Genomic DNA, 57,224 nt, shown 5'->3' on the forward strand with positions numbered 1-57,224 from the left:
TCGTCGCCCGCCGCGATCTTCACCTTGAGACCCGACTTACCGAGGTCGGAAAGGGACTTGAGGTTGTTCTTCTGCGCGAATTCCCTGCTCACCGCGAAGGCGTTCTGGTCGACCGCCTCCCCCGCCGGGAGCACCTTCAGGCCCAGCGGGCCGGCCAGCTTCTCCAGGGCGGCGACCGTCGCCGCCGCGTCGCTCGAAGCGACCGGCTTCTCGGCGGGCGCCTTCGGGCCGTTCACCTTGGCGTTGAGGAACTCCGCGAGCGTGGCCGCGTACTCCGGGACCACGTCGATCTCCCCCTTTTCCAGGGACGGCTCGTACAGCTCACGGTTGGCGACCGTGGTGATCGAGGTGTTGTAGCCCGCGTCCTTGAGGATCTGCGCGTACAGCGCGGCGAGGACGTCCGACTCGGTGAAGCCCGCCGCACCGATCACCAGCTTGCCGCCCTTGCCGGCCTCACCGGAACCCGAGGCGGAGGCGCCGCCGTCCTTGCTCTTCTCCAGGCTGTCGCCGCCGCACGCGGCGAGCGAGACGGTCAGGGCCACCGCGCCCAGGGCCGCGCCGAGGACGCGCGTGGACTTGCTCATGGTGTTGCTCCTTCGGGCTGAGGACAAAGAGAGGTAACCGACGGTCAGCGGGCCGCCGTGCGCAGGAGGAGCCGGTCCACCGCGATCAGCGCGCCCTCCACGAGCAGGGCCAACGCCGCCACCAGCAGGGCGCCCGCGACGACCTGCGGGGTGTTGTACGTGTTGAAGCCGGCCGTGATGATCCGGCCGAGGCCGCCCTGCCCGACCATCGCCGCGATCGTGGCGGTGGCGATGACCTGCACGGCTCCCGAGCGCAGACCCGTCATCACCAGGCCGCGCGCGAGGGGCAGTTCCACCCGCAGGAACAGCTGGCCGCCCGACATGCCCATGCCCCGGGCGGCCTCCACCACGGAGCGGTCCACCTCGCGCATGCCGACGTAGGCGTTGGTCAGCAGCGGCGGTACGGCGAAGAGCACGAGCGCCGCGATGGTCGGCACGTACCCGGCGCTCCGCAGCGGCGAGACCATGAAGAGCGCCAGCACCGCGAAGACGGGGATCGCCCGGCCGATGTTGGAGACGTTGACGGCGAGGGCCCCGCCCTTGCCGAGGTGGCCGAGCCACAGGCCGAGGGGCAGCGCCACCGCGCAGGCGATGGCCAGGGCGACCCCGCTGACGTAGACGTGCTCGCCGAGCCGGTGCCAGACACCGCTCTCGCCGGACCAGTTGGCGCCGTTCGCCAGCCAGTCCCAGGCCTCGCCCATCACACCCATGGCTCAGGCCTCCCCGGTGGTCCGGACGGCCCGCGTCCACGGCGTGAGCAGCCGCTGTACGCCGAGCAGCAGCAGGTCCGCCACCAGCGCGAGCAGCACGCACAGCACCGAGGCAGTGAGCACCTGGGCCTTGAAGGAGCTGTTCACGGCCGGGGCGATGAGATTGCCGAGGCCGCCCTTGCCGACGATGGAGCCCACCGTGGTCAGCGCGACCGTGGACACGGTGGCGATGCGCACCCCGGCCAGCAGCGCGGGCAGCGCCAGCGGCAGTTCGACCTGCCACAGCAGCCGCCCGGGCCCGTAACCCATGCCGCGCGCGGCCTCCCGTACGTCCTCGGGGACGGCTTCCAGGCCGGCCAGCGCGTTGCGGACCAGGATGGTCAGCGAATAGAGCACCAGCCCGGTCACCACCAGCGCCGCGGAGAGCCCGAACACGGGCAGCAGCAGGGAGAACATGGCGAGCGAGGGGATCGTGTAGAGCAGCGTGGTGACGCCGAGCACGGGGGCCGCCCAGCGGCGGCCGCGGCGGGCCAGCAGCGCGAGCGGCAGGGACACGGCGAGTCCGATCAGCACCGACAGGCCCGTGATCCAGATGTGTTCGAGGGTGGCGTCGGTCAGCTCCTGGGAGCGGGAGGTGACGTACTCCCAGCAGAGCCAGTCGTTCGCCACCAGGCAGTTCTGCTGCCCGGCCATGCCGCTCACCCCCTGCCCTCGAACGTACGTCTTCCCGAATGCACAGCCACGAGTGACCATAACCCCCGCCGCCCACAATGGCCGGAACCGTTCGCAGGCGCGCAACACTCCTCTTACAAACCCTTCGCCGGCCCGGGCACGCGGTAGGGAAGGATGGTGATGTGATCCGATTCGAGCAAGTGACCAAGCGCTACCCCGACGGGACCACGGCCGTCGCGGACCTGTCCTTCGAGGTCGCGGAGGGCGAGCTGGTCACGCTGGTGGGCCCGTCCGGCTGCGGCAAGACCACGACGATGAAGATGGTCAACCGGCTGATCGAGCCGACCTCCGGCCGGATCCTGCTGGCCGGCGAGGACATCGCGGCCGCCGATCCGGTCGAACTGCGGCGCCGCATCGGCTACGTCATCCAGCAGGTCGGTCTGTTCCCGCACAAGACGGTGCTGGAGAACACGGCGACCGTGCCGCAGCTGCTCGGCACGCCGAAGGCCAAGGCCCGCGCGCGGGCGGCCGAACTGCTCGAACTGGTGGGGCTGGACCCGGCGGTGCACGGCGGCCGCTATCCCGAGCAGCTCTCCGGCGGGCAGCGCCAGCGCGTCGGCGTCGCCCGCGCACTCGCGGCGGATCCGCCGGTGCTGCTGATGGACGAGCCGTTCGGGGCGGTGGACCCGGTGGTGCGCGAACGCCTGCAGAACGAGTTCCTGACGCTCCAGCGGACGGTGCGCAAAACGATCCTGCTGGTCACGCACGACCTGGAGGAGGCGATCCGGATGGGCGACCGCATCGCGGTCTACGGAGCGGGCACCATCGAGCAGTTCGCGAGCCCGGCCGCGGTGCTCGGCTCGCCGGCCACGGAGTACGTGGCCTCCTTCGTCGGCGCCGACCGGGGGCTCAAGCGGCTCGCGGTCACCCCGGTGGAGGCGACCGACCTGGCTGAGCCCCGGGGCGGGGAGCCCGCCGCGACGGTCGCGCTGGGGGCCTCGCTGCGCGAGGCCCTCGCGGTGCTCCTGCAGGAGGACTCCGGCCGGATCGGGGTCACGGATCCGGAGTCCGGCGCGCTGGTCGGCGTACTCACCCCGGAAGGGGTGCACCGGGCGCTGCGCCGGGCCCAGCTGCAGGAGGCGTGAGGAGGGGCGCTGCCGGGCTCAGGCCTGGATTCGCCCGCTCATCCACACCAGCATCGGCGGGATCTCGCGGCGCCACGTGTTGAAGTTGTGGCCGCCGCTGTCGAGGATGATCGACGAGACCCGGTCGGGGCTCTTGACCTTCTTGATGAACTTCTTGGTGTCGGCGAGGTTCGGCTCGCCCTTCTCGCTGCTGGTGACGAGGAAGGACGTACCGCTCGGGGTCTTGTTCTCGATGCTGTAGAGGATGTCCGCGCGCTTCTTCAGCTTGTCGTCGCCGTGGAACAGGTCACCGGTCGTCGGGTCGTCCGCAGCGTCGTAGTACGCGGACAGACCAGCGGCGGCGCCGAAGGTCTGCGGGTAGTGCGCGGCGATCTTCAGGGCGCAGTAACCGCCCGTGGAGTTGCCGATGAAGCCCAGGTTCTGCGGCTTCTTGCCGACCCGGAAGGTGTCGGTGATGGCCTGCGGCAGGTCCACGCCGAAGAAGGTCTCGGTCTGCGGGCCGTCAGGTATGTCCACGCACTCGGTGTCGCGCGGCGGCGCGATGGTCGGGCGCAGCATGACCAGGATCATCGGCTTCATCTTGCCGGCCTTGGACAGGCTGAAGGCCTTCATCGGGTAGTCGAGCCCTTTGATCAGGTTCTCGGCGGTGCCCGGGTAGCCGGTCAGCACGATGGAGGCGGGAAAGTTCTGGTCCTTGTGCTGGGGCTGGAAGTACTCCGGCGGCAGCCACACGTAGCCCGGGCTCGTTATCTTCGACTTCTGGCCGGTTATGGCGACCTTCAGGATCTGACCGCCGACCTGGGGCTTGCCGCCGCCGGGCACGTCCAGCTTCTGCTTGTCGACGACCTTGATGTCCTTGCTGCTCATCGAGTGGTCGACGACCTTGCCGATGGCCGTCTCCTGGCCCAACAGGTCGGCCCAGGACCCGTAGAAGAGGAACGACTTGTTCGCCGCGAGCCCCACCGCCGAGAACAACGCCAGCTGAGTGGCCAGCAGGAGGCCGATCCGGCCGATCAGCGCGCGCCAGGTGCGGCCCGAGAGCCGCGGCCAGAACCAGACCGTGGCTGCGAACAGCAGCACACCGGCGACAATGGCCAGCGCCAGAACCGTATTACTGGTGAGACCCATGAGCAGTCAGTCGACTTTCTATGGCAGGACTAGTTTTTTTCTCGACGGAAGAGTGAACCCGCTCCTCCTCGATGTCGTCCTAGTGGACGCACCACACTCCGGAGGCTGTCGCGGCCTTCGGCCACATGATCTCTCGCGGAGCAACGGGAAGCGATGTCTAGCAGGATAGATGGCGATAAGTCCGGACAGGTTCCGAAGCGGGTCAGCCGAATCCTCCAAGGCCCACGACCGGAGTCCGTCCCGGGCCTGGTAGGTACGGCCGTGATGATCGTCGGCCTGTTGGACATCGCGGCGGGCGTCTTCCCGCGATTCCGGCACAGCCGGATCCACGCGGTCACCGAGGTGCTGCCCGGCTCCCTGGGGCCGTTCGCCGCAGCCCTCTCCATCAGCGCGGGCGTACTCCTGCTGCTGCTCGCCCACGGGCTCAAGCGCCACAAGCGCCGCGCCTGGCGGGCCGCCGTGGTCCTGCTGCCCGCCGGAGCCGTGGCCCAGTTTACGTACCGTCACTCGATCATCGGTGTAGTCATCGCGGCCGTGCTCCTCACGCTGCTCGTACGCCACCAGGGTGAATTCCGGGCCCTGCCCGACCCGCGCAGCCGCTGGAAGGCACTCGCCAACTTCGTGCTGATGAGCGCCGGCTCGATCGGCCTCGGCCTGGTCATCGTCAACTCGCACCCCGGCCGGGTCGTCGGCAATCCGGGTATCTCCGAGCAGATCAGCCACGTGGTCTACGGGCTCTTCGGCTTCGAGGGACCCGTCGACTACGCCGGGCGGGTGTCCTGGACCGTCGGCTACTCCCTCGGCGCCCTCGGCATGCTCACCGCGCTGACGACCATCTACCTGGCCTTCCGCCCCGAACACCCCGCGGCCCGGCTCACCTCCGACGACGAGACCAAGCTGCGCGAGCTCCTCGCCAAGCACGGCGGCCGCGACTCCCTCGGCCACTTCGCGCTCCGCCGCGACAAGGCCGTCGTCTTCTCCCCCAGCGGCAAGGCCGCCGTCACCTACCGCGTCGTCTCCGGCGTGATGCTCGCCTCCGGCGACCCCATCGGCGACGTCGAGGCCTGGCCCGGCGCCATCGAGCGGTTCATGGAAGAGGCCAAGGCCCACTCCTGGACCCCGGCCGTCGTCGGATGCAGCGAGACCGGCGGCGAGGTCTGGACCCGCGAGACCGGCCTGGACGCCCTGGAGCTCGGCGACGAGGCGATCGTCGACGTCAAAGACTTCTCCCTCGCCGGCCGCCCCATGCGCAACGTCCGCCAGATGGTCAAGCGCATCGAACGCAACGGCTACACCACCAAGGTCCGCCGCGTCAGCGAGCTGACCGCGACCGAGCTGGAGCAGGTCCGCGGCGCCGCCGAGGCCTGGCGCGGCACCGACACCGAGCGCGGCTTCTCGATGGCACTGGGCCGGGTCGGCGACGACGGCGACGGCGACTGCTTCATCGCCACCGCGCACCGCGTGGAGGAGGGCGACACCTCCCCGTACGGCGACCTCAAGGCCGTCCTGCACTTCGTCCCCTGGGGCAGCGACGGCATGTCGCTGGAGCTGATGCGCCGCGACCGCGCCGCCGACCCCGGCATGAACGAGCTGCTGATCGTGGCCTCCCTCCAGGAAGCCCCGTCCCTGGGCATCGAGAAGGTCTCCCTGAACTTCGCGATGTTCCGCGCCGCCCTCGCCCGCGGCGAGAAGATCGGCGCCGGCCCGGTGCTGCGGATGTGGCGCGGGCTGCTGGTCTTCCTCTCGCGCTGGTTCCAGATCGAGTCGCTGTACAAGTTCAACGAGAAGTTCCGCCCCCGCTGGGAGCCGCGCTTCATGGTCTACCGCCAGACCCGCGACCTGCCCCGCATCGGCTTCGCCGTGATGCAGGCCGAGGGCTTCGTGACCCTGGCCCTGCCCCGGCTCTTCGCCAGCCGGCGCCGTCCCAAGCCGGTCCGCACCTGCGCCCACCACCGCATGACCGCGGTACCGGTCCAGGCCGAGCGGGAGGTGCGGGCCGCGTAAGCGGTCCCCCGGCCCCCACCACCGGCCCCACCACCCCGTGCGCTCCACCCAGGGCCCCGGCAGCCGAACGGCTCCGGGGCCCTGCGTTGTCCAGGTCAGCCCTACCCTTGGACCTATGAACACGAAGCGCGGAGCTGCCGACAGGGGCCGGGTCACAGGTCTGCCGGAATGGGACCGCTGCGGGGTCATGGGCGTCGTCAACGTCACCCCCGACTCCTTCTCCGACGGCGGCCGCTGGTTCGACACCACCGCGGCCGTCAAGCGCGGCCTCGACCTCGTCGCCCAGGGCGCCGACCTCGTGGACGTCGGCGGCGAGTCCACCCGCCCCGGCGCCTCCCGCGTCGACGAGGAGGAGGAGCTGCGCCGCGTCGTACCCGTGGTGCGCGGCCTCGCCTCCGAGGGCGTCGTGGTCTCCGTGGACACCATGCGCGCCTCCGTCGCCGCCCGGGCCGTCGCCGCCGGCGCGACCCTGGTCAACGACGTCAGCGGCGGCCTCGCCGACCCCGCCATGATCCCGGCCGTCGCCGCCGCCGAAGTGCCGTTCGTGGTGATGCACTGGCGCGGCTTCAGCGACGGCATGAACAGCCTCGCCGTCTACGAGGACGTGCTCGCCGAGGTCACCGCCGAGCTGCGCGACCGCATCGACGCCGTGGTCGCCGACGGCATCGCCCCCGAGCGGCTCCTCGTGGACCCCGGCCTCGGCTTCGCCAAGAACGCCGAGCACGACCTGGCCCTCGTCGCGCACCTGCCCCGGCTGCGCGCGCTCGGCTTCCCGCTGCTCGTCGCCGCCTCGCGGAAGCGTTTCCTCGGCCGGGTCCTGGCCGGCGCCGCCGACGCCTCACCGCCGCCCGCCCGCGAGCGCGACGCCGCCACCGCCGCGGTGTCCGCCATCGCCGCCCACCAGGGCGCCTGGGCCGTACGGGTCCACGAGGTACGGGCGAGCGCGGACGCGGTTCGGGTGGCCCGCGCCGTGGAAGGGGCACTGTGATCCGCGCTGTGATCCGCACTGTGTTCCGCCGAGCACAGACACGCCGTAGCGACAGGGAAGGGGCACGGTGAGCCGTACCGACATCGAAGCGGTCGAAGAGGTCAACACGGCCTTCTACGAGGCCATGGAGCAGGGGGACTTCGACTCGATGTCGGCGCTCTGGCTCGACGACGAGATCTCCTGCGTGCACCCCGGCTGGCCGGTGCTCTCGGGCCGCGGCGAGGTGCTGCGCTCGTACGCGCTGATCATGTCCCACACCGACTACATCCAGTTCTTCCTCACCGACACCAAGGTCGCGGTCATAGCTGACACCGCACTGGTGACGTGCACGGAGAACATCCTCAGCGGCGGCCCCGCCGAGGAGGCCGGCGAGCTCGGCCCGCTGGTCGGCCAGCTGGTGGTCGCCACGAATGTGTTCCGACGCACACCGGACGGCTGGCGGCTCTGGTCCCACCACGGTTCTCCCGTACTCACGGACTCCGACGAGGACGACGAGGAGCAGCCCTCCTGACCCCTCCGGCGGGGTCCGGGGTATTTCGCAGGTAAATTCGAAGACGGACGACGCCGACCGCACTCGGCGCAGGCCCATGGCCCCGGGGAGCCCCGGGGGCCGGAAGCACCTACGAAAGCAGGAGTGATTCGCGTGGATCGTGTCGCGCTGCGCGGCCTCAAGGCTCGCGGGCACCACGGCGTCTTCCCCCGGGAGCGCGAGGAAGGCCAGACCTTCATCGTCGACCTGGTGCTGCACATCGACACCCGCCCCGCGGCGGAGGACGACGACCTGGCGAAGACCGTGCACTACGGGGTCGTCGCCGAAGAGGTCGTCGACGTGGTCCAGGGAGAGCCCGTCGACCTGATCGAGACCCTCGCCGAGCGGATCGCCCAGCAGTGCCTCAAGCACGAAGCGGTGGCGCAGGTGGAGGTGGTCGTCCACAAGCCGGACGCGCCCATCACCGTCCCCTTCGACGACGTGACCATCACGATCACCCGGAGCCGCGCATGAACAACGGACAGAACGCCCAGAGCGACCCCACCGTCCAGCCGGTACCCGCCTCCGTCGTCGAAGCCGTCGACGCGGCGGACGTCACGCTGTCCAACCCCAAGTGGGCCGTCGTCGCGCTCGGCGCGAACCTCGGCAACCGCCTGGAGACCCTCCAGGGCGCCATCGACGCCCTCGGCGACACCCCCGGCCTGCGGGTCAAGGCCGTCTCCCCCGTCTACGAGACGGAGCCCTGGGGCGTCGCCCCCGGCTCGCAGCCCTCGTACCTGAACGCGGTCGTCCGCATCAGGACCACCCTGCCGCCGTCCTCGCTCCTGGAGCGCGGCCACGCCATCGAAGAGGCCTTCGACCGCGTCCGCGAGGAGCGCTACGGCCCGCGCACGATCGACGTCGACATCGTCTCGTACGCCGACGTGGTCTCCGACGACCCCGTCCTCACCCTCCCGCACCCGCGGGCCCACCAGCGCGCCTTCGTACTGGCCCCCTGGAACGACATCGACCCCGAGGCCCGCATCCCCGGCCACGGCCCGGTCGCCGCCCTCCTGGCCGAAATCGGCCTCGCCGGCATCACGGCGCGCCCCGACCTGGAACTCCGCCTCCCGGAGTAGTCGTTAGCGTCGCTGATCAGCCCGCTGTTTCCACCGTGGAGAGGTGGCGTGGGCGTGGAGATGGAATCCCGCGCCGAGTGCTGCTCCTCTTGGCCGGTGTCGGCTGGTGGTGGGTGTGCTGATCGTCGTCGCGCCCTGGTGCCGGTGGGCTGCGCGGGGCAGTCGGATCCGGTCCGTGTGAGCGTGTCCCTCCGGACGCTTTCCTACCGGTGCTTGCGCTCCGGTGGGGGAGGGTGTCCGGCGTCGCCTGGGCGTCGGACGCGCTATTTTGCGCCGGGTGGGCCCGGTCTTGGACCGGTCCCGCCGGGTGGTGTGTTGCGCGGTGGGGGTGATGACCGCGGCCGCTTCGAGGGTGTCCACGACCGAGTGGATGGACCTGACGCCGGTGCGGTCGGTCATGGTCTTGGCCTGGTGGGCGAGGCCGCGTGATGCGATGCGCTGCCAGGCGCCGTGGTCCCGGTCTCCCTGCCAGGGGCAGGTAGGGCAGATGGCCCATTTCCAGCCCGGTGTCGTGGGCCGGTCGGGAGCCTTGCGGTGGCGCAGCGGGGTGAGGCAGCACGGGCAGTGCCGGGAGGTGTTGCGCGCCGGGACGGTGACGACGGCGATGGCCGCCTCGGCGGCCATGTGCCGCATCCAGGAGACGATCTGCCCGCGCACCTGTTGAGAGAGGCGGGTGTTGAGGGTGCGGCCCATGCCACCGGCCTCCATGGAGCGGAGGTCTTCGACGTAGATGACGCTCGCCCCGGCCGCGACAGCCTGATCCACGGCCCAGCGGGCGGCGGCCCGGGCCAACGCGTCGTTCAGGTCCGACCGGCGCGCGCGGACCCGGCCGAGCTCCTCGTCCAGAACGGCCGCCCTGCCGGCCAGCGGGTGCTCCTCGTCCGCGGCCACGAGCCGCCGGTAGCGGTCAGCCTTGGCATGCAGTTGTTCGGAGAGCCGGCGCAGCCGGTGCTGTTTGGCCAGGACTCCGGCCGCCCGGAACATGCCCCCGGCCCCCAGAACCGTGATCCGGCCGCCGCCGTGGAGGCGGACCGCACCCGCGCTGAGCAGGGTGTTCAGACCCCAGTCCACCCCGAGCGCGACCGTGTGCCCGCTACGGGCAGAACTCGCCACCGCATGCGTATAGGCGAGATCGACCCGGACCCGGCCCCGGTCCAGGCGCAGGGTCGGCAGGTGCAGCATCCCGCCCGCGGGCACCGTCGGCGGCAGCGTGATCGGGCAGGCCACCCACGTCCAGTCGCCGTACGACCGAGGATCGGGCCGGGTCGGGAGCTGCAACCGAAGCAGCACACGACCCGGCTCACCGGCCCGATCGATGGTGGCCTGCTGCCCGTCACACGCCGACAGCAACAGCGTCCGAGCCGCCCGGGGCGTGCTCTCCACCTCGAACACATCCGCCGGCAGACGCTCGTGCTCCCTGACGAACGCGGCGATCTGCCGGGTGCGGGCCGTGATGGTGCCGGACGGCAGGTGCTGCCCGCCGGGCACCGCCGCGCGGACCGCGTCCCACTCCGCAGCCGTTCGCTTCGCCGGGTCGACCGGCCACGTCGCCAGGATCCCGGCCGTCAGGTCCGCGCGCCACGCCACCGACCGCACCACGCGCCCGGCCTGCTCCTGCGCCATACGGACGATCCGGTCATTGACCCGCACACCCTCCGGCGGCGCAACCGTCCAGCCCAGACGACGCAACGCCATCCACGCATGCGACGGCAGCCTGCGACCCCCACCGTCCTGCCCCGACGCGAGCACCGCCACATCGACCGCATTCCAACGCGCAGTCAGCAACCCGGCAGCCATCCCCGCCACCAGATCGACACACCAGCCCACCCGCTCCGCCAACACCGAACGAGCCAGCACCTCACCACTCGCCTCGACCACACCCACCCGCAACACACCACGGGCACAAGCAGTCCGGGTCGTCTCACCTTCAGCGAGCAGAACCTTCCGAGTCACCCTCAAGCCCACCCGCTCCGTCCGTACTGTCATCCGATCAACGACAGCCCTCACGGAAAGGTCACTCATTCGACCGACGAACCCAGGTCCGGAGCCGGTGCAGGACCGACATCACGACCAGAACGCGATGCGATCGCTACGGATGCCCCGGGAACTATGCGAGCCTGTGGACTGCTGACGGAGTGGTGCGGAGAGCGGGGAACGGGCAAGTGAAGCAACTGAGGCCGGCGGTCCTGGCGGGCATCTTCCTGGTCGCCGGGGTCCTGTCCTGGGCGGGTGCCCGGCTGTTGAGCACCTACGGCAGCCTGCCGGGAGTGCCGCTGGCCGCGCCGATCGTGCTCGCGGTGATCGCGGTGGTGCTCCTCGCCACCGCCCTGTCGCTGCGCGCCCGCCTGAAGGCCCAGCGCGAGCGGCGGGCGGGCGCCAAGGGCGTGGAGCCGCTGATGGCGGCCCGCGCGGTGGTCTTCGGGCAGGCCAGCGCGCTGGTGGCCGCGCTCGTGGCGGGCATGTACGGCGGCGTGGGCATCTACCTGCTGATGGAGTCCCTCGACATTCCCGCCCGCCGGGACCAGACCTGGTACGCCGGGTTCTCGGTCCTGGCGGGCGCGGCCGTCATCGGCGCCGCCCTCTTCCTGGAGCACGTCCTGAAGCTCCCCGAGGACGACGACCAGTCCCCGGAAGCCCCGGCCCGCGCCTGAAAAGCATCGGTCCCCCTCCGTGAACGTCACTGAGGGGGACCGTGGCGGGCCGTGCCGGCAGCGAGCCGCCTAGCGGGCCATGATGAGGCTCATGGCCTCACTGCGCGTCGCGGGGTCGCGGAGCTGGCCGCGGACCGCGGACGTCGTCGTCTTGGCGCCCGGCTTGCGGATTCCCCGGACCGACATGCACATGTGCTCGGCCTCGATCACGACGATCGCCCCGCGGGCCTCCAGGATCTCCATGAGGGAGTCCGCTATCTGCGTCGTGAGACGCTCCTGCACCTGCGGACGGCGTGCGAAGACGTCCACCAGACGGGCCAGCTTGGACAGACCCGTGATCTTGCCGGTCTCCGCCGGGATGTAGCCGACGTGGGCGACACCGTGGAAGGGCAAGAGGTGGTGTTCGCACAGGGATACGATTTCGATGCCCTTGACCAGGACCATCTCGTCGTGGCCGAGGTCGAAGGTCGTCGTCAGGACATCCTCCGGCTTCTGCCGCAGGCCGGCCAGAATCTCCCGGTACGCCCGCGCGACGCGCGCCGGCGTCTCCAGCAGGCCCTCACGCTCCGGGTCCTCACCGACCGCGATCAGGAGCTCTCGGACGGCCGCCTCGGCACGCTTCTCGTCGAACTCGCCGATCGCGCCCTCGTCACCGGTCAGGGTCACTGGGTCGGTCATGTCTTCCTCGTTCCTGTGCACACAGCGCTCGCGGGCATATAAAAGTGCCGCGCCCCCCAGGCTAGAACCTGGGGGGCGCGGCTTCCATTCCGGGTGGATCAGGCCTCGGGGCGGTCCTCCGGAGCGACCTCGATGCCCTTCTCCGTCGAGACCGGCGTACCGGCCGACGTGCCGTTCGCCGAGTTCGTCAGCTGGAGCTCCTTGGGAGAGAGCACCGGCGGGCGGGTCGACGGCGTGCGGTGGGAGGAGCCGGTCCACGCCGGGCGGGCCGGGCGCTTCACGATCGTCGAGAAGATCTCGGCGATCTGCTCCTTGTTCAGCGTTTCCTTCTCCAGCAGCGCGAGGACGAGGTTGTCGAGGACGTCGCGGTTCTCGACCAGGATCTCCCAGGCCTCGTTGTGCGCGGTCTCGATGAGCTTCTTGACCTCTTCGTCGACCAGCGCCGCGACCTCTTCCGAGTAGTCCCGCGGGTGCGACATCTCGCGCCCGAGGAACGGCTCGGTGTTGTCGCCGCCGAACTTGATCGCACCGAGACGCTCGGTCATGCCGTACTGCGTGACCATGGCCCGCGCCGTGGCGGTGGCCTTTTCGATGTCGTTCGCCGCGCCCGTGGTCGGGTCGTGGAAGACCAGCTCCTCGGCCGCGCGTCCGCCCAGCATGTACGCCAGCTGGTCGAGCATCTCGTTGCGCGTGGTCGAGTACTTGTCCTCGTCGGGCAGGACCATGGTGTAACCCAGGGCCCGGCCGCGGGACAGGATCGTGATCTTGTGGACCGGGTCGGAGTTCGGGGAGGCCGCCGCGACCAGGGCGTGTCCGCCCTCGTGGTACGCGGTGATCTTCTTTTCCCGGTCCGACATGATCCGGGTCCGCTTCTGCGGACCCGCCACGACGCGGTCGATCGCCTCGTCCAGCATGTGGTTGTCGATCAGCTTCTTGTCCGAGCGGGCCGTGAGCAGCGCGGCCTCGTTCAGGACGTTGGAGAGATCGGCACCGGTGAAGCCGGGGGTGCGGCGGGCGACGGCCGAGAGGTCGACGTCCGGTGCGACCGGCTTGCCCTTCTGGTGGACCTTGAGGATCTCCAGACGGCCCTGCATGTCCGGACGGTCGACCGCGATCTGGCGGTCGAAGCGGCCGGGGCGCAGGAGGGCCGGGTCGAGGATGTCGGGGCGGTTCGTGGCGGCGATCAGGATGACGCCGCCCTTCACGTCGAAGCCGTCCATCTCGACCAGCAGCTGGTTGAGGGTCTGCTCGCGCTCGTCGTGACCGCCGCCGAGGCCCGCACCGCGGTGCCGGCCGACGGCGTCGATCTCGTCGACGAAGACGATCGCCGGGGCGTTGGCCTTGGCCTGCTCGAACAGGTCACGGACACGCGAGGCGCCGACACCGACGAACATCTCGACGAAGTCGGAACCGGAGATCGAGTAGAACGGGACACCGGCCTCGCCCGCGACGGCACGCGCGAGCAGGGTCTTACCGGTGCCGGGCGGGCCGTAGAGCAGCACGCCCTTGGGGATCTTGGCGCCGACGGCCTGGAACTTCGCCGGCTCCTGGAGGAACTCCTTGATCTCGTGGAGCTCCTCGACGGCCTCGTCCGAGCCCGCGACATCGGCGAACGTCGTCTTCGGGGTGTCCTTGGTGATGAGCTTGGCCTTGGACTTCCCGAAGTTCATCACTCGGGAGCCGCCGCCCTGCATCTGGTTCATCAGGAACAGGAAGACGACGACGATGAGGACGAAGGGCAGGAGCGAGAGCAGCACGCTCAGGAACGGGCTGGTCTTGTCCGGTGCGACCTTGTAGCCGTCCGGGATCTGACCGGCTTCGTACTTGCTCTGGAGGTTCTGGGCGAGCTGGACGCCCTGGTCCCCGATGTAGTTGGCCTGGAACTTGGTGCCGGAGTTGTCGGCGAGCTTCTGGTCCTTCTTCAGCTCGACCTTGACCATCTGGCTGTCGCCGGTGGTGAGCTCGGCGCTCTGCACCTGGCCACTGTTGATCGCCTTGATGACCTCGCTGGTGTCCACCGTCTTGTAGCCGCCGCCGGAGCCGACGACATTCATCAACACGACCACGGCGAGGACGGCCAGCACGATCCACATGACCGGCCCACGGAAGTATCGCTTCACGTCCATCCATACGGGGCGCCAGGCACCCCGTCCCTCCTGCCCGTAGGTAAATGCTGCTGTGAGTAAAGAGTGTTCTTCGGAATGTACCCCTGAATTGTCACCCGCGGCCTCGTGGGACGGCTGACAGACCCGCCTTCCCCTGCTCCAACGGCGGGAATCGTTCCAGGGTTCCCCTGCGGGGCGGCCGCTGCGGCCGCCCCGGCCGGTTCCTGCCTCAGCCGCCGTAGACGTGCGGGGCGAGCGTGCCGACGAACGGCAGGTTGCGGTACTTCTCCGCGTAGTCGAGGCCGTAGCCCACGACGAACTCGTTCGGGATGTCGAAGCCGACCCACTTCACTTCGATCGCGACCTTCGCGGCGTCGGGCTTGCGCAGCAGCGTGACGACCTCAAGGGAGGCCGGCTCGCGGGAGCCCAGGTTCGACAGCAGCCAGGACAGGGTCAGGCCCGAGTCGATGATGTCCTCGACGATCAGGACGTGCTTGCCCTTGATGTCGGTGTCCAGGTCCTTGAGGATCCGGACGACGCCCGAGGACTGGGTCCCGGCGCCGTACGAGGACACCGCCATCCAGTCCATGGTGAGCGGGGTGGACAAGGCGCGCGCCAGGTCCGCCATCACCATCACGGCGCCCTTGAGGACACCGACGATGAGCAGGTCCTTGCCCGCGTACTCCGCGTCGATCTTCGCGGCCAGCTCGGCCAGCTTCGCGTCGATCTCTTCCTTGGTGATGAGCACCGACTGGAGGTCGCTGCCCATGTCCTTCTCGTCCACCCGCATCACTTTCGTTGTCGGCCGGGGCTCCGGGGGTGCCCCCGGAGGACTCAGCCGTGTTTCAGCACCAATCAGCCCTGCCGGATGACAAGTCTGCCACCCTGCCGCTGGGCCTCGACCCGGCCGGGCAGGTTGATGGCGCCCTGGCCGCGCCATCCGGTGATGAGCCGGTCGACTTCCTCGATGTGGCGGGCGAAGAGGGAGCCTGCGGGGGACCCGGCCGCGACCACGGCACGGCGCAGTACGCGGCGCCGGACGGCCGGGGGCAGGGCGTAGAGCTTGGCGCACTCCAGGCGGCCGTCCTCGTCGCGTACGCCGGTCTCGGCCTCGGCGGCCCAGGAGTCCAGCGCGTCGGCGTCGTCGCGGGAGAGCTGGGCGGTGCGGGCGAGCGCTTCGACGACTCCCTTGCCGAGCGCCTTTTCGAGGGCGGGCAGTCCCTCGTGGCGCAGCCGGGAGCGCGTGTAGGCGGGGTCGATGTTGTGCGGGTCGTCCCAGACGGCCAGGGACTGGACCATGCAGGCCTTGCGGGCGGTCTGGCGGTCCACCTGGAGGAAGGGGCGGCGGTAGCGGTTCGTCCGGCCGGGACCGCCGGACTTCTCGGCCATGCCGGAGAGGGAGCGGATGCCGGAGCCGCGGGCGAGGCCCAGCAGGACGGTTTCGGCTTGGTCGTCGCGGGTGTGGCCGAGCAGCACGGCGGCGGCGCCCAGCCGGTCGGCGGCCTCGTCCAGGGCCGCGTAGCGGGCGTCGCGGGCGGCGGCCTCGGGTCCGCCGTCGCGGCCGACGCGCACGGCGACGGACTCCACCGGGTCGAGCCGGAGCGCGGTCATGCGGGTGACGACCTCGGCGGCGCGCAGGTCGGAGCCGGCCTGGAGTCCGTGGTCGACGGTGATGCCGCCGGCCCGGATGCCGAGCTTGGGGGCCTCGAAGGCGAGGGCGGAGGCGAGCGCCATGGAGTCGGCGCCGCCGGAGCAGGCGACGAGCACGAGTGGCAGGGTGCCGCCGGCGGTGCGACCGTCGGTGCCACGGCCCGCGGAGCCGCGGCCGGAGCCGGCTGCGGAGACGGACGCGTGAGCGGGACGGTCGGTGAGGTCGGTCAGTACGTCGTGGAGTACGCGGCGGACCGCCAGGCGTATCGCTGCGACCGCAGGATGGGGACCCATGTCCGGTGCCCTTCGGTGGAGTTCGGACGCCTGGCCTGCCAGGCGGGAAGCTTTGGGGAGGGTGGTGCGGGTGGTGCGCTGGGGTTCTGCCCGGCGTCCCCGCGGGGCGGGGATGTCACTCAGAGTGCGTCGATGGTGACAGAGACGAGCCGTTCCCCGAGCATCGCACGCCCTTCCACGGCCCACGGTCCCTCGGACGGGTGATGCTGCTTCCCCCAGAGGGACATGTTTACGCCCCTTGTGTCACTCCACTTCACTTCCCTTGGCTCTCTTCGCTCCCCTTGCGGTGCACCCGGGCCACCCAGTCCGCGGGCCGGGCGATCTCGGCCTTGGTGGGCAGTGTGTTCGGGGAGGTCCAGACGCGGTTGAAGCCGTCCATGCCGACCTGGCCGACGACGGCTCGTACGAAGCGCTCGCCGTCGCGGTACTGGCGCAGCTTCGCGTCGAGGCCGAGCAGCTTGCGCAGGGCTGCGTCGAGGCGGCCCGCGCCGCTGGCCCGGCGCTGCTGGAACTTCTCGCGGATCTCGGCGACCGAGGGCACCACCTCGGGGCCGACGCCGTCCATGACGAAGTCGGCGTGGCCCTCCAGCAGGGACATGACGGCCGTGAGCCGGGCCAGGACCTCGCGCTGCTCGGGGGTCTGCACGAGCTCGACCAGGGAGCGGCCCTCGTCGCCCCGCTCGGCGTCGGGGCGGGCTCCGGCGAAGGACTGGGCGGCCTCGCGCAGCCGCTCCAGCACGGTCATCGGGTCGACCTCGGTGGCGCCGAGGAACGTCTGGATTTCGCCCTCCAGGTGCTCGCGGAGCCACGGGACGGCCGTGAACTGGGTACGGTGCGTCTCCTCGTGCAGGCAGACCCAGAGCCGGAAGTCGTGCGGGTCCACCCCCAGCTCGCGCTCCACGTGCACGATGTTCGGCGCGACCAGCAGCAGTCGCCCGCCGCCCGCCCGGGAGCCGGGCAGGTCGCGGGTGACCGGCGCGAAGGTCTCGTACTGGCCCAGCACGCGGGAGGCCAGGAAGCTGAGCAGCATGCCCAGCTCGACGCCGGTGACCTTGCCGCCGACCGCGCCGAGCACGGCGGCGCCGGGGGTGCCGGCGCGGCGTTCCTGCATCTTGCCGAGCAGCGGCGCCAGGAGCTCCCGGAAGCCGGCCACATTGGCCTTGACCCAGCCCGCCCGGTCCACGACGAGGACGGGGGTGTCGGGGACGCCGCTGTTCTCGGGCAGCATCCGGGTGAACTCGCGCACGTGCCGTTCCGAGGTCCTGGCGTGCCTGCGCAGCTCCGCGACGACGGCCCGGGCCTCGTCCCGGCTGACCTCCGGGCCGGGGCGCACGAGCCGGGTCGCGGTCGCCACCGCGAGGTTCCAGTCGACCATCTCCGCACCACCGATGCTCGTCATGCGTCAACCGTACGTGGACGAGGCGTCGGGCGGATCCCCCGGCGCAGGTCTAAGGCGTCGTGGCCACGACGGCGGCCAGTTTGTCGAGGGCCTTCTCCGCCCCCTCGGCGGCCGGGCTGTTCGCCGTCAGGAACGCGAAGGCGAGCAGTCGGCCGGAGGGGTCCACGACGGTTCCGGCGAGGGAGTTGACCCCGGTCAGGGTGCCCGTCTTGGCCCGCAGCACGCCGGCGGCCGGGGAGGTTCCGGAGTTGCGGGTGCGCAGCGTGCCGGTGAAGCCGGCGACGGGCAGCCCGGTGAGTACGGGGCGCAGCTCGGGCCGCTTCGGGTCGGCGGCCTTGGCGAGCAGCCCGGTCAGCAGTCCGGTGCTGACCTTGTCGGCCCGGTTGAGGCCACTGCCGTCGGCGAAGCGGGAGCCGGTGACGTCGACGCCGAGGGAGGCGAGCCGGTCGGTGACGGCCTGCTCGGCTCCCTCGAAGCTGGCGGGCCGGCCCGCGGCGAGGGCGGTCTGGCGGGCCAGTGCCTCGGCGATGTCGTTGTCGCTGTTGGTCAGCATCCGCTCGACGAGCCCGGCCAGGGGGGTCGAGAGGGTAGTGGCGAGCGGGACCGCGCCGGCGGGGGCCTTGGCCCTGGCGGGTTCGCCGGTGACCTTGATGCCGCGTTCCCTGAGCAGGGCGGCGAAGGCGCGGGCGGTGTCCTTGGAGGGGTCGTCGGTGCGCTCGACGGGCCCGGACGCGGAGTCGTCGGGGCGGCCCTCGTCGGCGGTGAGGGCGGTGACGGGGGCGAGGTTGTCGTTGCGGCCGATCGGGTGGCGGACGGCGCCGGTGTACAGGGAGTCGTCGTAGCCGAGGCCGACGGTGTCGGTGCCGGCCGCCTTCAGGGCCTGCGCGGTGTCGGCTGCCAGGGCGACGAGGCTGCCGCCGGAGCCGGCGGGGGCCTTCTTCTTCGCGGTGAGCGAGGGGTCGCCGCCGCCGACCAGGACGATCTGGCCGGGGCCGGCGCCGGGGGTCACCGTGGTCCTGATCCGGTGCTCGGGACCGAGGGCGGCGAGCGCGGCCGAGGCGGTGGCGATCTTGATGGTGGAGGCGGGGGTCATCGCGTCCCGCGCCCCGGACTCGTAGAGGACCTGCCCGGTGGCGGTGTCGATCACCGAGGCGGTGCGTACGGTGCCCAGCGCGGCGTCCGCGAGCAGCGGCCGCAGCGCGGCGGCGAGCCCGGACGGACCGGTGGCGCCGGCCTTCGCGGCCGCGCCGTCGGGCCCGACACCGGGGCCGACACCGGGCCCTGCGCCGACCAGCACGCCGGGGGCGCTCGGTGCGGGCCGCGGGAGTCCTCCGGCGCCGCCCGCGGCTGCGCCGCCACCGTGATCTGCGCCACCCGTAAGGCCCCAGGAGGCGGCTCTGTCCCGCTCGGCCTTACGCTGGCCGGAGTCCCAAGGACCGGCCGCGGCCACCGCAGCCGCCGACAGGGCGAGGCCGGCGACGGCCGACCCTGCGATGAGCTGCCACGTCTTGACCAATGGCACCTCGGACCAGCCCCTTTCGCGATCACACATATGCGTGAGGGACACTTAACCACTGCGTCTTGCCGCGAGCATGGCACCCCACCCGGTGGGGCTGGGCCGGACGCGCACGCAGTTCATCACAACGCAGTCCCGAAGCAATCAAGCTGCATGCAGCTGATCATGGAGGAGCAGGACGTGGAGTTCGACGTCACCATCGAGATCCCCAAGGGTTCGCGGAACAAGTACGAGGTGGACCACGAGACCGGCCGGATCCGCCTGGACCGTCGCCTCTTCACCTCGACCAGCTACCCGGCCGACTACGGCTTCGTCGAGAACACCCTCGGCGAGGACGGCGACCCGCTGGACGCGCTGGTCATCCTTGACGAGCCGACCTTCCCGGGCTGCCTGATCAAGTGCCGCGCCATCGGCATGTTCCGCATGACGGACGAGGCCGGCGGCGACGACAAGCTGCTGTGCGTCCCCGCCTCCGACCCGCGTGTCGAGCACCTGCGCGACATCCACCACGTGTCGGAGTTCGACCGCCTGGAGATCCAGCACTTCTTCGAGGTCTACAAGGACCTGGAGCCGGGCAAGTCCGTCGAGGGCGCGAACTGGGTCGGCCGCACCGAGGCCGAGGCCGAGATCGAGGCCTCGTACAAGCGCCTTGAGGCCCAGGGCGGCCACCACTGAGGCTCCCGCCGGTGAGCGGGGCCGCGGGGATTCCCGCGGCCCCCTCCGGTACGACAGCGGGCGGTACCCCACGCGGGGTGCCGCCCGCTGTCGCGTTCCCGGGCGGCGGGCGGCGTCGCCGGGGAGGAAACGGTTCCGCATACTGATACCGCCGGTGATCGCAGAGTGGAGGACGCGTGGCGGAGGCCGACGGGGCAGAGGACAAGAAGCCCACGTCCGACGAGGCGCGCAGCGCCTTCACCCCTCCGCCCGGCATGGAGCCGGAGGCGGCCGAGGAGGACCAGCCGACCTCGGAGTTCGCCGTCCCCGACGGCCTGGCGGCGCTGCCCCCGGAGCCGGAGGAGGGTTCCGCCTTCGCGACCCCGGCGACCTACAGCGCCGCGCACTCCCCGCCCGCCTACACCCCCGCCCCGGGCTTCCCCGTCGCCTCCCCCTGGCAGGACCGCATGCGCACGATGCTGCGCATGCCGGTCGACGTACGCCCGGTCCCCGAGTCCGTGCAGAAGCAGACCGAGGCCGGGCCCGCCGTGGGCCGCGTACTCGACCTCACGCTGCGCATCGGCGAGCTGCTGCTCGCGGGCGGGGAGGGCGCCGAGGACGTGGAGGCCGCGATGTTCGCGGTGGCCCGCAGCTACGGGCTCGACCGCTGCGAGCCCACGGTCACCTTCACCATGCTGTCCATCACGCACCAGCCCTCGCTGGTGGACGACCCCGTCTCGGCGAACCGGACCGTGCGCCGCCGCGGCACCGACTACAACCGGCTCGCGGCCGTGTTCCGGCTGGTGGACGACATCAGCGCCCCCGAGATCGACATCTCGCTGGAGGAGGCCTACCGGCGCCTCGCCGAGATCCGCCGCAACCGGCACCCGTACCCCGGCTGGGTGCTCACCCTGGCCGCCGGGGTGCTCGCCGGCGCGGCCTCCACCCTCGTCGGCGGTGGCGTGATCGTGTTCTTCGCGGCCGCGATCGGTGCGATCCTCGGCGACCGGCTGGCCTGGCTGTTCGCCGGGCGCGGCCTGCCGGAGTTCTACCAGTTCGTCGTGGCCGCGATGCCGCCCGCCGCCTTCGGGGTCGCGCTCAAGCTCCTGGAGATCGAGGACATCAAGGCCTCCGCGGTGATCACCGGCGGACTGTTCGCGCTGCTGCCGGGGCGAGCCCTCGTCGCGGCCGTGCAGGACGGCCTGACCGGCTACTACATCACCGCGTCCGCCCGGCTGCTGGAGGTCATGTACCTCTTCATCGGCATCATCATGGGCGTCCTGGTCGTGCTCTACATCGGGCTCCAGTTCGGCGCCGCCCCCAAACCGGAGGAGGTCCTCCAGATCACCCAGCGGCCGCTGATCCAGATCGCGGCCTCGATGGTGCTGGTGTTCACCTTCGCGATCCTGCTGCAACAGGAGCGCGCCACCGTGTGGATCGTGACCTTGAACGGCGGGGTCGCCTGGGTGACGTTCGGGGCCCTGCACTACGCCGGGGGCATCCCGCCGGTGCCGTCCACCGCCATCGCGGCCGGGCTGGTGGGCCTCTTCGGCCAGCTCTTCTCGCGCTACCGCTTCGCCTCGGCCCTGCCGTACGTGACCGCGGCCATCGGCCCGCTGCTGCCGGGCTCGGCGACGTACTACGGGCTGCTGCTGATCGCCGAGGACCGGCTCAACGAGGGCCTCGGCTCCCTGACGAACGCGGCCGCCATCGCGCTGGCCATCGCGATCGGGGTCAACCTCGGGTCGGAGACCTCCCGGCTGTTCATGCGGATTCCCGGGGCGGCGAGCGCCGCCAAGCGCCGGGCCGCGAAGCGCACCCGCGGCTTCTAGCGGCGCGCGCGGACACACGTACACGCGTACACGCGGACACACGTACGCCCCGCAGACTCTCGCGGGTCTGCGGGGCGCAGGAGGCCTTACGGGGCTCCGTACGGGTCAGCGCTTGGCGTGGCGGCCGCCGCGCGGGCCCGGGGTCTGCGGGTCGTCCTCGCCGCCCTCGGCCGACGCCGGCACCGGCTCCGCCGCGGGCTTGTTCTTGCGCTCCTTGCGGGCCTTCAGCACCTCGAAGACCACGGGGATGACGGAGATCAGGACGATGCCGATGAAGATCGGCTCGATGTTGTTCTTGATGACGTCGAACTGGCCGAGCTTGTAGCCGAGGCAGGTGACACCCGCACCCCACGCGATGCCACCGATGACGTTGTACGTCAGGAACGTGCGGTACTTCATCGAGCCGGCGCCCGCGACCATCGGCGCGAAGGTGCGGATGATCGGCACGAAGCGGGCGAGCACGATGGCCTTGGGGCCGTGCTTCTCCATGAAGTCGTGCGCGGCGTCGAGGTTCTCCCGCTTGAAGAGCTTCGAGTTCGGCTTGTTGAAGAGCTTCGGGCCGAAGTACTTGCCGATCAGGTAGCCGACCTGGTCACCGATGATCGCCGCGGCCACGATCAGCGTGCAGACGAGCCACAGCGGCTGCTTGATGTACTCGCCGTTCGCGACCAGCAGGCCGGCCGTGAACAGCAGGGAGTCGCCGGGCAGGAAGGCGAAGAGGCCCGATTCCGCGAAGACGATGACCAGGATGCCGATCAGGCCGAAATGCGAGATCAGGTAGTCCGGGGACAGCCACTCAGGGCCGAGCGCAAGCGTGTACACGAGTTCCGGGCTCTCCTGGATCGGGGGGTGTCGGCGGTGTGCGGGAACGCGACAGGTGGTTCCAATTATGAACGCACACGGCCCCCACCTGGTTCCAGTCACCGGAGGGGGCCGTGCGGGAAACTCGCCGTCTAGACGCCGCGCACCGCGTTCGCCATGATCGCGTCACGCAGGAAGACCGCCAGACCAGGGCGGATGCCGTCGTAGAACGCCGTGAAGCGCTCGTCTGCGACATACATCTCACCCAGGCAGGTGTGCATCTCGTACGAGCAGTCGTAGTGGTTCGTGCCGATCCAGCCGCGGTGTTCCTCGGCCAGGTCCATGGCCTGCTCCCCGTCGGCCGCAGCGCCCGAGTCCATCAGCGCGACGAGCCTGCGGTGGAGGTCGTCCGCCTCGTCCTGGATCCGCTGCCAGTCCTCCTTCGTGTAAGAGGCCGCGCGGCGGGCGGACTGCTTGTAGGCGTCGGTGCCGCCCCAGCGCTCCTCGGCCTCCGCCGCGTACTGGTCGGGGTCGAAGTCCCCGAAGACCTCGAACTTCTCCTCGGGCGTGAGGTTGATGCCCATCTTCTTCGCCTCCATGGCGTGCTCAACGGCCCTGGCCATCTGCTGGAGCCGGGCGATCCGGTCGGACAGGAGGGCGTGCTGCCGGCGCAGGTGCTCCCTCGGGTCCGAGTCCGGGTCGTCCAGCAGGACCGAGACCTCTTCGAGCGGGAATCCGAGCTCCCGGTAGAACAGGATCCGCTGCAGCCGGTCGAGGTCGGCGTCGTCGTACCGCCGGTGTCCCGCGTGGCTGCGGCCGCTCGGGGAGAGCAGCCCGATCTCGTCGTAGTGGTGCAGGGTGCGCACCGTGACTCCGGCGAATCCGGCGACCTGGCCCACTGAGTAGCCCATTTCCGTCCGCTCCTCTGGTTGGGTACGCCCTCGACTGTGGTCCCTCACGCGGCGTGAGGTGCAAGCCCGGGCCCCCCTTGCCTACCGGCTCAGGCCGCGGAAGCGCCCCACCGCCAGCGGGAAGAAGACCGCCAGCAGCAGCACAGGCCAGCCGACGGCCAGCAGCGCCGCGTGGTCCGAGGCCCACGACGGGGGCGCCGCCGCAGGGTTGCCGAACAGGTCGCGCACCGCCGTGGCCGTCGCCGACATCGGGTTCCATTCGACCACCGCGCCCAGCCAGCCCGGCATCGATTCCGGCGTGGCGAACGCGTTGGACAGGAAACCCACCGGCCAGACCAGGATCTGCACCGCCTGCACCAGCTCGGGCCGCCCCGCGACCATCCCGAGGTAGATGCCGATCCACAGCATCGCGAGCCGGAACAGGAGCAGCAGGGCGCAGCCGAGCAGGGCGGCCCCCACCGATCCGTGCCAGCGCCAGCCCAGCAGCAGGCCGACCCCGCCGAGGACCAGCAGGCCCACCGCCGACTGGAGCATGTCCGCCGCGCTGCGGCCGACCAGCACCGCCGAGGAGGACATCGGCATCGCGCGGAAGCGGTCGATGACCCCCCGCTCCAGGTCGCGGGTGACCGCCGTCATGGTCGACTCCAGGCCGAAGGCCATGGTCAGCGCGAGCATCCCCGGCACCAGGAACTCGACGTACTCGCCGTCGATCCCGCGGCCGCCGCCGATCAGGAAGCCGAACATCAGCAGCAGCATCACCGGGAAGACCAGCCCGACGACCACCTGTACGGGCTGGCGCGCCCAGTGCGCGAGCTCGCGCCGGGTCATCGTCCAGGAGTCCGAGACCGCCCAGGCCGCGCTCATGCCGCCACCTCCGTCCCGGTGCGACCGGTGCGGTCGGTGCCGCCGGTGCGGTCGGTCAGGTGCAGGAAGGCCTCGTCCAGCGTGGGCCGCCGCACCGAGAGGTCCGCCGCCTCGATGCCCGCCTCCTCCAGGACGCGCAGCGTCCGGGTCAGGCCCGCCATGCGGTCCCGCACCGGCAGGCTCAGCGTCAGGGAGTCCGGGTCGGCGGACGGGTCCCCGTACGGGTCCCCCGTCGCGTCCGCCAGCAGGGCCGCCGCGCGCGCCAGTTGGTCCGCGTCCCGCAGGACGAGGACGATCCGGTCCGCCCCGACGCTCGCCTTCAGCTCGTCCGCCGTGCCCTCGGCCGCCACCCGTCCGCCGTCGATCAGGGTGATGCGGTCCGCCAGTTGGTCGGCCTCCTCCAGGTACTGCGTGGTCAGCAGTACGGTCGTGCCCCCGCCCACCATCGAGCGGACGGCGCTCCACACCTCCGCGCGGCCGCGCGGGTCGAGGCCGGTGGTCGGCTCGTCCAGGAACAGCACCTGCGGGTCGCCGCCTTCCCCGTTGCCGATGAACGACGCAGCCAGGTCGAGCCGGCGCCGCATGCCGCCGCTGTAGTTGCCCACGGGCCGCCGGCCGGTGTCCGCCAGGCCGAAGCGCTCCAGCAGCGCGTCCGCCCGCAGTCCGGCCCGCCGCGCGCCCAGGTGGTGGAGGCGGCCGAACATCTCCAGGTTCTGCCGCCCGTCCAACTGCTCATCGAGCGCCGCGTGCTGGCCGAGCAGCCCGATCCGGGCGCGGACGGCCGCCGCGTCCGTCCGTACGTCGTGGCCCGCCACCCGGACCACGCCCTCGTCGTGCCGCAGCAGGGTGCTCATGATGCGTACCGCCGTGGTCTTGCCCGCGCCGTTGGGGCCGAGCACCGCGTGGACGGTCCCTGTGCGCACTTGCAGGTCGAGCCCGGCCAGGGCCTGCTTCCCGCCGTACCGCTTGTGGACTCCCTCGACTTCGACGGAGATCGCCAAGATCACTCCCCAGTAATCAAACTTGAGTAGTTGGATGGCGAAGATATGCCCGGGAGCCCGGCTAGTCAAACTTGATTACGCGAAGGGGTTCTCCTGGCCCTCCGCCAGGACCCCCACGAACGGTTCGCCGCCCTCGCCCGCGAAGGAGTACGCCCCGCCCTCGATCCGCTCGATCAGCCCCCGGGTCCACTGCGCCTCGGCGTCCGCCGAGTGGACCCACATGTGCATGATCTCCCCGATGTGGCCCAGCTGCTCCGGGCCGCCCTCCGGGGTGTAGTACTCGGTCACCGACGACCGCCAGCCGGCCAGCTTCGCCAGCCGCTCGCGCAGCAGCTCCAGCACCTCAGCGCGCGGCAGGTCGACCATGAAGCCGATCGCCGCCGAGAGCACGTCCGTCTTCTGGTCGTACGCGCACAGGGCCTCGCGGAGCAGCTTGAAGTACTCCGCGCGGCCCGCGTCCGTCAGCTCGTACTCCGTCCGCGGCGGACCCCCCGCCGCGGACGGTGCGACCTCGTGGGCCAGCAGCACGCCCTGCTTCGCCATCTGCTTGAGCGCGTGGTAGATCGACCCAGGCTTGGTGTTCGACCACTCGTGGGCGCCCCAGTACTCCAGGTCGGCCCGCACCTGGTACCCGTGGGCCCGCCCGTGCTGGCGGACCGCGCCGAGGACAAGAAGCCGAATCGCTGACATGCGGCCAGGCTAGCCAACGCAGCCCCGGCCCCGACCCCGACCCTGGACCTAGCCCATGGCCTTGGTGCCGTCGAGGGACTCGCGGACGATGTCCGCGTGGCCCGCGTGCCGGGCGAACTCCTCCACCAGGTGCAGGAGCATCCAGCGCATCGATACCTTGCCGTCCTTCGGGAACCAGGGCGCCGGCGGGAGCGGGAAGGTGTCGTCCAGGCTCGGGAGGGCGGCGACGAAAGCCTCCGTCTCCTTCCGCACCCCGTCCCAGAAGGCCAGGACGGCCGGGATGCTCTCCTCGTCGGTCAGCCGGAAGCCCTCGCCCCACTGCTCCCAGGGACGCTCCCGCTCGTTCGGCTGCTGCTGCGCCATCCGCAGCCAGCCCAGCTCCACCTCGGCCACGTGCTTGAGCAGCCCGGACAGCGAGAGCTCGCTGGCGCTGGGGCGGCTCGCCGCCTGCTCCTCGCTCAGCCCCTCCACCGCTTCGCGGATCGCGGTGCGCTGGGCCTCGACGAAGGACAGGAGCGTGCCGCGCTCGTCGCCGAGGATCTCCGTGGACATCTGAGCCATGACGTGACCAACCTTCTGTGGTGGGGTGTCTCTCCCGCTGACAAGAACCACATTACGGAGCCTTGCGGTCAGCTTCTGTCCTCAATGCGGGGCGTTTTCTCCGTCCGGGCGAACGGCGGGCAGCGCGGTGGCCGGCTTCGGCAGCAGGGCCTTGGAGAGGTCCTGCTTGCCCGTCGGGTCCAGCCCGTACATCGCCTCGTAGATCTTGCGGACGGCCGGGCCCGAGGCCCCGGAGCCGGTGCCGCCCTGCGAGATCGTCATCACGATCGAGTAGTCCTCGGTGTACGAGGCGAACCACGAGGTCGTCTGCTTGCCCTGGACCTCGGCGGTGCCGGTCTTGGCGTGCATGGGGATCTGCTTCTGCGGCCAGCCGCCGAAGCGCCAGGCGGCGCTGCCGGTGGTGGCCACGTCGGCCAGCGCGCCGTCGATGTCGTCGCGGAGCTTCGCGTCCATCGGCAGCCTGCCCTTCTCCTTCGGCGCGATCTCCTTCACCGAGGTGCCGTCTGCGCTGACCACCGCCTTGCCGATGCTGGGCTGGTGCAGGGTGCCGCCGTTCGCGATGGCCGCGTAGACCGACGCCATCTGGATCGGGGTGACGAGGGTGTCGCCCTGGCCGATCGAGTAGTTGATCGCGTCGCCCTCGCGCAGCTGGTTGCCCTGGCGGCAGTTCTCGTAGGCGATCTTCTCGGCGAAGGAGCCGTCCTTCTTGCCGTCCCGGCACCACGCGGCCTTGTTCGCCTCGAAGAAGTCCTTCTTCCACTGCCGGTCGGGGACCCGGCCGGGCACCTCGTTCGGCAGGTCGACGCCGGTGGGCTTGCCCAGGCCGAACTCGTGGGCCGTCTTGAAGAACCAGTCGCTCGGGTTCTTCTTCGGGTTGATCCCGCCGTCCTTCTTCCACTCCTTGTCCGCGATGCCGTAGTAGACGGTGTCGCAGGAGACCTCCAGCGCCCGGCCGATCGTGATGTCGCCGTAGCCCTGGGACTCGAAGTTCGTGAAGGTCTGGTTCCCCACCGAGTACGAGCTCGGGCAGCCGTAGCGGGCGTTGAACGGGTACCCGGCATTGACCGCCGCGGTGGACGAGACCACCTTGAAGACCGAGCCCGGGGCCGCCTGGCCCTGGATCGCCCGGTTCAGCAGCGGGTAGTTGGACTCCTTGTCGGTGAGCCCGGCGTAGTCCTTGGCCGAGATGCCGCCGACCCACGCGTTCGGGTCGTAGGTCGGGTTCGACGCCATCGCCACGACCCGGCCCGTCTTCGCCTCCATCACCACGACCGCGCCCGAGTCCGCCTCGTAGTTGCGCCGGGTGTTCTTGTCGTACCCCTTGCGGGCTTCGAGCATCGCGTTGTACAGCTCGCGCTCGGCCACCGCCTGCACGCGCGAGTCGATGGAGGTCACGATGTTCGCGCCGGGCTGCGCCTTGTCGCTCACGCCCTCGCCGATGACCCGCCCGAGGTTGTCCACCTCGTAGCGCGTGATGCCCGCCTTGCCGCGCAGCTCCTTGTCGTACGTACGCTCCAGGCCCGAGCGGCCCACCTGGTCGGAGCGCAGGTACGGGGAGTCGGAGTGCTTCGCCTTGCCGATCTCCTCGTCGGTGACCGGCGAGAGGTAGCCGAGCACCTGGGAGGTGTTCGCGCCGTCGGGTCCGGCGTAGCGGCGCAGGGCCGTGGGCTCGGCGGTGATGCCGGGGAACTGCTCGGCGTGCTCCCGTATCTCCAGGACCTGCTCGGTCGTCGCCTCGTCGGTGACGGGGATCGGCTGGTACGGGGAGCCGTTCCAGCAGGGCTTGGGGGTCTTGGCGTCGCACAGCCGCACGCCGTTGACCACGTCCTCGGGCTTGAGGCCCAACACCTCGGCGAGGTGGGTCAGAACGCCCTTGCCGCGGTCCTTCATCTTCGACAGCTCGGTGCGGCTCGCGGAGACCACCATGCGGGTCTCGTTGTCCGCGAGCGGTACCCCGCGGGAGTCGAGGATGGCGCCGCGCACGGCGGGCTGGACGACCTGCTGGGTGTGATTGTTCTTCGCCTCGTCCGTGTACTCCTGGCCATTGCGTATCTGCAGGTACCAGAGCCGTCCGCCGAGGGTCAGCAGCAGCGAGAACACCACGATCTGGATCATGACGAGCCGGTTCTGGACCCGGGGCGTCCGACCGGTCTCCGGTATGTTGCTCAACTCGGCTCCCCCGGGACGCGTCCTGCCTGACCCGCCCGAGTCTAGGGGGATCTAGAAGGGGAAACGGGTCCTACCGTGTTGAACGGAGATCCATTTCTGCGTGGTGAAGGCCTCCACCGTGGCCTCGCCGTTGAGCCGGCCCAGGCCCGAGGCCTTCTCGCCGCCGAAGGCGGCCAGCGGCTCGTCCCCGATCGTGGAGTCGTTGACGTGGATCATCCCCGTCTCGATCCGCTGCGCGAAGCGCACCCCGCGCTCCACGTCCCGCGTGTGCACGGCTCCGCTCAGGCCGTACGGGGTCGCGTTGGTCAGGCGCACGGCCTCGTCCTCGCCGTCGAAGACCACCAGCAGCGCCACCGGGCCGAAGATCTCCTGGCCCAGCAGCGGGGAGTCCTCGGGGAGCCCGGCCAGCACCGTCGGCTCGACCAGGTTGCCGCGCGTAGATCCCCGTACGAGCGCCTGCGCCCCGGATTCGACGGCGCGGTCGACCAGGGCGGTCAGGGCGTCGGCCTGGAAGGAGTTGATCAGGGGGCCGATGTGGGTGTCGGCCTCGTGCGGGTCACCGGTTCTCAGGCCGCGCACGCGGGCGGTGAACTTCTCGGTGAACTCCTCGGCCACGGCCGCGTCGACCAGGATGCGGTTGGCCGCCATGCAGACCTGGCCCTGGTAGACGAAGCGGCTGAAGACCGCCGCCTCCACCGCGTAGTCGAGGTCGGCGTCGTCGAGGACGACCAGCGCGCTGTTGCCGCTGAGCTCCAGCACCGTCCGCTTGAAGTGGCGGGCGGCGACCGCTCCGACGTGCCGGCCGACCCGGTCGGAGCCGGCGAAGGAGATGACCCTGGGTACGGGGTGGGTCAGGAGCGCGTCGCCTATCTCGGCGATGTCGGTGACCAGGACGTTGAGCAGCCCGGCCGGCAGCCCGGCGTCCTCGAAGATCTTGGCGATGACCCCGCCGCCGACGACGGGGGCGTTCTGGTTGGGCTTGATGACGACCGCGTTGCCCAGGGCGAGGGCCGGGGCGACCGACTTCAGGGTGACCAGGAACGGGAAGTTGAAGGGGCTGATCACGGCGATGACCCCGACCGGGAGGCGCTGGACCCGGTTCTCCTTGCCCGCCACCAGCGAGGGCAGGATGCGGCCCTCGGGGCGGACGGCGAGCTGCATGGCCTCGCGGAGGAACTCCATGGCGAGGTGGACCTCGTACTCGGCCTTGGGACGGGTCCCGCCGAGCTCGTCGATCATCGCCTCGACGATCTCCTTCTCGCGCTCCTCGGTGATCCGCAGGGCGCGCTCCAGGACCGCGCGTCTGGTGTAGGGGCTGGTGGCCGCCCATTCCTTCTGGGCGCGCTCGGCGCCGCGGTAGGCCTGGTCCACCTGCTCGACGGTGGCCACGGTGATGGCCGCGAGCTTCTCCCCGTTGTACGGGTTGACGTCGATGATGTCCCACGAACCGGTGCCGGGCAGCCATTCGCCGTCGATGTACTGGTGAGCCAGGTCCTCGAATATGGACATGCCATCCCTTACTGCGAGCGCGCACCCTTGCGCTGCACCGGAGACCGATCGGTCATCATGCACTGATCAGACGTCATACTACGTGCGTATCAAGACAGTTGAAGCAGGCCACGGAGGAGATCCCGGGTTTTGTCGGGGTCGGGGCAGTCGGCCTGCAACCGCTCCATGGCCCTTCCGTACTGCCCCACTTCCTCGTCTTTGTCGAGGTAGAGGGCACTGGTGAGCTGTTCCAGATAGACGATGTCCTGGAGATCGGACTCGGGGAAGCGCAGCAGGGTGAAGGCCCCGCTCTCGCCGGAGTGGCCGCCGAAGGAGAACGGCATCACCTGAAGATGCACGTTCGGCCGCTGGGAGACCTCGATGAGGTGCTCCAACTGGCCGCGCATCACGTCGCGGTCGCCGTACGGGCGGCGCAGCGCGGCTTCGTCGAGCACGGCGTGGAAGACCGGGGCGTTCTCGGAGACCAGCACCTTCTGGCGCTCCAGGCGCAGGGCCACGCGCCGGTCGATCTCGGCGCGGGTGGCGCCCGGCATGCCGCGGCTGACGACGGCCTGGGCGTAGGCCTCCGTCTGCAACAGGCCGTGCACGAACTGCACTTCGTAGATGCGGATGAGCGAGGCGGCGCCCTCCAGGCCGATGTACGTCTGGAACCACCCGGGCAGCACGTCGCCGTAACTGTGCCACCAGCCGGTCGCGTTGGCCTCGCGGACCAGCCCCAGGAGGGACTCCCGCTCGGCGCTGTCCGTGACTCCGTAGAGCGTGAGGAGGTCCTCGACGTCTCTGGCCTTGAAGCTCACCCTTCCCAACTCCAAGCGGCTGATCTTCGATTCGGATGCGCGGATCGAGTAGCCGGCCGCCTCACGGGTGATGCCGCGGGATTCTCGGAGTCGCCTGAGCTGTGAGCCCAGGAGGATGCGGCGCACCACAGAACCGCTGGCTTCTGCGGTCACTAGTCCTGCCCTCCCCATCGCAATGGTGTGCGCGTGGTGTGCGCGTGTGCGTCGCGGGGCCCCCGTACCCCAGGGGCCGCAGTCTGCCACCAAAACGCATCGGTCCGTACTCGTTCTGTAACGGAATCCGGCGTCCCGGAAAAGAAGTCCGTAAGTATGCGTAGGAAGAAATGAGCAAGAACCGTCACGGGAGTGGACAGGTCCGGCGCGTGCACGTGCATCTGCCCTTGCATCCGGCTTCGGCATTCGGAACCATGGTGCCGCGCACCTGCGTGCTCTTCGCGCCGGCGCGGGACCCACCCCGCAGTTCTTTCTGGGCAGAGTTGCCGCTCTGCCCGCGAATCCCGGGAGTGCCTCGCATGGGGACGAATGGATCGACCATGCTCGAGCCGTTACGGCAGGGGCTTCCCCCGGTCGACCCCACGGCTGTCTCCGGGTCTGCCTCCTGCGCTCTGCCCGCCCGGTACGAGGCGGTGCGGGGCGCCCGTTCGTTCACCAGGTCGACGCTCACCCAGTGGGGTCTCGACGACCGCTTCGACGACGTGGCCCTCGTGGTCTCCGAACTCGTCACGAACGCGCTGCGCCATGCCCTGCCGGACGATGCGCGCTGCCGCGGGGCCGAGTCGGATCCGCCCGTACGGCTGCACCTGATGCGGTGGAGCACCCGTCTGGTGTGCGCGGTGCGGGATCCCAGCGAGGACCGGCCGGGCGGGGCGTTCGCCCCGGAGCGGACCGAGGAGAACTTCGACCTGGAGTCGGGACGCGGGCTGTTCCTCGTGGACTCCTACAGCGACAGCTGGGGCTGGCACCCGCTCGCGGGGCGCCTGACCGGCAAGGTGGTCTGGGCCCTGTTCATGCTCCAGGACTAGGGCTGCGCGAACGCGCGAACGCGCGAACACCATTCAATGCGAGGCAGTACGACCCAATACGACAACTGGCCGGGGTTGATCATTTCGATCAGTCCCGGCCAGTGCACGTGCAAGGCTTGATCTTTGCGCCTTTCCGGTCAGCCGATCAGGTGGTCGAACTCGCCGTCTTTGACGCCCAGCAGCAGAGCCTCTATCTCGGCCGGCGTGTAGACGAGTGCCGGACCGTCCGGAAAGCGTGAGTTGCGCATGGCGACATCACCGCCGGGCAGCTTCGCGAACTCGACGCAGGAACCCTGCGAGTTGCTGTGTCTGCTCTTCTGCCAGGTCACGCCGTCGAGTTCTGCAGCTGCCATCCCGTTGTACGCGTGGTCCACAGGAAGCCCCCGATAGTGCAGATGTCAACTGCACCGGATCATAGCTGTGTTCATAGGCTCCTGCATGGGCAGATGCACGTGCACGCGCTGTGCCCCCTTGATCACAGCTCCTCGCACTGCTATTGGCGGGCCGCCGGACGCAGCGCCTCCGAGACCTCGTCCAGCGACTCCAGGACCTGCCGCGCGGCCCCGCGCAGGACCCCGGCCCCGGTCCCGGTCCCGGCCGGTGGCGCTGGGGCCGGAGCGCCGTCACCGCCCTCGCCGCCCTCGCCGCCCTCGGCGAGCAGCTCCCGGACGCCGTCCCACCGCGGGACCCGGCGCTCGCGCACCGCCTTGGCGCCCTCCCGCGTAGCCGTACGCAGGGCCAGCGCGAGCTCGGCCGCGCCCGGCACCGGGGCCTGGGCCCGGTCCGGGAGGTGCGCCTCCAGCAGCATCACGCCCTGGCCCAGCGCCGCCAGTGCGTGCCCCGCCTCGTCGGCGGCCGCGCGGGAGATGCCGCGGTGGCGCACCGGCTCCCCCGAGGCCCGCTCGACCGCGTCCTGCCAGGCGATCCGGGCGTCCCTGGCCGCGAGCAGCGCCTCGCGCACCTCGCCGGGCCGGGCCCCGGCCGGGTCGGCGTACTGCCGGAGCACGGCGGCCCCGTAGCCGCCGAGCGCCTCGACCCAGTCGGCCAGCCGGGTGCGCAGCCGCGGGGTCTCCCAGGCCGGGTAGAGCGCGTACGCGAGCATCGCCAGCAGGCCGCCGAGCAGGGTCAGGCTCACCCGGTCGGGCACGGTCTGGTCCCAGCGGGCCCCGCCCATGCCGAGCAGGAAGACGACGTAGGCGGAGACGAAGACCTGCGAGACGGCGTACCCGGTGCGCATCAGCACGTACATGAGGCCCGCGCTCAGCACCGCGAGGAAGCCGGACAGGTACATCCCCGGATGCACGAGCTGCACGACGGCGGTGGCCACGGCCACCCCGACCAGGGTGCCGCCGAAGCGGGCGACGGCGCGCGAGTAGGTCTGCGTGAAGTCGGGCCGCATCACCATGACGGATGCCATCGGGGCCCAGTAGGCGTGGCCGAGCGGCAGCGCGTGGCCGATGACGTAGCCCGCGCAGGCCACGGCGGTGACGCGCAGGGCGTGCCGCAGGATGGGCGATCCGGGGCGCAGTTCGGCCCGTACGGCCTTCAGCACCATCGGCACCAGCGCGGGCAGGGTGGGCCGCAGCATCGACTCCCCGGGGGCGGCCGTCCGCCCGGACCCGGGCTCGGCCGTCTCCAGTACGTCGTCCAGCAGCGCGGCGAGCCGGCGCGCGGCCCGCAGCGGCGCACCCTCCAGCAGGTCCGGCGTGTCGGGGGACTTGAGCACCGCGAGGGCCGGGGCGGGCAGCCGTACGGGCTCCCCGTGCCGGATCGCCCGCGCGGCGGCGTCCAGCACCGAGGCGGCCGCCGCGAGCAGTTCCCCCACCCGGTCGCGCGCAGGCCCCTGCGCGGGCGCCCCGACCGCCGGGTCGGCGAGCGAGGCCAGCACCGGCCGGATCCGCTCGGCGAGCCCGCGCGCCCCGTGCAGTTCGGCGGGGCGCCGCCGGGCCTGGCGGCGGGTGACGGTCGCGGCGGCGCGCGCCCGCATCAGGGGCTCCGGGTCGAAGTGCGCGACGGGGTCGTGGCGCAGCCGCCGGGCGTAGTCGGCCTCGTCGTCGAGGGCGTCGGCCAGGGCGTCGCGCTGGGCGCCCCAGCGGCGCACGGGGAACAGGACGATCAGCAGCGCCTGGACCACCCCGCCGGTGGCGATCATCGCTGCGTGCCCGGCGGCCTGCGGCACGGAGGTCGGCAGGGTGACGGTGACGAGCATGATCGCGACGTTGCCGGAGGCGATCATCCCGGCGGTGGGGCCGGCCGCCCACATCAGGCTCGCCGCGAAGGCCCAGACGGCGAGCAGGACGAGGAACAGCCAGGTGTCGGAGGACCCGACGAGGTAGCCGATGAAGGTGGAGACGGCCAGCGTCAGCCCGGCGGCCAGGGCCAGGACGGGACGCGGCCGCCAGCTCTTCTGGAAGGTGGCGATGGCGGCCATGAAGGCCCCGAAGGCGGAACTGGCGGCCGATCCGGGCCCCAGGAACGCCAGTCCGGCGCCGATCACGATGGCGAGCCCGGCGGCGGCCCGCAGCGCGGTGAGGGGCTCCAGGCGGGTCCGCTCGACCGTCATGCCCGTACGAGCGGTGTCCTTCAGGGCCCGCAGCCAGCTCATGGCGTCGACAATATCCGCTTTCAGGACTTCTTCAGATTTGTACAGGTCTGGTGACAAGCGGTTCGATAAGGCCGATCATCGGACGGTGATCACCACGATCACCCCGAGAAGGCGAGTACGCACGTGATCCGCAACGCCGTTCAGCCCTGGCACCTGGTCGTCCTCCTCGTCGTCTGCCTCATCGTCTTCGGCTCGAAGAAGCTGCCGGAGATGGCCCGCTCCCTCGGCAAGTCGGCGCGCATCCTGAAGGCCGAGTCCCGTGCCATGCGCGGTGAGGACGAGCGCCCTTCCAAAGAGGCGGCTTAACGCCCGGGCAGCGGGCGCCGGTTCCCGCCGACGTGCGCGCGGTCGGCGGCCGCCGTGCCGTCCTCCCAGCCCGCGAGGTCGGTCGCGCCGCGCAACCGGGTCGTGGTGGTCCGCGGGAACATCTCCTCCGCCCGCGAGGTGACGGCCACGTCCCGGGCCACCAGCGCCGGCAGGTGGTCCGGGGTCTCGGCCACCGTGTGCTCGGCGGTCTCGGCGAGCCGCTGGCCCAGCCGGCTCGCGTAGGCCAGCAGGAACGACTGCCGGAACGTCTTCGTGCGCTTGCGTCCGCCCGCCCGCTGCCCTGCCTCGGCCCGCGTCATCGCGGCCGTCCCCTGCACGAGCAGCGAGGTGTACAGCAGCTCCACCGCCTCCAGGTCGCTCTCGAAGCCGACCACCGTGGAGAACTCGAAGCCGCTGTTCCACACCGCCCGGCAGCGGTTCGCCCCGGCCACCGCGTCGAGCAGCACCGCCTTGGCCTCCTCGTACGGCGGCTCCACCCCGATCCGGCACGCGGCGGGGACCTGGGCCGGCCCCTTGCCGCTCGCCGCCAGCAGCGCCTCGTCCACGGTGTGCCGGGCCATCAGCTCCTGCGCCTTGGCGCTGAGCGCCTCCGCCTCCTCCGGGAACGTCGTCGCCTCGGCCTTGGCCAGCAGCGCCCGGATCCGCCCGAGCATGCGGGGCTCGATGTGCGCGTGGTGCTCAAGGGCGTCGGCCGGGCCGCCCGGGACCGGGCCGACGGGTTCGATGGAGGGCAGCCGGATCAGCAGCCGGAACAGCTCCAGCACGGCGGTCGCCAGGGTGAACCGGTCGACGCGCTGGCGGGCCGCGAGCTGCTCCCCGTACCGCGCGTCGTCCTCCCACCACACCTCGGCGTCGGTCCACCGTTCGGGCAGCCGCGCGTACGCCCGCGCCTCGCCGGCGACCAGGTCGCCCGCGATGTCCAGGTGGATCTGCCCGAGGTCCCGCCGTACGAGCCGCAGCACGTCGGCCGGCCGCCACCCCCGCTCCCAGGCCTGCCGTACGTAACCCTGCCCGCGGCCGAGCAGCGCCGCGCCCACGCCGGCCCAGCGCCCGGTGTCGGCGGCGAGCAGCGAGGCCCCGGCATCGAGCGCGGAGTCGTCCTGGCTGTAGAGGGCTGCTTCGCACGCACGGTCGACGATTTCGGCAAGGTCTGTCACGCCCCTCAGCTTGCCTCGCCGTGCGGCGCCCGCGAAATTCGACGGCCCCGCGGCGGCCGCCGGGTCCCTCGGGGCCGTTGTCATACCCCGGTGGGACACTCGCAACCATGAGCGACCGCACCCCCCGGTGGGCCCTTGCCGAGGACGGCGACGGCCGGTGGCACGCCGCGCCCCTGGACCCGGCCGCCGGGGGCGGGCGGGTCGACGGGGGCGGCATCGAGCGGGTCGACGGGCAGGGCACCGGGCGGGTCGACGGGCAGGTCAGCGGGCGCGACCCCGCCGAAGCCGTGCGCGCCGCGCCCGCCGGGACGCGCTGGGTCTGGGCGTCCACCGCCGCCGTGTACCCCCGCCTGCTCGCCGCCGGCGTCCGCGTCGAGCGGTGCTACGACGTGGAGGACGCCGAGCTGCTGCTCCTCGGTCACGAGGGCCGCTTCGGCGAACCCCGCTCGGCCGCGGCCGCCTGGGCGCGGCTCACCGGGGCGCCCGTACCCCCCGATCCGCCGCAGCGCGCGGCCACACCCGGGACCCAGGACTCGCTGTTCGACCCGCAGCCCGCCCCGGTACCGCTCGAAGCGCTGCTCGCCGTCCACGCCGACCAGGCGAAGCGGCACGCCGCCACCGCGCACCCCGACCGGATGCGGCTGCTCACCGCCGCCGAGTCCGCCGCGTTCCTCGTCGCGGCCGAGATGAACCGCGCCGGCCTGCCCTGGCGGGCCGACGTGCACCGCGCCCTGCTCACCGACCTCCTCGGGGAGCGGTACGCGGGCGGCGGGCAGCCGCGCCGGCTCGCGGAGCTGGCCGACCGGATCTCCGGGGCCTTCGGCCGGCGGGTGCGCCCCGAACTCCCCGCCGATGTCGTCAAGGCCTTCGCCGAGGCCGGGATGAAGCTGAAGTCCACCCGCCGCTGGGAGATCCAGGATCTCGACCACCCGGCCGTGGAACCCCTCCTGGAGTTCAAGAAGCTCTACCGGATCTACACCGCCCACGGCTGGGCCTGGCTCGCCGACTGGGTCCACGACGGCCGGTTCCGCCCCGAGTTCATCCCCGGCGGCACCCTCACCGGCCGCTGGGTCACCAACGGCGGCGGGGCCCTGCAGATCCCCAAGGTGATCCGCAAGGCCGTGGTCGCCGACCCCGGCTGGCGGCTCGTCGTCGCGGACGCCGACCAGATGGAGCCCCGGGTCCTCGCCGCGATCTCCCGCGACCCCGCCTTCATGGAGGTGGCCGGGCGCCCCGAGGACCTCTACACCGCCATCTCCCGCCAGGGCTTCTCCGGCGACCGGGAGATGGCGAAGATCGCCGTGCTCGGCGCCGTGTACGGGCAGACCTCGGGCGACGGCCTGAAGAACCTGGCCGCGCTGCGCCGCCGCTTCCCGCTCGCCGTCGCGTACGTGGACGACGCGGCCAGGGCCGGCGAGGAGGGCCGCCTCGTACGCACCTGGCTGGGCCGGACCTGCCCGCCGCCCGCCGAAGCCCCCGAGGAGGGCGAGGCGGGGATCCCCCAGGAGCGGGACGAGGGCTACACCCCGAGCTACGCCTCGACCAACACCCGGGCCCGCGGCCGGTTCACCCGCAACTTCGTGGTCCAGGGCAGCGCGGCCGACTGGGCCCTGCTGCTCCTCGCGGCCCTGCGCCAGGCCACCGCCGGGATGCGGGCCGAGCTGGTGTTCTTCCAGCACGACGAGGTGATCGTGCACTGCCCGCAGGAGGAGGCCGAGGCCGTCGCCGAGGCCATCCGCACCGCCGGCGACCTGGCCGGCCGGATCACCTTCGGCGACACCCCGGTCCGCTTCCCGTTCACGACGGCGATCGTGGAGTGCTACGCCGACGCGAAGTGAGCCCGTCCGCTCAGCCGAACCACTTCGGGTCGAGCGCGATCTCCTTGAGCTGCTGCATGGTCAGGGCGGGCTTCTCGCGGGTCGCCGGCTTGTTCTGCTTGTTGGTGTTGAAGCCGGAGACCACCACCCGCTTGCCGTCCGGCCGCAGCGTGTCCACGCTCCACCAGACCACGTTCGTGCCGCCCTTCTCGCCGGGCTTCTGCTCCTCCTTCACGAGGGTGCCGTCGGGCAGGGTGCTGCTGCCGGGGCCGGTGAACATCGCCCGGAACGCCTGGTCGCCCATGTTCGCCTGCACGTTGACCTGTACGAGCGACTTGCCCTTGCCGTCGTCGAGCACGACGTACCCGTACTCGCCCTCGCCGCCCCGCTCGACGACCGTGATCCCGTACTTCTCCGACAGTTGCACCAGCATGTCCGGCGCCGACACCTTCGTGGCCGCGGGCGGCCGGGCCCCCTCCGGCCGGGCGGCCGGCAGGTCGTTGAGCGCCAGGTGCCACAGCGGCGAGATGGTGAGCGCCTTGAGCTGCGCCATGGTCAGCGGCGGCGTGGGCCGGCTGATCGGCTTGCCCTTCTGGGCCGCCGAGTTGTGCTCCTGCACGTCGACGAGGAAGCCCTGCGGGGTCGTCAGCGTGGCCCGCCAGTTCTTGGTGTCCACCCGGCGGTCGGGGTACTCGTAGCCCTGGAACAGCAGGAGCCTGGAGCCGTCCGGGAGCGTGTCGGAGGTGCAGCTGTCGTACTCCAGCTGGCCCCGGTCGGGGCACTTCACCATCTCGGCGGCCATCGCGCCCTTGGGGTCCACCCGGGAGAGGGAGACGCCGATGCTCCCCTTGCCCTTCCCGTCGTCGAAGACTCCGGAGACCATCGGGCCCAACTCGTCGCCGGTGCCCCGCGCCTCGGTGTCCGTCAGCTTCCCGGGCGGCACGAGCTGCTTGAGTACGTTGACCAGCTGCTCGGCGGAGACGGCCCCCGTCCCCCTGCGCTCCTTGATCGCCCGCTCGCGGGCATCGCCCGGCGACTCCGACTGCAGGGCCGGCGGCGCCGCGACGTTCACCGGGCCGCCACCGCCGCCACCCGAGCCGGAGCCGCCGAACAGGCCGGTCGTGTAGGCGCCGGTGGTGCCGATCACCGCGAGGGCGACGACCGATCCGCCGATCACGGCGGCCCGGCGGCGGGCCACGAGGCGCCGCCCGCGACGCTCACCGCCGTCCACGAGGGCGGTCCGGTCGGCCGTGAACCCCTCCCCGGTGCGCCGGAGGGCTTCGCCGAGCTCATCTTCAAAGGGCATGCGGAATCAGACCTTCCATCCAGGGGTGTCGTGAAGGAGCAACGGAGCAGGGACAGGGGACAGAGCAGCGGCCGCGATCCTCAGATCCGGGCGAACTCGGCCAGAGAGCCGCCCAGTTGGTCCCGCAGCCGGGCCAGGGCCCGCGAGGTCCGGGTGCGCACCGCCGCCGAGCTGACGTTCATCGCGTCGGCGGTCTCCTCGACGCTGCGGTCCTCCCAGTACCGCAGCACCAGCACCGCCCGGTCCTTCGGCGCCAGCCTGCCCAGCGCCTCCAGCAGCGTCAGCCGCAGCACCGGGTCGGCGCCTCCCGCGGCCGGGACCCCCGACTCGGGGAACTCCCCGACCGGGCGCTCCCCCGTCGAGCGGCGCCGCTGGTGCGTCAGGAAGACCCGTACCAGAACCGTCTGCGCGTAGGCCGCCGGGTTGTCGATGCGGGAGATCCGCCCCCACAACAGGTACATCCGGCCCAGGGTCTCCTGGACCAGATCCTCCGCGAGGTGGGTGTCCCCGCTCGCCAGCAGGCATGCCGACCGGTACAGGTGACCCGATCTGCCCGCGGCGAACTCACGGAACCCATCTCTGCGACCCTGCCGCATTTACTCCCCCTCGCGTCCGTCTCACTCCAATGACGCCGTGGCGGCACCGGAATGTTTCACGCTTCCCGCGACCGCTTCAGCCGAGGTCGTGGAAGTAGACGTGGAACTCCTCACGGACGAAACCCTCCGCCTCGTACAGCCCCTGCGCCACGTGGTTGTCGTACGCCGTCTCCAACTGCACACCGGCCGCCCCGGCCTCCGCCGCCAGGCGCAGCACCTCGCGCAGCAGCGCCCGGGCCGCGCCGCTGCGGCGGCCGGACGGAGCGACGTACAGGTCGTTCAGGACCCACCCGGTCCGCATCGAGAGCGAGGAGAAGGTCCGGTAGACCTGCGCGAAGCCGACCGTCCCGGCGCCGCCCGGGACCTCCGCGAGCAGGACCAGCGACCCGCCGTCCCTGACCCGCTCCGCGAGGAAGGCGCGCGGACGCTCCGGGTCCGCCTCGATGTCGACGCCGTAGAAGTCCAGGTACCCGCGGAACAGCTCGGCCGCGATGTCGAGGTCGGCCTCCCCCGCGACGCGCAGGACGACCCCGGATCCTTCCTTCGCCTCGTACTGCGTTGCTTGGCTGTCCATGCCGTTCTCCCTCGTCCACCCCGCGCGCCGCCACCATTGTGCGCGGGAGGTCAAGGGAGGTCGTCAGTGCTGCCCGGTCACCGGCGCGGCGGGCAGTTCGAAGAGGTGCTGCGGAGTGACCGTCTCGGTGATGGCCTTGCCGAACAGCGAGCTGGGCTCCGATCCCCGGTACGGGATGTCCGTGTTCAGCAGCACCACCATCGTGGCCCGGGACTGCGGCAGGTACACGGTCAACGACTGGTAGCCGGGCAGCGAGCCGTTGTGCCCGATCCAGCCCTCGACGTTGAAGATGCCCAGGCCGTAGCCGGTGTCGGGCAGATCGCCCGCCGGGCTGACCTTCAGCCGCTGCGCCTGGGTGGCGGGCGTGAGCAGCCGGCCGGTGGCCAGCACCTCGGCCCACTTCCGCATGTCGCCGAGGTCGGAGATCATCGCGCCGGCCGCCCAGCCGTAGGAGGGGTTCCAGTCGGCCGCGTCCTGAGTCTTCCCGGAGGCCGTCTGCTGGGTGTAGCCCTGGGCGTGCGGGGACGGGAACTCCGCGCCGGTGGGGAACAGCGTGTGCCGCAGGCCGGCCGGCTCCACGACGTTGTCATTGATGTAGTCGGCGAGCTTCTGGCCACTCGCCTTCTCCACCACGAGCCCGAGCAGGATCAGGTTGGTGTTGCAGTACTCGAACTTCGCGCCGGGCTCGAACTGCACCGGATGCCCGAAGGCGTACGCGAGCAGTTCCTCCGGCGTGAACCGCCGCCGGGGGTCGGCCGTCAGGGCCTTGAAGAACCCCTCGTCGGCCGAGTAGTTGAACAGCCCGCTGCGCATCCCCGCCAGCTCGCGCAGGGTGATCCGGTCGCCGCCCGGGACGCCGTCGACGTACTTGCCTATCGGGTCGTCGAGCCCGACCTCGCCCTTGTCCACCAGCTCCAGCAGGGCCGTCACCGTGAAGGTCTTGGTCTCGCTGCCGATGCGCATGTTCAGGCCGGTGTCCATGGACCGGCCGGTCGCCTTGTCCGCCACGCCGAAGGCCCGTACGTACTCGCCCTTGCCCGGCGCCGACAGGGACACCAGGACGCCGGGCACCTGCGCCTCGGCCATCACCTTCCGGACGGCCTCGTCGAGCTGCCGGGCCACGGCGGGGGTGAGCTGCGGGAACTCGTCCGAGGTGGGGATGGTGGTGGGGGCGGTGGTGGCGGTGGACATCGCGGCGGGCGGCGCCGACCCGTCCCACGCGTACCCCGCGTACCCCGCGCCGATGCCCAGGGGGACCACCACGAGCCCGACCGCCGCGGCCCCCACCGCCGCGCCGCGCAGCCTTCCAGTCACCCGTCCAACCTAACGCCGGGGCTCGGGGCGGGCGAGCGGAGGGAACAGGGTCCCCGGGCTGAACAGGCCCGCCGGGTCCAGGGCGTCCTTGATCGAGCGCATGACGGCGATGTCGACCGCCGAGCGGGTGAGGGGGAGGTGGCCGGCCTTGGCCCGGCCGACCCCGTGCTCGGCGCTGATACTGCCGCCCACGGCCGCGACCCGGGCGAGCACCGCCGTGGTGACCGCCTCCTCGTCGGCGGGCACCACCTCCAGCAGGTTGACGTGGAGGTTGCCCTCGGCCAGGTGCCCGAAGAGGTACGGACGGGCCCGGCCCGCCAGCAGCGCGGGCAGCTCGGCGACGAAGCCGGGCAGTTCGGCGAGCGGAACGGTCACGTCGAGCTTCAGCGGGATCCCGGCGGCGTTGATCGCCTCGGTGTGCCGCTCCCGGTAGGCGGCCAGGCGCCGGCCGTCGGCGGCGTCCAGCCCGACGGCCACGTCCCGTACGGCAGCCCCCGCCAGCACCGCCGCGAGCTCCTCGGCCGGGTCCCGGCGGCCCGCGCACTCCACCAGGAGGTAGACCGGATGGCTCTCGCGGAAGGGGGCGGGGAGCCCGCTCTTCTCCCTCACGAGGGCCAGGCCGTCCGCCGTGAAGAACTCGGCCAGCTCCAGCGACTCCAGCAGGCGCAGCTCCGCCAGGACCGCGAGGGCCGCTTCGAGCGAGTCCAGCCCCAGCAGCGCCGTGGTCCGCCGGGGCAGGTGCGGCACCAGGCAGAGCCGGGCCCGGGTCACCACGCCCAGGGTGCCCTCGCTGCCGACCAGCAGGCCGGTCAGGTCGTACCCGGTGTTGTCCTTGGGCAGCCCGGCCAGCCGGTCCAGGACCCCGCCGTCGGCCATGACGGCCTCCACCCCGGCCACGTTGGCACGGGTGGTGCCGTACTTCACGACCCGCTCGCCGCCCGCGTTGGTCGCGATCATGCCGCCGAGCGTGGCGGAGTCCCGGGAGGCCAGATCGACCCCGAACTCCCATCCGTACGGCCTGACATGGCGTTGCAGCTCGGCCAGCGCCACCCCCGCGCCGACCGTCACCCGCCGCGCCCCCGCGTCGACCGGCCCGATGCCGTTGAGCCGACGCGTCGACAGCACGACCTCCGTACCCCCGGGCCCGGGGACGGAACCGCCCACCAGCCCGGTATTGCCGCCCTGCGGCACGACCGCCACCCCGGCCTCGCCGCAGAGCCGCACCACGGCCGCGACCTGCCCGGTATCGCCGGGCCGCACCACCAGCCGGGCGCGCCCCGCGTAACGGCCGGTGAAGTCGGTCTCGTACGAGGCACACAGCGCGGGATCGGTCAGCACATGCGCATCCCCCACCACACCCGCAAGGCGCCGAACAAGCAGATCGAAATCCATGCCGGCGCATCCTACGAGCCCCGCACCCGGACATAGCAAAAGCCCCAGGTCACGGCGAGTGAGTCCTGGGGCTTCTACAGAGCCGCCTTCGGGATTCGAACCCGAGACCTACGCATTACGAGTGCGTTGCTCTGGCCAACTGAGCTAAGGCGGCACCGCTGGGAAGACAAGAATTTCCCTGGTGGGAGGCTCTCATCAGCAGCGGCGCCAAGTCTACAGGGTTAAACCGGGTGCCCCGAACCGGGCTGCGGGAGGGGCCGGAGCGCGAGCCCATAGTGGCCCAATCTGAGGCATATCGGGCACGCCAGGTGCCGGGTTCGGCTCGGCTCGGCGTGTCGCGGTGCTAGCACTTCTTGCCGTCCGTCGGGGCCTTGCCCTCCAGCAGGTAGGTGTTGATCGCCGTGTCGATGCAGTCGCTGCCGCGCCCGTACGCCGTGTGTCCGTCGCCGTCGTAGGTGAGCAGCACTCCCGAGTCGAGCTGCTTCGCCAGCGCCTGGGCCCACTTGTACGGGGTCGCCGGGTCGCGGGTCGTGCCGACCACCACGATCGGCGCGGCGCCCTTCGCGGCGATCGGGCCGGCCTTGCCCGTGGCCTTCACCGGCCAGTACGCGCAGTTCAGCGAGGCCCAGGCCAGGCCAGGCCCGAAGACCGGGGAGGCCTTCTCGAAGGAGGGCAGGGCCGCATCGACCGCCTCCGGCCCCGCGAAGGCCGGGGGCTGGTCGAGGCAGTTGACGGCGGCGTTCGCGTACATCAGGTTGGCGTACTTGCCGTCCGCCTCGCGCTCGTAGTAGCTGTCCGCGAGGCCGAGCAGCGCGGAGCCGTCGCCGTCCATCGCCGCCGCGAGCGACTCGCGCAGCTGCGGCCAGGCGTTCTCGTCGTACAGCGCCGCGATCACCCCGGTGGTCGCAAGGGACTCACCGAGCGGGCGGTCGGACTCGCCGCTGGGCACCGGCTGCGCGTCGACCTTGCGGAAGAACTCCTTCAGGCGCGCCGCCACCGCGTCGGGACCGCCCTGGCCCAGCGGGCAGTCCGACTGCTTCGCGCAGTCCTTGGCGAAGGCGCGGAAGGCCGTCTCGAAGCCCTCGGTCTGGTCCCGGTTCAGTTCGAGCGCGGGCCGGGAGGGGTCCATCGCGCCGTCCAGCACCAGCCGGCCGACGCGGCCCGGGAAGAGCTCCGCGTACGTCGCCCCGAGGAAGGTGCCGTACGAGGCCCCGACGTACGTCAGCTTCTCGTCGCCCAGCACCCCGCGCAGCAGGTCCATGTCCCGGGCGGCGTCCACGGTGGAGACGTGCGGCAGGACCCGCGCCGAGTGCGCCTGGCAGCCGGCCGCGAACTCCTTGAACGCGGCCACCAGCAGGCTCCGCTCCGCCGCGTTGTCCGGTGTCTGGTCGACCTGCGTGTACTTGTCCATGGCCGGGCCGGTGAGGCACTGGACGGGACTGCTGCGGTCCACGCCGCGCGGGTCGAAGGAGACCATGTCGTACGCGGCGCGCACCGCCGCCGGGTAGCCGATGCCCGCGTACGCCTGGAGGTACCCGATCCCGGAGCCGCCCGGCCCGCCCGGGTTGACCACCAGCGAGCCGAGCCGCTTGCCGGGGCTGGTGGCGGGGCGGCGGGCCACCGCGATCTCGATGTCCCCGGCCTCGGGGCGGGCGTAATCGAGCGGGGCCTTCATCGTGGAGCACTGGAAGCCCGGGACACCGCAGTCGCGCCAGCTCAGCTTCTGGTCGTAGTACGGGCGCAGTGCGGCCGGGATCGCGGTCGGTGCGGCCGAAGCGCTGCCCGCGTCCCCGGCGGAGGACGCGGCGGCCCGGGATCCCTCCGAACCGCCCGAAGTGCACCCGGAGAGCAGCAGCGCGGCGGCGGCGATCACGGTCCCGGTAGTGCGCAGCACGCGACTGGTGTCCATTCCCGGAGCCTACGGCCTGGGCACCCTCCCGGCTCGGCCCGGCCCCGCCCCGGCCCGGGCCCGCACCGGGGACGCACGGCCCACCTCCGCCCGGGCGCCCCGCGCCACCCGGCACGGACGGCCACGGACCGGCCCCGCGGCCCGGACCGCTCGTACGGGTGAAGCCGTCAACGGGAGCACCGCCGCGCTACCCGCCTCGGGGCCGGTCCGGGGACAGTGGGTCCGGGTCCGTCAGCCCGCGCGCAGCGACATCGTCATCGCCTCGACCGCGAGGAGCGGCGCCACATTGCGGTCCAGGGCGTCCCGGCAGGCGATGATCGCCTCGATCCGGCGCAGGGTCCGCTCGGGACCCGACTCGCGGGCGATCCGGTCGAGGTCCGGCCGTATCTCCTCATTGGCGATGGCCACGGAGGAGCCGAGCTGAAGCGCCAGCACGTCCCGGTAGAAGCCGGTGAGGTCGGTCAGGGCGAGGTCGAGGCTGTCGCGCTGGGTGCGGGTGCGGCGGCGCTTCTGCCGGTCCTCCAGCTCCTTCATCACGCCCGCCGTGCCGCGCGGCATGCGCCCGCCGGTGCCGGCAGCGGCGCCGAGCGCCGCGCGCAGTTCCTCGGTCTCCTTGGTGTCGACCTCCTCGGCGACCTGCTTGGCATCCTCGGCGGCGGCGTCCACGAGCTCCTGCGCGGCCTTGAGGCAGCCGCCCACGTCGTCCACGCGGAGCGGGAGCCTCAGCACCGACGCCCGACGCGTCCGGGCGGCCTCGTCGGTGGCGAGCCGGCGGGCCCGGCCGATGTGGCCCTGGGTCGCGCGGGCGGCGGCAGCGGCGACCGCGGGCTCGATGCCGTCCCGCCGGACCAGCACGTCCGCGACGGCGGCCACCGGCGGCGTACGCAGCGTCAGGTGCCGGCAGCGGGAGCGGATGGTGGGCAGCACGTCCTCCAGCGAGGGCGCGCACAGCAGCCACACCGTGCGCGGAGCGGGCTCCTCCACGGCCTTGAGCAGTACGTTGCCCGCGCCCTCGGTCAGCCGGTCGGCGTCCTCCAGGACGATGACCTGCCAGCGGCCCACGGCCGGGGAGAGCTGCGCCCGGCGGACCAGGTCGCGGGTGTCCTTCACGCCGATGGACAGCAGATCGGTACGGACGATCTCCACATCGGCATGCGTGCCGATCAGCGTGGTGTGGCAGCCCTCGCAGAATCCACAGCCGGGCTCACCCCCGAGCGCGCGGTCCGGGCTGGTGCACTGGAGCGCGGCCGCGAAGGCGCGGGCGGCGGTGGACCGCCCGGAGCCGGGCGGCCCGGTGAACAGCCAGGCATGGGTCATCTTGGACGCGGCGGGCGCCGCGGTCCCGGCCGAGATGGCCGTGACCAGGGCGTCGGCATCGCGGGCGGCGGCGGCCAGCTGCGTCTGGACACGCTCCTGTCCCACCAGGTCGTCCCATACGGGCATCCCGCCCACCGCCTTTCACTTACCGTCCGTGCCGTACCTGTTCACAGTGTGGCGCGCGCCACTGACAATCCCGGACAGCCGGGGCAGCCGGGGCAGCCGCCGGGTCAGCCGGTTCAGGAGCGGCGCGGGCGGCGGTCGTCCTCGTCGTCCCGGCGCGGGCCCAGCAGCTCGTCCGCCAGCGTCGGCAGATCGTCCAGCGGGGTCTCCTCGGCCCAGTCCGGGCGCGGCCTGCGCGGCCGGCCGTCGTCGCCGAGGACGGGAAGCTCCCGGGTCGCGTCATTGCCGGAGTCCCGGAAGATGCCCGGCGGCACCCGGTCGGCCGGGTTCTCCTCCGGACGCCGGGCCGTCGGCCGCGAGGCGGACTGTGCGGCCCGGGCGGTCCGGCCCGACTGAGCATCCGGCCGCGCGGGCGCCGCCCCCGTGGGGCGTACGGGCGGCAGTACGGCCGTCTCGTCGGCCGGACCCGTCACGCGGACGGGCGGCAGCACGGAGGTCTCCGCGGCCGGGTCGATCTTCGGCACCGGCACCGTCTCGGTGACGTCGTCCGGCTTCATGACCCGCTTGACCACCGGGGTCTCCACGGTCACGTCCTCGGCCCGCTCCGGAGCCGGGTCCTTGCGCATGCCGACCTTCGGCGCCGCAGCCGGTGCCGGTGCAGAGGCCGGAGCCGCAGCCGGTGCCGGAGCAGAGGCCGCCGCCGTGGCCGGTGCCGGAGCAGAGGCCGCCGCCGTGGCCGCCGCAGCCGCAGCCGCCTTCGCCGCCGCCTCGGCCGCCGCGGCCGCAGCCAGCCGGCGCGCCTCCTCGGCCTTCAGCAGGGCCTCCTCCGCGCGCCGCTGCTTCTCCAGCCGCCGCTCCTCGGCCTCGGCCCGCAGCCGGGCCTCCTCCGCCTCCTGAAGCCGCAGCCGCTCCTGCTCCGCCGCGCGGGCCTTCGCCTCGGCCTCCGCGCGCAGCCGCTCGGCCTCGGCCCGGGCCCGGGCCTCCTCCTCGGCGCGCAGCCGCTCCTCCGCCGCCTTGCGGGCGGCCTCGGCCTCGGCCTTGATCCGGGCCTCCTCGGCCTCGCGCGCCTTGCGGGCTTCCTCCTCGGCGCGCAGCCGCTCTTCCTCGGCCCTGCGCGCCGCCTCTTCCTCGGCCTTGCGCTTGGCCTCCGCCTCGGCGAGCCGCCGCGCCTCGATCTGCGCGGACACCTCGTCCTCGGACAGCGGGAGCATCCGGTCCAGGCGGTGGCGCACGACGGTGGTGACGGACTCCGGGTCCTGGCCCGCGTCCACCACCAGGTAGCGCCCGGGGTCGGACGCCGCGAGCGTCAGGAACCCGGCCCGCACCCGCTGGTGGAACTCCGCCGGCTCCGACTCCAGCCGGTCCGGCGCCTCCGTGAACCGCTCGCGCGCCGCCTCCGGCGACACGTCGAGCAGCACGGTCAGGTTCGGTACGAGGCCGTCGGTGGCCCAGCGCGAGATCCGCGCGATCTCGGTCGGGGACAGGTCGCGGCCCGCGCCCTGGTAAGCCACCGAGGAGTCGATGTAGCGGTCGGAGATGACGACCGCGCCGCGCTCCAGCGCGGGCCGTACGACCGTGTCCACGTGCTCGGCGCGGTCGGCCGCGTAGAGCAGGGCCTCGGCGCGGTTCGACAGCCCGGCGGAGGACACGTCGAGCAGGATCGAGCGCAGCCGCTTGCCGACCGGCGTGGCCCCGGGCTCGCGCGTCACCACGACCTCGTGGCCCTTGCCCCGTATCCAGTCGGCCAGCGCCTCCACCTGGGTGGACTTGCCGGCGCCGTCGCCGCCCTCCAGGGCGATGAAGAAGCCGGTGGTGGACGCGGCCTGAGCGGGCTCCCCGCCGCGCAGCGCCTCGCGCAGGTCGCGGCGCAGCGGTACGCCGCCGCGGTCGTCGGCCTTGGCGAGCACCACGACGGCGACGGGCAGCAGCAGGGCGCCGACCAGCATCAGCGTGAACGCGGCGCCGTCGTGCGCGAAAACGACGTCACCGAAGGCGAGGCGGTGCGGGCCGATCGCCGAGGCGAGGACGGGCGCGGCCACGGCCCCCACGGCCACGGCGACCCGTACGACGGCCTGCAGGTGCTCGGTGACCCGGGCCCGGCGGAACTCCTCGGTCTCCTGGTCGAGCAGCGTGTGGCCGGTGTTGGCGGCGACGCCCGCGGAGGTGCCGGCCAGCAGCGACAGGAACAGCACGGTCGCGGTGTCCGGGACCAGGCCGGTCAGCAGCAGCGCGAGCCCGGTGACGCCGACGGCGAGGGCCAGCAGCCTGCGCCGGGACAGCGCCGGGAGCACCTTGCCGGCCTGGGTGGCGCGGATGCCGATGCCGGTGCCGCCGACGAGGGCCAGGACGAGCATCGCGAAGGAGGCCGGGCCGCCGCCCAGGTCGATGGCGTGCAGCACGGCCACGGCGGCGGCGCAGGCCACCGCCCCGGCGACGGCGGCGCAGGCCAGCACGAGCAGCGGGATCGCGCCCGTACGGCCCTTCTCGGGCTGGTCGCCCGACTTCGGGGCGCGCAGGCCCTCCAGCGGGGAGCGCGGACGCGGGGTCTTCGTGGCGGGCAGCACCAGCGGGAGCAGCAGCGAGACGGACGCCGCGAACAGGCCGGAGGCCACGTACGAGCCCAGCGCGGCCTGGTTCTCGGCGAACCAGCCCACTCCGAGGCCGAGGGCCTTGCCGATCAGGGTCGCGGCGAGCAGCACGGCCGCGGCGGCCGGCATGGCCGCGAAAGCGGTACGCAGGTTCAGCCGGCGCAGCGCGTCGAGGTGGTCCGGCAGCGGCCGTACGGTCGCGCCCTCCGGCGGCGGCACCGGCAGCAGCGCGGGGGCGGCGCTGTCCTTGGCCACGCTCCACAGCCGCTCGGCGGCGCCGGAGACGAAGACGGTGGCGAGCAGTGCGGTGAGCGCGTGCTCCGGGATCCAGTCGAGCCAGAGCGGGGCGACGACGAAGAGGCCGAGGCGGACCCCGTCGGCACCGATCATCGTCCAGCGGCGGTCCAGCTTCCCGCCCGCGTCCCGGGGCGCGGTGAGCTTGGCCAGCGGGCCCAGCAGCACGGCGCCGAACAGGAGCGTGGCGAGGATCCGGACGCCGAAGACGGCGGCGACGGCCAGGGCCCAGCCGCTGTATCCGCCGCCGAAGGCGTCCTGGGACACGGCCGCCTGGAAGGCGAGCAGCACCAGCACCAGCAGGGCGAGGGCGTCACCGATGCCGCTCACCAGCTGGGCACTCCACAGCCGGCGCAGCCTGGGCGTGCGCAGCAGGGCGCGCACCGCTCGCTCGCGGGAGTCCGCGGCTAGGGCTTCGTCGTAGGTGGGGGTGGCGGGGGCGGTCACGACCGTTGGCTGCTCGGCTCGCGTCATCCGCCCAGCCTATCCGCTGTGCTTGGCGGGTGCGGAAGCCTGTGGACAACCCCGGGTGTGACCCCGGACCCACCTCGCGCGAACCTCGCCCGAACCTCGCGCGAACGGGCAGGGCCCCGTGCGTCTCGCACGGGGCCCTGCCCGGAGCCGAAGCCGAAGCGGAAGCCGGGGCCCGCAGCCGGGCCGGGAGGCTAGTCGTCCGACAAGGCCGCCGCAGCGGCCTTCTTCGCCGTCGTCTTCTTGGCCGCCGTCTTGGCCGTGGTCTTCTTCGCGGCCGTGGTGGTCTTCTTGGCCGCCGTCTTCTTCGCGGCGGCGGTCTTGGTCGCCGTCGCCTTCTTCGCCGGGGCCTTCTTCGCGGGGGCCTTCTTGGCCGTCTTCTTGGCCGGACCCTTCGCGCGCTTCTCCGCCAGCAGCTCGTAGCCGCGCTCCGGCGTGATCGTCTCGACGTCGTCGTCCCGCCGCAGCGTCGCGTTCGTCTCGCCGTCCGTCACGTACGGGCCGAAGCGGCCGTCCTTGACCACGACCGGCTTCTCGCTCACCGGGTCGGTGCCCAGCTCCTTCAGCGGCGGCTTGGCCGCGGCCCGGCCCCGCTGCTTGGGCTGCGCGTAGATCGCGAGGGCCTCGTCCAGCGTGATCGAGAACAGCTGGTCCTCGGTCTCCAGCGACCGCGAGTCCGTCCCCTTCTTCAGGTACGGGCCGTAGCGGCCGTTCTGGGCCGTGATCTCCACGCCCTCGGCGTCCGCGCCGACGACCCGCGGCAGGGACATCAGCTTGAGCGCCTCGTCGAGGGTGACCGTGTCCAGGGTCATCGACTTGAACAGCGAGGCCGTGCGCGGCTTGACCGCGTTCTTGCCGGTCTTCGGCGTGCCCTCGGGCAGGATCTCCGTCACGTACGGCCCGTAACGGCCGTCCTTGGCGACGATCTCGTTGCCGCTGACCGGGTCCTTGCCGAGCTCGAACTCGCCGCTCGGCTTCGCGAACAGCTCCTCCGCGTACTCCACCGTCAGCTCGTCCGGAGCCAGGTCGTCGGGCACGTCGGCCCGCTGGTGGCCCTCGGCGTCCTTCTCACCGCGCTCCACGTACGGCCCGTAGCGGCCGACCCGCAGCACGATGTCCTGGCCGACGGGGAAGGAGGAGATCTCCCGGGCGTCGATCGCACCCAGGTCCGTGACCAGCTCCTTCAGGCCGCCGAGGTGGTCGCCGTCGGCCGGCACGACCTCCGAGGCGTCCTCCGCGCCGAAGTAGAAGCGCTTGAGCCACGGCACGGACTGGGCCTCGCCCTGCGCGATGCGGTCGAGGTCGTCCTCCATCTTCGCGGTGAAGTCGTAGTCGACGAGCCGCCCGAAGTGCGTCTCCAGCAGGTTGACCACGGCGAACGACAGGAAGGACGGCACGAGCGCCGTGCCCTTCTTGAAGACGTAGCCGCGGTCCAGGATCGTGCCGATGATCGACGCGTACGTCGACGGGCGGCCGATCTCGCGCTCTTCGAGCTCCTTGACCAGCGAGGCCTCGGTGTAGCGGGCCGGCGGCTTGGTCGAGTGGCCGTCCGCCGTGATCTCCTCGGCGGACAGCGCGTCGCCCTCCGCGACCTGCGGGAGGCGCTTCTCGCGGTCGTCGAGCTCGGCGTTCGGGTCGTCCGCGCCCTCGACGTACGCCTTCATGAAGCCGTGGAAGGTGATCGTCTTGCCGGAGGCGGTGAACTCCGCGTCCCGGCCGTCGGAGGCGAGGCCGCCGATCTTCACGGTGACGGAGTTGCCGACCGCGTCCTTCATCTGAGAGGCGACGGTCCGCTTCCAGATGAGCTCGTACAGGCGGAACTGGTCGCCGGTCAGACCCGTCTCGGCGGGGGTGCGGAAACGATCACCCGAAGGACGGATCGCCTCGTGCGCCTCCTGCGCGTTCTTGACCTTGCCCGCGTAGACGCGCGGCTTCTCCGGCAGGTAGTCGGCCCCGTAGAGCTGCGTGACCTGCGCCCGCGCCGCCGACACCGCGGTGTCGGAGAGCGTCGTGGAGTCCGTACGCATATAGGTGATGAAGCCGTTCTCGTACAGCTTCTGCGCCACCTGCATGGTCGCCTTCGCACCGAAGCCCAGCTTGCGCGAGGCCTCCTGCTGGAGCGTCGTCGTACGGAACGGGGCGTACGGGGAGCGGCGGTACGGCTTGGACTCGACCGAGCGGACGGCGAAGGCGGTCTGCTCCAGCGCGGCGGCGAGCGCCCGGGCGCCTCCCTCGTCGAGGTGCAGCACCTCGCTCTTGAGCTGGCCCGTCGAACCGAAGTCACGGCCCTGCGCCACTCGCTTGCCGTCCACCGTGTTCAGGCGGGCGACCAGCGTGGACGGGTCGGAGGCGTCACCGGCGCGCCCGGTGGAGAAGGTGCCGGTCAGGTCCCAGTACTCGGCGGAGCGGAAGGCGATGCGCTCGCGCTCCCGCTCGACGACGAGGCGGGTGGCCACGGACTGGACGCGGCCCGCCGACAGCTTCGGCATGACCTTCTTCCACAGGACCGGCGAGACCTCGTAGCCGTAGAGGCGGTCGAGGATGCGGCGGGTCTCCTGGGCGTCGACCATGCGCTGGTTGAGCTCGCGCGGGTTGGCGACGGCGTCGCGGATCGCGTCCTTGGTGATCTCGTGGAAGACCATCCGGTGGACGGGGACCTTGGGCTTCAGGACTTCCTGAAGGTGCCACGCGATGGCTTCGCCCTCGCGGTCCTCATCGGTGGCGAGGAAGAGTTCGTCGGACTCGGCCAGCAGCTCCTTGAGCTTCCTGACCTGGGCCTTCTTATCGGCGTTGACCACGTAGATCGGCGCGAAGTCGTGCTCGACGTCCACACCGAGACGGCGGACCTCACCGGTGTACTTGTCGGGAACCTCGGCCGCGCCGCTCGGGAGGTCGCGGATGTGCCCGACGCTCGCCTCGACGACGTATCCGGGGCCGAGGTAGCCCTTGATCGTCTTCGCCTTGGCAGGGGACTCGACGATGACGAGTCGGCGGCCGCCCTTTGCGGTCTCGCTAGTCGGGGACAACTTGGCTCTTCTCTCCGGTCGGCACTCGGTCGCAGTACGGCGACGCTGCGGAGTGTGACGGTACAACCCGCCCCCGTGTCAAACGGCAGAAGCCCGCAACGGCCACTCGAACGGTAACCCGACAAGTGCCGTTTCTGCCGCCCGGATGCCGCGCCGGACCCTTGGCGATCACCATGCCGAGTGGCCAGGGGGCCGTCTGGCCCCGCCCTCGCGCCCCGTTTCACCTGGCCTCACGCGGCTCCGGGCGGTTTGACGCGGCGTCGGAGCGGGCCCGGCGCGACTCAGGCGGCTCCGGGCGGCGTCACGCGGCTCCGGGCGGCGTCACGCCCGCCCGAGGCACCAGACCCCGAGGGCCAGCGACACCCCGCCGCCCAGCAGTGCCAGCGGCACGGCCACGGCGGGGCGCACGCCCTCGGCCACCGGGGCGCGGCGCAGTGCACGCGCCCCGGTCCAGGCCAGCAGAGCGGCCCCGAACAGCAGGAACACCGTCGCAGCGAAGAACGCCGGACCGCCTTCCATGCCGCTCCCCTCAACCCCAGGCCGCTCCCGGGATCCCCCCGGATCCCGCTCCGCAGGAGCCTGCCAGCGGCGGGGGAACGGCGGGCATACCTCGGGTTACATTCCGGGGCCGGCGCCTGCGCGGCTACTGCGCGGGACCCGTCAGCGGCTCCAGGAACCCCTGCTCCACCAGCATCCGGATGGCCTCCGGGGTCCGGTCGCGCAGGACGACCGGGTCCTCCTGCATCAGCTGCGCGATGGCGTCCAGGATCCGGCCCGCACTGAGTGAGCCGTCACACACCCCGGCGAAGCCCGCCCCGACCGTGTCGACCTTGGTGGCGCGCCGCATGCCGCGGTTCTGCCGGAGCACGACGTGCTCCGGGTCCTCCGCGCCGGGCGCGCCGACCTGCTCCTGGACGACCTCTGCGGCCAGCGTGAAGTGGGCCTCCAGCAGTGCCGCGTCGTCGTGGTCCCGCAGGTAGTCCTGGCGGGCGAAGTGGGCCAGGACGGTCTCGCCGAGCGGCTGCTCCACCGAGTGCGGCCACTCCTCGACCACGATCGAGGGCTCGGCCGCGTCGCTGCGGCGCAGGGTGATCCAGCCGAAGCCGACCGCCTTGGTCTTGCGGGCCTCGAACTCGTCCAGCCAGTCCTCGTACCGCCGCGCGTACTCGGCGGGGTCGGTGCGGTGGTCGCCCGCGTCGCGCAGCCACAGCTCCGCGTACTGGGTCACGTCCTGCACGTCACGCTGCACGATCCACGCGTCGCAGCCGCGCGGTACCCAGGAGCGGAGCCGGTCGTGCCAGTCCTCGCCCTCCACGTGCTGCCAGTTGCCGAGGAACTGCGCGTACCCGCCCGGGTTGAGGTGGGCCCCCGCCTCCTGCACCAGCGTCCGGCACAGGTCGTCGCCGCCCATCCCGCCGTCCCGGTACGTGAGGCGGGCGCCGGGGGAGATCACGAAGGGCGGGTTCGACACGATCAGGTCGTACGTCGCGTCGCCCACGGGCTCGAACAGCGACCCGGTGAGCAGCTCGGCCTCCGGAGCCCCGGACAGCGCCAGCGTCAACCGGGTGAACTCCAGGGCCCGGGGGTTGACGTCGGTGGCCGTGACCCGGGTCGCGTGCCGGGTGGCGTGCAGCGCCTGGATGCCGGACCCGGTGCCCAGGTCGAGGGCGCTGCCGACCGGGGTGCGGATGGTGACCCCGGCCAGCGTGGTGGAGGCCCCGCCGACGCCGAGGACCACGCCCTCCTCGCGGCTGCCGATCCCGCCGGCCCCGCCGACGGCGCAGCCGAGGTCGGACACGATGAACCAGTCCTCGCCGTCCGGGCCCCCGAACGGGCGCACGTCGACGGTGGCGTGCACCTCGTCGCCCTCCCGGCGCAGCCAGCCGTCGGCCAGCGCCGCCTCGACGGGCAGCGCCGCCGCGGCGTGCACGTACGGCTCCGGCTCCTGGAGCAGGAACAGCCGGATCAGGCTCGCGAGAGAGCCGTCACCGGCGCCGCGGGTGGCGCGCAGCGCGGGGACCGTCTCGCTGCGGGCCAGCGCGGCGTACGCGGGGGCGCCGAGCAGTTCGAGCAGCCCGTCGGCGGTGAAGCCGGCGTCGAGCAGGGCGGTCCGCAGCTCGGCGGCGCGGTCGGGCGAGGGAAGGCTGGTGGTACTCACACGTCCATTGTGGCCGCTGGCGCGGACAATGCCCGCGTCGCGAGGCCCGGACACGCGCCAGGGCGGCCGCGGCCCCCTCGGGGACCCCGGCCGCCCTGGTCGGCGTACGGCCTGTGCGAACCGCCGGGTCGGCGTACCGCCCTGCGCGAGCCGCCGCCGCGCGGCCTACTTCGCCGGCGACGCCGTCGTGACCTGGCAGCCCTTCTGACTGTTCATCGCCTTGTCCAGGCCGCCCGCCTTGAGCTGGTCGAGCGCGTCCTTGCCGCCCTTGGTCGCGTCCTCCAGCCCGGCCGCGACGTCCTTGAGCCCCTCGGCGAACTTGCCCTGGTCCTTGGGGTCGAGGGCGTCCATCTTCGTCTTCAGGGCCGTGTAGCCCTGCGAGGTCGACTCGAAGCCCTGGACCGCGGCGGTCTGGGTCGCCTGGCCGTCCTTGACCGGGGGAACCCCCGCCCCCTGCAGGGCCGCACCCATCGCCTTGTACGACGCGGACATGGTCCCGAACGCCGCCGAGTCGGTCGACTGGACCTCCTCGGGCTTGCTGCTCTCGGTGGCCACCCGCTTGATGTCGGCGTTGGCCTGCTCGATCTTCTTCAGTTCGGGCTGCCAGCTGTCGCAGACCTTCTTGGCCCAGGCGTCGGCCTTCTTGTCGCCGTCGTCCCCGCCGCAGCCGGACAGGACGAGCATCAGTACCGCACCGCCTGACACTGCGGCCGCAAGCTTCTTGTTCACCGGATTGGTCCCTTCGAAGGCTCTCGGCCCGGAAGATACACGCCTGCCATCCGGGGACACGCAACGGCGGACGGACGGCGCGTCAGTCCGCGCCGCCCGTCCGCCGTTCGGGCGTACGGCCGAGCCCGTCCGACTCCCCGTCAGACCCTGCCCGGCCGCTGCCCGATCGCTGCCCGGGCCCGGCCTACGAGGAGACCACCGCGGTGTCGGCCGACTGGGCCACCCGCTCGGCGGGCGCCGGCTCGCTCTCCTCGCCGACCGCGATGCCGCGGCGCTTGGAGACGTACACCGCGCCGACGATGACGCCGATCGCGAGGACCGCGACGATCGCCCGCACGGTCGGGTTGGTGTCCGCGCCGTAGCTGAACTGCACGACGGCCGGGGCGATCAGCAGGGCCACCAGGTTCATGACCTTGAGCAGCGGGTTGATGGCCGGACCGGCGGTGTCCTTGAACGGGTCGCCGACCGTGTCGCCGATGACGACCGCCTCGTGGGCCGCACTGCCCTTGCCGCCGTAGTGCCCGTCCTCGACGAGCTTCTTCGCGTTGTCCCACGCGCCACCGGAGTTGGCGAGGAAGACCGCCATCAGGGTGCCGGTGCCGATGGCTCCGGCCAGGAAGGAGCCGAGCGCGCCGACACCGAGCGAGAACCCGACGGCGATCGGCGTGAGGACGGCGAGCAGGCCGGGCGTGGCGAGCTCGCGCAGCGCGTCCTTGGTGCAGATGTCCACGACGCGCCCGTACTCGGGCTTCTCGGTGTAGTCCATGATCCCGGGGTGCTCGCGGAACTGGCGGCGCACCTCGTAGACGACCGCGCCCGCGGAGCGGGAGACGGCGTTGATGGCGAGCCCGGAGAACAGGAACACGACCGCCGCGCCCAGGATCAGCCCGACGAGGTTGTTGGGCTGCGCGATGTCCAGGCTGAGGTTCATCTCCCCGGCCTTGGCCCCGACTTCCTTGACCGCGGTGGCGATGGCGTCGTTGTACGAGCCGAAGAGCGCGGCCGCCGCGAGCACGGCGGTGGCGATGGCGATGCCCTTGGTGATGGCCTTGGTGGTGTTGCCCACCGCGTCCAGGTCGGTCAGGACCTGCGCGCCGGCGCCCTCGACGTCGCCGGACATCTCGGCGATGCCCTGGGCGTTGTCGGATACGGGCCCGAAGGTGTCCATGGCGACGATGACGCCGACCGTGGTGAGCAGACCGGTGCCGGCCAGGGCCACGGCGAAGAGCGCGAGCATGATCGACGTGCCGCCGAGCAGGAACGCCCCGTAGACCCCGAGGCCGATGAGGAGCGCCGTGTAGACGGCGGACTCCAGGCCCACGGAGATGCCGGCGAGCACGACGGTCGCCGCGCCGGTGAGGGAGGACTTGCCGATGTCCCGGACGGGACGGCGGTTGGTCTCGGTGAAGTAGCCGGTCAGCTGCTGGATCAGGGCCGCGAGCACGATGCCGATGGCGACGGCGACGACGGCCAGGATGCGCGGGTCACCGGAGTGGTTGGTGATCGCGGGGTTCTCGACGCCCACGAGCTCCCTGTAGGTGGCCGGCAGGTACGCGTAGACGGCGATGGCGACGAGTA

General features: G+C 71.9%; 48 protein-coding genes and 1 tRNA gene (2 of these 49 cut by a window edge). 12 read left to right on the top strand and 37 right to left on the bottom strand.

Annotation, left to right across the window (positions count from 1 at the left end; genetic code table 11):
- The 3 genes in view from ACZ7GJ_RS14250 to ACZ7GJ_RS14260 are tightly spaced (at most 44 nt apart) and all read right to left on the bottom strand, a layout consistent with a single transcriptional unit that may run on beyond the window.
- Positions 1-584, bottom strand: the 5' portion of a protein-coding gene (locus ACZ7GJ_RS14250) for an ABC transporter substrate-binding protein (RefSeq protein ID WP_470751658.1). 403 nt of this gene lie to the left of the window's left edge; the window shows 584 of its 987 coding nt (coding positions 1-584); its start codon is at positions 582-584; its stop codon lies off the left edge, out of view.
- 44 nt (positions 585-628) lie between these two features.
- A complete protein-coding gene (locus tag ACZ7GJ_RS14255; protein ID WP_470751659.1) occupies positions 629-1,294 on the bottom strand; it encodes an ABC transporter permease in 666 nt (221 codons plus the stop codon).
- Positions 1,295-1,297: 3 nt separating this feature from the next.
- Positions 1,298-1,987 (bottom strand): ABC transporter permease, encoded by a 690-nt coding sequence (locus tag ACZ7GJ_RS14260; protein ID WP_470751661.1) that lies wholly within the window; start codon positions 1,985-1,987, stop codon positions 1,298-1,300.
- A 161-nt stretch (positions 1,988-2,148) separates the two neighbouring features.
- Between ACZ7GJ_RS14260 and ACZ7GJ_RS14265 the strand changes: the two genes are divergently transcribed.
- Positions 2,149-3,111: an ABC transporter ATP-binding protein gene (locus ACZ7GJ_RS14265; RefSeq protein WP_470751662.1), complete on the top strand. Its 963-nt coding sequence runs from the start codon at positions 2,149-2,151 to the stop codon at positions 3,109-3,111.
- 18 nt (positions 3,112-3,129) lie between these two features.
- Here ACZ7GJ_RS14265 and ACZ7GJ_RS14270 read toward each other — a convergent pair whose 3' ends face one another.
- Positions 3,130-4,239, bottom strand: a complete 1,110-nt coding sequence (locus ACZ7GJ_RS14270) for an alpha/beta hydrolase (protein ID WP_470751663.1) — start codon at positions 4,237-4,239, stop codon at positions 3,130-3,132.
- Between the two features lie 153 nt (positions 4,240-4,392).
- Between ACZ7GJ_RS14270 and ACZ7GJ_RS14275 the strand changes: the two genes are divergently transcribed.
- From ACZ7GJ_RS14275 to folK, 5 genes are all read left to right on the top strand, one after another.
- Positions 4,393-6,243 carry a phosphatidylglycerol lysyltransferase domain-containing protein gene (locus ACZ7GJ_RS14275; RefSeq protein ID WP_470751665.1) on the top strand — a complete coding sequence of 617 codons (1,851 nt, stop codon included), beginning with the start codon at positions 4,393-4,395 and terminating at the stop codon, positions 6,241-6,243.
- 115 nt (positions 6,244-6,358) lie between these two features.
- Positions 6,359-7,231: a dihydropteroate synthase gene (folP, locus tag ACZ7GJ_RS14280; RefSeq protein ID WP_470751666.1), complete on the top strand. Its 873-nt coding sequence runs from the start codon at positions 6,359-6,361 to the stop codon at positions 7,229-7,231.
- Positions 7,232-7,298: 67 nt separating this feature from the next.
- Positions 7,299-7,742, top strand: coding sequence for a nuclear transport factor 2 family protein (locus tag ACZ7GJ_RS14285; protein WP_470751667.1), 444 nt, complete (start codon positions 7,299-7,301; stop codon positions 7,740-7,742).
- Positions 7,743-7,874: 132 nt separating this feature from the next.
- Positions 7,875-8,234: a dihydroneopterin aldolase gene (folB, locus tag ACZ7GJ_RS14290; RefSeq protein WP_365924026.1), complete on the top strand. Its 360-nt coding sequence runs from the start codon at positions 7,875-7,877 to the stop codon at positions 8,232-8,234.
- Positions 8,231-8,839: a 2-amino-4-hydroxy-6-hydroxymethyldihydropteridine diphosphokinase gene (gene folK, locus ACZ7GJ_RS14295; protein WP_470751668.1), complete on the top strand. Its 609-nt coding sequence runs from the start codon at positions 8,231-8,233 to the stop codon at positions 8,837-8,839. Before folB ends, folK begins: the two co-directional genes overlap by 4 nt.
- 3 nt (positions 8,840-8,842) lie before the next feature.
- Here folK and ACZ7GJ_RS14300 read toward each other — a convergent pair whose 3' ends face one another.
- The gene (locus ACZ7GJ_RS14300) at positions 8,843-10,534 is read right to left on the bottom strand and encodes a zinc ribbon domain-containing protein (RefSeq protein WP_470751669.1); all 1,692 of its coding nucleotides are present in this window, start codon (positions 10,532-10,534) and stop codon (positions 8,843-8,845) included.
- A gap of 467 nt (positions 10,535-11,001) precedes the next feature.
- On the opposite strand from ACZ7GJ_RS14300, the gene ACZ7GJ_RS14305 reads away from it, so the two are divergent.
- On the top strand, positions 11,002-11,490 hold the full coding sequence (locus tag ACZ7GJ_RS14305) for a DUF3180 domain-containing protein (RefSeq protein WP_470751671.1): 489 nt from the start codon (positions 11,002-11,004) through the stop codon (positions 11,488-11,490).
- A 69-nt stretch (positions 11,491-11,559) separates the two neighbouring features.
- On the opposite strand, the gene folE is transcribed toward ACZ7GJ_RS14305, so the two are convergent.
- The 6 genes from folE to dacB form a co-directional block, all read right to left on the bottom strand.
- The gene (folE, locus tag ACZ7GJ_RS14310; protein WP_470751672.1) at positions 11,560-12,168 is read right to left on the bottom strand and encodes a GTP cyclohydrolase I FolE; all 609 of its coding nucleotides are present in this window, start codon (positions 12,166-12,168) and stop codon (positions 11,560-11,562) included.
- A gap of 98 nt (positions 12,169-12,266) precedes the next feature.
- Entirely contained in the window at positions 12,267-14,294 is a 2,028-nt protein-coding gene (gene ftsH, locus ACZ7GJ_RS14315) for an ATP-dependent zinc metalloprotease FtsH (RefSeq protein WP_470751673.1), read from the bottom strand.
- Positions 14,295-14,502: 208 nt separating this feature from the next.
- Complete coding sequence (gene hpt / locus ACZ7GJ_RS14320) at positions 14,503-15,063, bottom strand: hypoxanthine phosphoribosyltransferase (protein WP_470751674.1); 561 nt, start codon at positions 15,061-15,063, stop codon at positions 14,503-14,505.
- A 65-nt stretch (positions 15,064-15,128) separates the two neighbouring features.
- Positions 15,129-16,217, bottom strand: coding sequence for a tRNA lysidine(34) synthetase TilS (gene tilS / locus ACZ7GJ_RS14325; protein WP_470751676.1), 1,089 nt, complete (start codon positions 16,215-16,217; stop codon positions 15,129-15,131).
- A gap of 253 nt (positions 16,218-16,470) precedes the next feature.
- Positions 16,471-17,616, bottom strand: coding sequence for a zinc-dependent metalloprotease (locus ACZ7GJ_RS14330; protein ID WP_470751678.1), 1,146 nt, complete (start codon positions 17,614-17,616; stop codon positions 16,471-16,473).
- A 49-nt stretch (positions 17,617-17,665) separates the two neighbouring features.
- Positions 17,666-19,168: a D-alanyl-D-alanine carboxypeptidase/D-alanyl-D-alanine endopeptidase gene (gene dacB, locus ACZ7GJ_RS14335; RefSeq protein ID WP_470751679.1), complete on the bottom strand. Its 1,503-nt coding sequence runs from the start codon at positions 19,166-19,168 to the stop codon at positions 17,666-17,668.
- Positions 19,169-19,312: 144 nt separating this feature from the next.
- Here dacB and ACZ7GJ_RS14340 point away from each other — a divergent pair, with 144 nt between their 5' ends.
- Together ACZ7GJ_RS14340 and ACZ7GJ_RS14345 are read left to right on the top strand one after the other, a co-directional pair.
- Complete coding sequence (locus ACZ7GJ_RS14340; RefSeq protein ID WP_008742522.1) at positions 19,313-19,807, top strand: inorganic diphosphatase; 495 nt, start codon at positions 19,313-19,315, stop codon at positions 19,805-19,807.
- 176 nt (positions 19,808-19,983) lie between these two features.
- On the top strand, positions 19,984-21,618 hold the full coding sequence (locus ACZ7GJ_RS14345; RefSeq protein ID WP_470751681.1) for a threonine/serine exporter family protein: 1,635 nt from the start codon (positions 19,984-19,986) through the stop codon (positions 21,616-21,618).
- 105 nt (positions 21,619-21,723) lie between these two features.
- On the opposite strand, the gene ACZ7GJ_RS14350 is transcribed toward ACZ7GJ_RS14345, so the two are convergent.
- The 9 genes from ACZ7GJ_RS14350 to ACZ7GJ_RS14390 all read right to left on the bottom strand — a co-directional run bounded on the left by ACZ7GJ_RS14350 (position 21,724) and on the right by ACZ7GJ_RS14390 (position 31,092).
- Positions 21,724-22,440: a DedA family protein gene (locus ACZ7GJ_RS14350; protein ID WP_470751683.1), complete on the bottom strand. Its 717-nt coding sequence runs from the start codon at positions 22,438-22,440 to the stop codon at positions 21,724-21,726.
- Positions 22,441-22,571: 131 nt separating this feature from the next.
- A complete protein-coding gene (locus ACZ7GJ_RS14355) occupies positions 22,572-23,330 on the bottom strand; it encodes a MerR family transcriptional regulator (protein WP_470751685.1) in 759 nt (252 codons plus the stop codon).
- 81 nt (positions 23,331-23,411) lie between these two features.
- On the bottom strand, positions 23,412-24,194 hold the full coding sequence (locus ACZ7GJ_RS14360) for an ABC transporter permease (protein WP_470751687.1): 783 nt from the start codon (positions 24,192-24,194) through the stop codon (positions 23,412-23,414).
- Positions 24,191-25,195, bottom strand: coding sequence for an ATP-binding cassette domain-containing protein (locus ACZ7GJ_RS14365; RefSeq protein ID WP_470751689.1), 1,005 nt, complete (start codon positions 25,193-25,195; stop codon positions 24,191-24,193). Before ACZ7GJ_RS14365 ends, ACZ7GJ_RS14360 begins: the two co-directional genes overlap by 4 nt.
- A gap of 75 nt (positions 25,196-25,270) precedes the next feature.
- Complete coding sequence (locus ACZ7GJ_RS14370; RefSeq protein WP_470751691.1) at positions 25,271-25,885, bottom strand: PadR family transcriptional regulator; 615 nt, start codon at positions 25,883-25,885, stop codon at positions 25,271-25,273.
- A 48-nt stretch (positions 25,886-25,933) separates the two neighbouring features.
- Positions 25,934-26,446: a DinB family protein gene (locus ACZ7GJ_RS14375; RefSeq protein ID WP_470751693.1), complete on the bottom strand. Its 513-nt coding sequence runs from the start codon at positions 26,444-26,446 to the stop codon at positions 25,934-25,936.
- A gap of 81 nt (positions 26,447-26,527) precedes the next feature.
- The gene (mrdA, locus tag ACZ7GJ_RS14380; protein WP_470751694.1) at positions 26,528-28,615 is read right to left on the bottom strand and encodes a penicillin-binding protein 2; all 2,088 of its coding nucleotides are present in this window, start codon (positions 28,613-28,615) and stop codon (positions 26,528-26,530) included.
- Positions 28,616-28,666: 51 nt separating this feature from the next.
- Positions 28,667-30,124: an aldehyde dehydrogenase family protein gene (locus tag ACZ7GJ_RS14385; protein ID WP_470751696.1), complete on the bottom strand. Its 1,458-nt coding sequence runs from the start codon at positions 30,122-30,124 to the stop codon at positions 28,667-28,669.
- An 89-nt stretch (positions 30,125-30,213) separates the two neighbouring features.
- Positions 30,214-31,092: a helix-turn-helix domain-containing protein gene (locus ACZ7GJ_RS14390; protein WP_470751697.1), complete on the bottom strand. Its 879-nt coding sequence runs from the start codon at positions 31,090-31,092 to the stop codon at positions 30,214-30,216.
- Between the two features lie 341 nt (positions 31,093-31,433).
- Between ACZ7GJ_RS14390 and ACZ7GJ_RS14395 the strand changes: the two genes are divergently transcribed.
- Entirely contained in the window at positions 31,434-31,943 is a 510-nt protein-coding gene (locus tag ACZ7GJ_RS14395) for an ATP-binding protein (protein WP_470751699.1), read from the top strand.
- A gap of 137 nt (positions 31,944-32,080) precedes the next feature.
- Here ACZ7GJ_RS14395 and ACZ7GJ_RS14400 read toward each other — a convergent pair whose 3' ends face one another.
- Together ACZ7GJ_RS14400 and ACZ7GJ_RS14405 are read right to left on the bottom strand one after the other, a co-directional pair.
- Positions 32,081-32,317, bottom strand: a complete 237-nt coding sequence (locus ACZ7GJ_RS14400; protein ID WP_215011402.1) for a DUF397 domain-containing protein — start codon at positions 32,315-32,317, stop codon at positions 32,081-32,083.
- 119 nt (positions 32,318-32,436) lie between these two features.
- A complete protein-coding gene (locus ACZ7GJ_RS14405) occupies positions 32,437-34,548 on the bottom strand; it encodes an FUSC family protein (protein WP_470751701.1) in 2,112 nt (703 codons plus the stop codon).
- 123 nt (positions 34,549-34,671) lie between these two features.
- On the opposite strand from ACZ7GJ_RS14405, the gene tatA reads away from it, so the two are divergent.
- Entirely contained in the window at positions 34,672-34,854 is a 183-nt protein-coding gene (tatA, locus tag ACZ7GJ_RS14410) for a Sec-independent protein translocase subunit TatA (RefSeq protein ID WP_470751703.1), read from the top strand.
- On the opposite strand, the gene ACZ7GJ_RS14415 is transcribed toward tatA, so the two are convergent.
- Complete coding sequence (locus tag ACZ7GJ_RS14415) at positions 34,851-36,032, bottom strand: DUF2786 domain-containing protein (RefSeq protein ID WP_470751704.1); 1,182 nt, start codon at positions 36,030-36,032, stop codon at positions 34,851-34,853. The genes tatA and ACZ7GJ_RS14415 overlap by 4 nt on opposite strands.
- Positions 36,033-36,139: 107 nt before the next feature.
- Between ACZ7GJ_RS14415 and ACZ7GJ_RS14420 the strand changes: the two genes are divergently transcribed.
- Positions 36,140-37,870 carry a bifunctional 3'-5' exonuclease/DNA polymerase gene (locus tag ACZ7GJ_RS14420; protein ID WP_470751706.1) on the top strand — a complete coding sequence of 577 codons (1,731 nt, stop codon included), beginning with the start codon at positions 36,140-36,142 and terminating at the stop codon, positions 37,868-37,870.
- A 10-nt stretch (positions 37,871-37,880) separates the two neighbouring features.
- Here ACZ7GJ_RS14420 and ACZ7GJ_RS14425 read toward each other — a convergent pair whose 3' ends face one another.
- The 14 genes from ACZ7GJ_RS14425 to ACZ7GJ_RS14490 form a co-directional block, all read right to left on the bottom strand.
- A complete protein-coding gene (locus tag ACZ7GJ_RS14425; RefSeq protein WP_470751707.1) occupies positions 37,881-39,155 on the bottom strand; it encodes a hypothetical protein in 1,275 nt (424 codons plus the stop codon).
- A gap of 80 nt (positions 39,156-39,235) precedes the next feature.
- Positions 39,236-39,751: a SigE family RNA polymerase sigma factor gene (locus ACZ7GJ_RS14430; RefSeq protein WP_470751709.1), complete on the bottom strand. Its 516-nt coding sequence runs from the start codon at positions 39,749-39,751 to the stop codon at positions 39,236-39,238.
- A 76-nt stretch (positions 39,752-39,827) separates the two neighbouring features.
- Entirely contained in the window at positions 39,828-40,325 is a 498-nt protein-coding gene (locus tag ACZ7GJ_RS14435) for a GNAT family N-acetyltransferase (protein WP_470751710.1), read from the bottom strand.
- Positions 40,326-40,388: 63 nt separating this feature from the next.
- Positions 40,389-41,639 (bottom strand): serine hydrolase domain-containing protein, encoded by a 1,251-nt coding sequence (locus tag ACZ7GJ_RS14440; RefSeq protein WP_470751711.1) that lies wholly within the window; start codon positions 41,637-41,639, stop codon positions 40,389-40,391.
- A gap of 9 nt (positions 41,640-41,648) precedes the next feature.
- Entirely contained in the window at positions 41,649-42,977 is a 1,329-nt protein-coding gene (locus ACZ7GJ_RS14445; RefSeq protein WP_470751713.1) for an FAD-binding oxidoreductase, read from the bottom strand.
- A gap of 134 nt (positions 42,978-43,111) precedes the next feature.
- A tRNA-Thr gene (locus ACZ7GJ_RS14450) sits at positions 43,112-43,185 on the bottom strand.
- A 189-nt stretch (positions 43,186-43,374) separates the two neighbouring features.
- A complete protein-coding gene (locus tag ACZ7GJ_RS14455; RefSeq protein WP_470751715.1) occupies positions 43,375-44,940 on the bottom strand; it encodes an alpha/beta hydrolase in 1,566 nt (521 codons plus the stop codon).
- A 231-nt stretch (positions 44,941-45,171) separates the two neighbouring features.
- Positions 45,172-46,383: a DNA polymerase III subunit delta' gene (locus tag ACZ7GJ_RS14460; protein ID WP_470751716.1), complete on the bottom strand. Its 1,212-nt coding sequence runs from the start codon at positions 46,381-46,383 to the stop codon at positions 45,172-45,174.
- A gap of 113 nt (positions 46,384-46,496) precedes the next feature.
- A complete protein-coding gene (gene tmk, locus ACZ7GJ_RS14465; RefSeq protein WP_470751718.1) occupies positions 46,497-49,736 on the bottom strand; it encodes a dTMP kinase in 3,240 nt (1,079 codons plus the stop codon).
- A 191-nt stretch (positions 49,737-49,927) separates the two neighbouring features.
- Positions 49,928-52,759 (bottom strand): type I DNA topoisomerase, encoded by a 2,832-nt coding sequence (topA, locus tag ACZ7GJ_RS14470; RefSeq protein WP_470751720.1) that lies wholly within the window; start codon positions 52,757-52,759, stop codon positions 49,928-49,930.
- 321 nt (positions 52,760-53,080) lie between these two features.
- Positions 53,081-53,278, bottom strand: a complete 198-nt coding sequence (locus ACZ7GJ_RS14475) for a hypothetical protein (protein WP_470751721.1) — start codon at positions 53,276-53,278, stop codon at positions 53,081-53,083.
- Between the two features lie 124 nt (positions 53,279-53,402).
- Positions 53,403-54,917, bottom strand: coding sequence for a DUF7059 domain-containing protein (locus ACZ7GJ_RS14480; RefSeq protein WP_470751722.1), 1,515 nt, complete (start codon positions 54,915-54,917; stop codon positions 53,403-53,405).
- A gap of 165 nt (positions 54,918-55,082) precedes the next feature.
- Positions 55,083-55,646, bottom strand: a complete 564-nt coding sequence (locus tag ACZ7GJ_RS14485) for a small secreted protein (protein ID WP_470751723.1) — start codon at positions 55,644-55,646, stop codon at positions 55,083-55,085.
- A gap of 184 nt (positions 55,647-55,830) precedes the next feature.
- Positions 55,831-57,224 carry the 3' portion of a sodium-translocating pyrophosphatase gene (locus ACZ7GJ_RS14490; RefSeq protein ID WP_470751724.1) on the bottom strand. The gene runs 1,012 nt beyond the window's last position, so the window shows 1,394 of its 2,406 coding nt (coding positions 1,013-2,406); its start codon lies off the right edge, out of view; the stop codon is at positions 55,831-55,833.

The organism is Streptomyces sp. NPDC037242 (genome assembly GCF_055604165.1).

Excerpts from the sequence above, each read along its gene's own strand:
- dacB (WP_470751679.1), bottom strand. The coding sequence starts at position 19,168 with ATGTGTGATCGCGAAAGGGGCTGGTCCGAGGTGCCATTGGTCAAGACG.
- ACZ7GJ_RS14430 (WP_470751709.1), bottom strand. The coding sequence starts at position 39,751 with ATGCGGCAGGGTCGCAGAGATGGGTTCCGTGAGTTCGCCGCGGGCAGA.
- ACZ7GJ_RS14375 (WP_470751693.1), bottom strand. The coding sequence starts at position 26,446 with ATGGCTCAGATGTCCACGGAGATCCTCGGCGACGAGCGCGGCACGCTC.
- tilS (WP_470751676.1), bottom strand. The coding sequence starts at position 16,217 with ATGGGTCCCCATCCTGCGGTCGCAGCGATACGCCTGGCGGTCCGCCGC.
- hpt (WP_470751674.1), bottom strand. The coding sequence starts at position 15,063 with ATGCGGGTGGACGAGAAGGACATGGGCAGCGACCTCCAGTCGGTGCTC.
- ftsH (WP_470751673.1), bottom strand. The coding sequence starts at position 14,294 with ATGGACGTGAAGCGATACTTCCGTGGGCCGGTCATGTGGATCGTGCTG.
- ACZ7GJ_RS14390 (WP_470751697.1), bottom strand. The coding sequence starts at position 31,092 with ATGGGGAGGGCAGGACTAGTGACCGCAGAAGCCAGCGGTTCTGTGGTG.
- ACZ7GJ_RS14385 (WP_470751696.1), bottom strand. The coding sequence starts at position 30,124 with ATGTCCATATTCGAGGACCTGGCTCACCAGTACATCGACGGCGAATGG.
- ACZ7GJ_RS14370 (WP_470751691.1), bottom strand. The coding sequence starts at position 25,885 with ATGTCAGCGATTCGGCTTCTTGTCCTCGGCGCGGTCCGCCAGCACGGG.
- ACZ7GJ_RS14435 (WP_470751710.1), bottom strand. The coding sequence starts at position 40,325 with ATGGACAGCCAAGCAACGCAGTACGAGGCGAAGGAAGGATCCGGGGTC.
- ACZ7GJ_RS14355 (WP_470751685.1), bottom strand. The coding sequence starts at position 23,330 with ATGGGCTACTCAGTGGGCCAGGTCGCCGGATTCGCCGGAGTCACGGTG.
- ACZ7GJ_RS14455 (WP_470751715.1), bottom strand. The coding sequence starts at position 44,940 with ATGGACACCAGTCGCGTGCTGCGCACTACCGGGACCGTGATCGCCGCC.
- ACZ7GJ_RS14405 (WP_470751701.1), bottom strand. The coding sequence starts at position 34,548 with ATGAGCTGGCTGCGGGCCCTGAAGGACACCGCTCGTACGGGCATGACG.
- ACZ7GJ_RS14395 (WP_470751699.1), top strand. The coding sequence starts at position 31,434 with ATGGGGACGAATGGATCGACCATGCTCGAGCCGTTACGGCAGGGGCTT.
- ACZ7GJ_RS14460 (WP_470751716.1), bottom strand. The coding sequence starts at position 46,383 with ATGCCCGTATGGGACGACCTGGTGGGACAGGAGCGTGTCCAGACGCAG.
- folK (WP_470751668.1), top strand. The coding sequence starts at position 8,231 with ATGAACAACGGACAGAACGCCCAGAGCGACCCCACCGTCCAGCCGGTA.
- folP (WP_470751666.1), top strand. The coding sequence starts at position 6,359 with ATGAACACGAAGCGCGGAGCTGCCGACAGGGGCCGGGTCACAGGTCTG.
- ACZ7GJ_RS14475 (WP_470751721.1), bottom strand. The coding sequence starts at position 53,278 with ATGGAAGGCGGTCCGGCGTTCTTCGCTGCGACGGTGTTCCTGCTGTTC.
- ACZ7GJ_RS14255 (WP_470751659.1), bottom strand. The coding sequence starts at position 1,294 with ATGGGTGTGATGGGCGAGGCCTGGGACTGGCTGGCGAACGGCGCCAAC.
- ACZ7GJ_RS14275 (WP_470751665.1), top strand. The coding sequence starts at position 4,393 with ATGTCTAGCAGGATAGATGGCGATAAGTCCGGACAGGTTCCGAAGCGG.
- tmk (WP_470751718.1), bottom strand. The coding sequence starts at position 49,736 with ATGACGCGAGCCGAGCAGCCAACGGTCGTGACCGCCCCCGCCACCCCC.
- folE (WP_470751672.1), bottom strand. The coding sequence starts at position 12,168 with ATGACCGACCCAGTGACCCTGACCGGTGACGAGGGCGCGATCGGCGAG.
- ACZ7GJ_RS14270 (WP_470751663.1), bottom strand. The coding sequence starts at position 4,239 with ATGGGTCTCACCAGTAATACGGTTCTGGCGCTGGCCATTGTCGCCGGT.
- ACZ7GJ_RS14330 (WP_470751678.1), bottom strand. The coding sequence starts at position 17,616 with ATGACGAGCATCGGTGGTGCGGAGATGGTCGACTGGAACCTCGCGGTG.
- ACZ7GJ_RS14425 (WP_470751707.1), bottom strand. The coding sequence starts at position 39,155 with ATGCCCTTTGAAGATGAGCTCGGCGAAGCCCTCCGGCGCACCGGGGAG.
- ACZ7GJ_RS14420 (WP_470751706.1), top strand. The coding sequence starts at position 36,140 with ATGAGCGACCGCACCCCCCGGTGGGCCCTTGCCGAGGACGGCGACGGC.
- ACZ7GJ_RS14300 (WP_470751669.1), bottom strand. The coding sequence starts at position 10,534 with ATGGCGTTGCGTCGTCTGGGCTGGACGGTTGCGCCGCCGGAGGGTGTG.
- ACZ7GJ_RS14360 (WP_470751687.1), bottom strand. The coding sequence starts at position 24,194 with ATGAGCGCGGCCTGGGCGGTCTCGGACTCCTGGACGATGACCCGGCGC.
- ACZ7GJ_RS14260 (WP_470751661.1), bottom strand. The coding sequence starts at position 1,987 with ATGGCCGGGCAGCAGAACTGCCTGGTGGCGAACGACTGGCTCTGCTGG.